This is a genomic window from Actinomadura kijaniata NBRC 14229, assembly GCF_001552175.1.
Classification (GTDB): Bacteria; Actinomycetota; Actinomycetes; order Streptosporangiales; family Streptosporangiaceae; genus Spirillospora; species Spirillospora kijaniata.
This window is the reverse complement of the sequence record NZ_BCQR01000099.1, coordinates 1-44,413: the sequence shown is the minus strand read 5'-3', so window position 1 is coordinate 44,413 and position 44,413 is coordinate 1. Positions and strand designations below refer to the sequence as shown.

The following is a 44,413-nucleotide window of genomic DNA, read 5'->3' as shown; positions in this document are numbered from 1 at the left end:
GCGGTGATCCGGCCGGCGTCGCCCTGGGCACCCCCGTAGCCGAAGGGCGTTCCCGACAGCGCTGTACGCAGCACCAGGGCGGCGAAGGACGCGAGCAGTCCCGCGACGGCTCCCACCAGGACCGGGCCGCGCCATCGGGCCGCGACCGCCAGCAGCGGCAACGCGGTGAAGACCAGGACGGTCAGCGGGAGTTGGGCGTCCTGGCTCCGGAACGGGTCGATCGCCAGCCGTCCCGGTAGCACGAAGGCCACCGGGACGGTGACCAGCCATGTCAGCAGGGCGGCTCGTGCGGCTGTGGGCCACTGTGCCCGGCCGCCGGGTGGATCAGCTGGGAGCGGGCCTGTCTCGACGGCCATCAGGTCAGTCCGGGGTGGCCTGGATATCGAGGGTGAGCGCGTGGACCAGCATGTTGATCCCCACCAGCAGCGGACCCACGGCGAGCAGGACACTGCCGGCGCTCGCGGTGGCCGTGCCCAGGCTGTGCAGGGACACCCAGATCCCCACGACCGTCCCCACAGCGCACAGGAACAGGCCAGTGAAGAGCATCAGGGCGATGGGGGAGAAGGAGGGCACCACGTACCTGCGCAGTATCCGCCGCCAGAAACCGAAGACCAGAAGCCTGCTGATCTGCGGTACCACGCGGTGGAGGCGCATTCCGGAGACCTCCTGGCCGTAGACGGCGGGGATCGGGACGTCCTTGGCCCGGACACCGGCGATGTTCAGCCAGATCAACAGGTCGTTCTCGAACGCGTAGCCGGTGGCGAGCCGGTCGAGGGGGATCCGCGACAACGACTCCCGAGTGATCGCGGTGTAGCCGTTCTGCGGATCGAACAGGTTCCAGTAGCCGCTGGCCAGCTTGGTGGCGAACGACAGCACGGTGCTGCCCAGCAGCCGGTTCAACGGCATCCCGGTCAGCCCCGAGCGGGCGAAGAAGCGGTTGGCCTTGGTGAACCCGTAGCCGTCGTCGGCGATGGGGTCCAGCAGAGCCGGCAGGTAGTCGGGGTCCATCTGGGCGTCACCCGCCATGACCACGTTGACGTCGGAGTCCGACTCCAGCGTCACCCGGTGGCCGGTCACGATGGCGCCGCCCACCCCGGTGTTGGCGTCGTGCCGGACCAGGGTGACCCGGGGATCTCCGACCTCCGCGACGCGTTTGGCGGTCTCGTCGGTGGAGGCGTCGTCCACCACCACGATGTGGTCGACGATCTCGGGCATGGTCGAGATCGTCTTGGCGATGAGCACTTCCTCGTTGTACGCCGGAACCACGGCGGTGACGGTCAGCCCCTTATACACCGAGTTCCTCCCGCAGGGATTCGTCACGGACACGCAGCGCCAGTTCGAGCGCGGCCAGACCGTCGGCCCCTGACACCAGGGGGGCGGTCCGCTCCCGGACGCACCTGACGAAGTGGCGTTGTTCGCGGGCCAGCGGCTCGCCGGAACCGTCGAGATAGGGGATCTCGATCACGCTGTTCTGCCGGTAGCGCGGGCCGTCCTCGTCCACGAACTCGGCGTGTTCCACGCGGTGCACCGTCACCTGCCGGTGGAGCAGGTCGGCGACGACGACGTTCCCGCGCTGGGTGAGTTCGATCTGCCGCTGCTTGGTCTGGCTGGCCTGGCTGGCGGTGAGGGTGGCCGAGACTCCGTTGGCGAAACGCAGCAGCACCGCGGCGAAGTCCTGGGTGCTGGAGTGCACGCGGCGCGACAGCGCGTGCACCCGGACGAGATCGGCGTCGACCAGAGTCCGGACCAGATCCAGATCGTGGATCATGAGGTCGAGGACCACGTCGGAGTCGACCCGGGGACTGAACGGCCCCACCCTGCGGATGTCGATGTGGATGAGGTCGTCGACCAGCCTCGGCAGTTCCGCGACCGCGGGGTTGAACCGCTCCACATGGCCGATCATGAGGATGCGCCGCCGCTCGTCCGCCGCGGCGACCAGGCGTTTGGCGTCCTCCAGGGTGGTGGCGATGGGCTTCTCGACCAGCAGGTCGATGTCACCCCTGAGCAGTTCCACCCCGATGTCCGCGTGGTGCTCGCTGGGGGCGGCGACGATCGCCGCCTGGACGGTGCCGAACAGCGCCTCGGTCGTCGGGGCGTAGACGGCTCCCACATGGTCGGCGAGGGCCCGGCCGCGGTGGGGGTCGGGATCCACGACGACGGCGACCTCCACGTCGGGCAGCGCGGTGGCGATGCGGCAGTGGTGAGCCCCCATGATCCCGGCTCCGACGATCCCGAGCTTAAGCACCAAGGGCCCTCCGTACGCTCGTGGCGACCTGCTCGAGGTCGCGCTCGTCAAGGCCGGGGTGCACCGGCAGCGACAGCACCTGTGCACAGGCTGCGGCGGCGCGGGGCGCGGGATCGGGACGGACGCCGGGGTGCTGCCGGTAGCACTCGTGGTCGTACATCAGCCGTGGGTAGTAGACGCCGTGCCCCACTCCGGCCTCGGTCAGCCGGGCGCCGAGTTCGTCGCGTCCGATCCCGGCCTCGGCTGTGACGCGCACGGTGTACTGGTGCCAGGCGTGGACGCCGTCATGGGGTTCGGCCGGCAACACGAGTCCGGGAACGTCAGCCAGGGCACGGTTCAGGGTGCGGGCATGCGCGGTCCTGCTTTCGAGGATCGTCGCGATCCGGTCGACCTGCGGCACCGCGACGGCGGCCTGCAGATCGGTCAGCCGCCAGTTGTAGCCGACGGCCTCGTACTCGTAGCGGCGTCGCATCCCCTGGTTGCGCAGCAGCCGGAGCCGGTCGGCCAGCGCGGCGTCGTCGGTGGTGACCAGGCCGCCCTCGCCGCAGGTGATGTTCTTGGTGCCGTAGAGGGAGAAGGTCCCCACCCCGAACGACCCCACGGCCCGGCCCCGGTGGCCGGCCCCGTGCGCCTGCGCGGCGTCCTCGATGACGGCCAGTCCGTGCCGCCGGGCCAGTTCGGTCAGCGCTGTCATGTCGGCGGGTGCCCCGTAGAGGTGCACCGGCACGAGGGCGGCGGTGCGGGGGTTGACCAGCGCGGCGGCGGAGTCGGGGTCGATCGTGCAGTCCGGCCCTATGTCGGCGAACCGGGCGACCGCGCCGACCTCCAGGATCGCGTTGAGGGTGGCGTTGAAGCTGAAGGCCGTGGTGATGACCTCGTCGCCGGGACCGATGCCCGCCGCCCGGAGCGCGGCGGTCAGCGCGACGGTGCCGTTGCTGACGGCCACGACGTGCTCGACCCCGATGACCCGGGCGAAGGCATCCTCCAACCGGGCGACCATCGTTCCCTGGGCGAGCATTCCCGAGCGCATGACCTCGAGGACGAGCCGTTCCGCGTCCTCGCCCACCTCGACCGAGGTGAGGGGAACTGTCCGGGTTCCGGTCGCGCCCGGATTCATGCGCCGTCCGCCCGGCAGTCGGCGCAGACGAGATCGGCGGGCGGGTCGGGGGTGCGCGCGACGGTCCGCGCGCAGCGGCAGACCCAGCCGAGAGGCCGGGCCGGGTTCCCCGCCACGAGCTGGTGCGCCGGCACGCTCCGGGTCACGACCGCGCCCGCCGCCACCAGCGCGTACTCATCGATCTCGACGCCGCACACGATGGTGGCGTTGGCGCCGATCGAGGCGCCGCGGCGCACGTACGTCGGGGTCACCGTCCAGTCCTGGGAGAAGGCACGGGGCCGGAGGTCGTTGGTGAAGACGGCGCTCGGCCCGACGAAGACGTCGTCGGCGATGTCCACGCCCCGGTAGACCGAGACGTTGTTCTGGATCTTCACACCGGAGCCGATGCGGACGCCGCTGTCGACGAAAACGTTCTTACCGAGCACGCAGTTCTCGCCGATGCTGGCCCCCGCGCGGACGTGGGCCTGGTGCCAGACCCTTGTGCCGGCGCCCAGGCGAGCGCCGCTCTCGACGATCGCCGTGGAGTGGATGAATTCTGTCATTTGGGTACATATCTAGCAGTCAGGGGAAGATCAAGGACGACTCATCAGGCAGGTGGGGTCTGCCTTGGGTCCCGTTTGGGCCCTCGGACCCAAGTTCTGGATCATGGTCGCCGAACGGCTACGAAGGTCGTGGTGTCCAGGTCCCGCACGGTGAAGACGGCCGGATCGAACTGCGTTCGCCGGAAGGCCAGCCTGGACGGCGACTGCTCGGCCTTCCAGACCAGTTCGTCGCCCTCACGGCGCAGCACGAAGACGTCGATCGGCCCGAAACGCGTCCGCGACGAGGCACGGCCGAACGCGGCGGGGTCGGTGATCCGGGACAGGCCACGGATCTGCTCGTGCCGGTCGTCCCATCGCACCGGGCCGTTGGTGCCGGTCCGGTCGACGCCGACGTAGCCGCGCCACGGCAGGAAGGCGAACAGCTGTTCGTCGTAGGACAGCGTGCGGGGGCGCGCGTCGTGCGTCCTGACCTCCCGGACGGCCCGCTGGATCGCCGTCACCGGTAGATAGGGCATTCGTGCCGTGGACTCGACCTCCCGCGCGTGGCGGGGGCGGGTGCCGTCGGGAAGCGGCTGAAGATGCGCGCTCGCCGCTCGCTGGTTGGTGTCCCCGGCGTTGCTCCAGTCCACGTCCGAGCCGCCGTTCTTGTTGGGTTTCCAGAGGTTGGCCGGCATCCACAGGCTCCAGTAGGAGAAGGCCACGAAGAGGGTCAGCAGCGTCATCACGGTGGGGCCGGCGCCCACCGCGAACGTGCGCCCCTTCCGCCGGGCCAGCGCCGGGACGGCCGCCCCCGCGCCGAGCACGGCCCCCGCGAGGAGGCACACGCTGATCAGCGGCATCGTGTAGTAGAACAACCCGGTGTGCCCGGTGGTCACCCAGCGGACCACGCCGAGCGCCCGGTAGGCGTAGGCACCGATGACGATGAGCAGCAGCGGCCTCGCCCACCACTGGGAGCGGCTGTACCAGAGCAGGGCGACGAGGCCGAGCAACTGCACCAGACGCAGCAGACTCGGCTCCAGGAACGGGAAGGGCGGCTCTGAGATCTGCTGCGCCTGGTACAGATCGCCGACCTGCTGGAATCCGTGGAGGGCCGCCCACAGGTAGGGGAGCGTGTACCAGGACGTCAGCACCGCCACCACGGCGGCGAGCCGCGCCAGGTACAGCGCGTAGGCCCGGCGGTCAGCCGCCTCCCTCCAGGAGAGCACGGCCAGCACCACCAGTCCGAGCGCGCTGTACACCACGTAGGCGTGGTAGGTCAGGCACATGACGGCAGTGACCAGTCCCGCGGGCAGCCAGTGCATCCGCTTTTCCGGAGACGCGGCGACCGTGCCCAGGACCAGCGGAACGAAGGTCGCCAGGGCGAGGACCTCGTAGGCCTTACCGGGATTGCCGAGCGGCAGCAGCGTGAGCACGCTGATCGCGAGGGCGGCCGCGGGACGCGTCAGCCGGGACCACAGCGCGAAGGAAACGACGACCGACGCCGAGACCACCAGGGCCTGCGCGGGGCCGATCAACTCCCAGGCGGGCCGGTCGAGGAGCAGGGACAGTTTCCCGATGATGTAGGGGTACAGCGGCGGATACTCGGCCGGAACCCCGGCGACGATGCCGTCGCTGGTCGCCCACGACACCGAGTAGCGCACCGCCATCGCGGAGATCCGCCCGCTGTCCCCGAAGACGCCCTCGTAGCCGAAGGGCGTCCCCGACAGCGCGGTGCGCAGCGTCAGCGCCAGAAAAGACCCGAACAGCCCGGCCGCGACCCCGAGGACGACGGGGCCGCGCCATCGCACCCCCACGACGGCCAGGACGGCCGCCAACCCGAAACAGACGGAGAGCGGCAGGTCGGCGTCGCGTTGCTCGAAGGGGTTCAGGCCGGCGGCGCCCGGGAGCGCGAAGGCCACCGGCACGGTGACCAGCCAGGTCACAACGGCGACCAGCCCCGGCTGCCGAAGGGCGCGCGCCCGCGGCGGGCGGCGCGGCCCGTCCGCCGCGGTCTCCGGCTCCGCCGTGGCCGGCGTGTCGGTGGTCGGGTCGGCGGTCACGGACTCCGGCTCAGGGAATGCCGGGGAGGTCTGCTCGGCGGACATGCGGTCTCTTTCACTCAGGGGGCTGCCGGGGGCAGGACGGGTCGGTCCAGACGGCCCAGCCCAACGGGCCGATCCGGGCCGTGGCCACCCGCCAGCCCCGAGGGCCACGCGGCCAGGAGGACGCGGGAGGGGATCCGTGGTCCCATGCGACCACGGCTGTGCAGACACCGGGGCGCGGCGGGCCGTGGCGCGGGTCGAAGCGTTCGATCTCGGTCCACCACGCGTACAGCGCGACGCGGGTCCGGACGAGGGAGTCGTCGTCGGCGTTGCCGTACAGCGGGTCGGCGACGGCGACCCCTCCGGTGGGGGCGCCCGCCAACGCGGGGACGTGATGGCCCGTTCGCGTGATCAGCATGGTGAGGAGCAGCAGGGCGACCAGGCCGACCGTCAGCAGCGCCGACGCCAGGGCCGGGACCCCGAGCCTCGCCGCGCCGAACAGGGCGGCGAGCAGCACCACGGCGGCGACGGAGGCTCTGGTGAGGTGGAGTTCCGTCCAGTCAAGACTGAGGAGACCGACCTCTGGGAAGTCGATGGGCATGTACTCGTAGGTGCGCAGCCGCTCTCCGCCGTGGACGGCGACCCAGACCGCCGAGACGGTGAACAGGGCGATCGCCGCCGACACGGCTGGCACCACGCGTCCGCGGCGAACGAGCACGGCGATGCCGACGAGGGTGTAGACGAGAGCGACGCAGGCGAGGTAGCGGCCGTAGGCGAAGTTGCCGACCCGATGCTCGTCGGGGAGGGCGGCCGCCGACGCGTAGGCGATGCCCGAGGTCACCGTCAGCAGGACCACGGCCATGACACGGTCCTCGGGGGACGCCCCCGAACGGCGGGGCAGCCGGGAGACCACCGCGACCGTGCCCACCGCGGCCAGCAGCCAGGTGCCCGCGAACATCGCCCACAGCTGGCCCACCGCGCCCGACAGCGCCCAGCCGTGGCCGTCCAGCGAGGTGAGCCGCGTCAGCAGATCTCCGGCGGTGTCGAGCGAGCCACCCGGATACAGCGACCGGTACAGCCGGTCGTTCAGGAACAGGGCCGCCGAGGCGGCCACGACCGTGACTGCCAGCGCGACCAGCGCCGGACGCCGCCGGTCCCGGCGAAACAGGCACCCGGCCAGCACAAGCACGTGCACGGCGAGCACGACCCTGCCGCGCGCGTGTGCGGCCTCGGCGAACGCGGCCGTCAGGCTCGCCACGCATCCGGCCGCGGCGCCGCCCCGACACACGAGACGGTCGACGGCGAGCAACCAGCCCAGCAGGACGACGGGGAGCACGGTGTCGGCCAGGGCCATCGTTCCCCACAGGGTGGCGGCCGGGACCAGCGCCGCGCACCAGGAGAGGAGCAGCGCGTGCCGCCGGGCGACCCCGCACCGCCGGAGCAGGAGATGACCGAGCGGGAACGCCAACGCGCCGAACACGGCGTTGACGACGATCACCAGCCGGTACATCGATGTCAGGTCCTCGCCCAACGCCTGGGCCGGGGCGACCAGCAGGGCATAGCCGCCCTGGTAGAAGCGGCTGCCGGACAGGTCGGCCCCCGGACCGCCCAGAAGCCAGCGCGCGGCCAGCAGGTACCCCGCCTCGTCCGGATAGAGACGCGGGCGCGGACGGCCGCTCGCCAGGAGGACACGGACCGCCACCTGAGCGAGCCAGCCGATCAGAAGCGCCCACGACAGACGGTCGCGAGCGCGTCGGCGCGGCTCTGGAGGCGCTTCGGGCAAGGCGGAGGGAGGGGCGTCAGCCACGAACCGTACCCCCGGGGCGGACAGGGCAGCCGGGAGAGGACCAGACGGCCCACCTGAGCTTGCGCGACCGCATCTCGGCACCCCGTGCCCGCCACCCCTGGGGATGCGCGGGCCAGGTCGCGTCGAGAGCCGTTCCGCCCGGCCAGTTCACGACGACGGAGCACACGCCCGGCCGGGGCGGCCCCTGCCGGGGATCGAAGAACTCCAGTTCGGTCCACCAGACGGAGAAGGTCGTTCGGGCGCGGACGATGAGGAAGAGGTTCGGGTGCCCGCCGAACGGACGGGCGATGGCGACGCCTCCGGACGGTGCGCCCGGGGGAACCACGTCGGCGGTGGTGCCCGGTCGCGCGAGGGCGGCCGTGATGACCAGCATGGCCAGGGCGTTCACGACCAGGAGACCGGTGGCGAGCGCGCGCGGCCCGAGCCGTCGCAGCCCCAGGAAGAGCAGGAGCAGCAGGGACGCGGTGAGGCTCGTCCACAAGGGTCGCAGCCCACCCCAGAAACCGCCCAGCAGACCGACCTCCGGGAAGTCGTGGCCGAGATAGCCGTAGTCCTCGGGCAGACGGCTGACGCGCGCCCAGACCAGGAGCCCCAAGCACGCGAAAACCGCCGTCGCGACCAGCGCGGGCCGGGCCACCCGGACCGTCCGGACGAGCGCCGCCAGCCCGGCGAGCGTGTACACGAGCGCGAAGCACGACAGGTAGCGGACGTAGGCGTGGTTGCCGAACCGCTGTTCGTCGGGCAGGGCCGCCGCCGTCAGATAGGCGACGCCCGATGTCGCGGCCAGCAGCACCGCGGCCAGCAGCCGGTCCTCGTAGGCGGTGTCCCTGTGCGCCAAGCGCGCGACCACCACGACGGCGCCGACACCGCCGATCATCCAGGTGGCCGTGAGGAGCGCCCAGACCTGCCCGGCCCCGGTCCCCAGCGCCCACATCTGACCGGACCAGGAGGTCAGCCTGTTCCACAACTCGCCTTCGAGGCCGAGGACGCCGCCCGGATAGAGGCCGTCGCGGACCAGGGAGTTGAACGCCAGCGCCGCGCCGACGCCGGGGAGCAGCATGCCGAGCGCCACCACCGAACGCCGACGCTCCCTGCGGAGCGCGTGCCACGCCATCGCCGCCGCGTGCACGGCGAGGATCACCGCGCCCCGTCCGTGCAGGGCGTAGGCGTAGCAGGCCAGCAGGTTCGCCGCGGCGGCCGCCGGAAGCGCGGCCGTGCGGACGAACCGGTCGAGGCAGAGCAGCCAGGCCAGGACGACCACGGTGAACACGCTGTCGGCCATGGCCATCTGCCCCCAGAAGGAGGCGGCCGGAAGCAGCGCCGCGGACCAGGCCAACGGCGCCGCGGACACCCGGTCCAGGCCCAGCCGCAGCAGGGCCAGGAAGGCGAGCGGAAATGCCGCGGCCCCGACCAGCGCGTTGGTCACCAGGACCAGCCGGTAGACGGTGCCGGGATCGTCGGCGAGCAGGTGCGCCGGTACCAGGAGCAGCGAGTAACCAGGTTGGTAGAAGGCGCTGCCGGAGAGGTCGGCTCCCGGTCCGCCGGTGAGCCAGCGGGCGGCCACCAGGTAGCCGGACTCGTCCGGCTGGACGAACGGCGCGACCTGCCCCCTCGCCGACGCGATCCGCACCAGCACCTGGGCGGCCCACCCCACCACCAGGAACCAGAGCCATCGTGACCTGGTCCGCGACCGCGCGGGTGCCTCTGGCGAGGGTGACGTGGGGGGCGCGAGAGGCTCGGTCACCTGCGTCACCCTAGAGCGGACTTGCGTCGATATCAGTCATCGATGGCTGTTTCCGACGCCTTTGGGTCTGAAATTGGGTCTAAGGACCCTGATCTCCTTCCGGCGCCCCGGCGGGCGAAGGTCACCCGGTCCAACCACAGGTAGCGGGCGAGGAAGATGAGGACCTGTCCGATCAGCCCCGACACGACGATCAGTACGGGATCCCCGCCGAACAGCACATCCCCGAGGCCGATGAAGACCCCCGCCGCCAGTGCGCCGAGCATGACCGTCTGCCAGAACCCGAACAGCTCCCGGAACAGGCCGCGGCCGCTGCCCTCCCGCCACACCAGGGTGCGGTACAGCAGGAAGGACGGAGGGGTGAGGACCGTGCCGACGGCGAGGTTGAGCAGCCCGGCGTTCACGTCCCACCAGTGCCGGGCGAGCAGCAGCAGCCCGTAGCCGCAGGGCACGGTGACCAACGACAGGGAGGAGTAGCGCAGGAAACGCGCCGCTCCCCGCCGCTCGGCCACCGGCCCCGCCGTGGTTCCGGCGGACGGCGACGTCCGCGCCCGCTCCCCGGTCATCCGGCGCGCCCCGCCCGGCCGGCACTCCGGCCCCTATCATGATCGGCGTGCGCAACGCCCCCTGGCGCGACCTCGCGACCGAACCGATCCCTCTGACCCGCCCGTCGACGGACGGCGCGGAGCTGGCGGCCGTGGCCGAAGTGCTCGACTCCGGCTGGCTCGCCGGTCAGGGGCCGCGATGCGCGGCCCTCGAAGCGGACTTCGCGGCGTTGAGCCACCGCGCCCACGCCGTCGCGCTCAACAACTGCACCGCCGGCCTGCACCTGGCGCTGAAGGCGCTCGGCGTGCGGCCCGGTGACGAGGTCCTGGTGGCCGACTACAGTTTCCCGGCGACCGGTCACGCCGTCCTGTACTGCGGCGGAACGCCGGTCTTCGTGGACGTCCGCCCCGACACCGGGACCATCGCCCCCGACCTGGTCGAGGCGGCCATCACCTCGCGCACCCGGGGCATCGTGGCCGTCGACGCACTGGGCGTCCCCGCCGACTGGGGGCCGCTGACGGAGATCGCGCGGCGGCACGGTCTCTTCCTCGTCGAGGACGCGGCCTGTTCGACGGGCGGCTCCTACTCGGGCCGCCCCTGCGGGAGCTTCGGCGACGTGGCGGTCTTCTCGCTGCACGCCCGCAAAGGGGTGACCTCCGGCGAGGGCGGTGTGCTCGTCACCGACGACGACACGCTCGCCGAGCGGGTGCGAAGCGAAGCGTGCTTCGGGATGCGCAGCGCCTTCGACCGTCAGGCCGCCCACGCCCTGGCGACGCCCGCGTTCACGGATCTCGGCTACAACTACAAGCTCTCCGACGTGCTGGCGGCCATCGCGTCCGTGCAGCTCACCAAGCTCGACGGTTTCATGCGGGACCGCGCGGCCATCGCGGCGCGTTACGCGGCGCTGCTCGCGGACGTTCCGGGCGTGCGCGCTCCCGAGGTCCCGGCCGACCGGGTGCCGACCTGGCAGACCTACGCGGTGACGGTGGAGGAACCTCTCGACCGTGACGCTCTGGCCGGGGAGCTGCGGGCGCGGGGCATCGGCTGCAACATCGGCACCTACGCCCTGCACATGCAGGAGGTCTACGCGACCGACGCGCGGTGCCCGGAGTCGCGGCGGCTTGCCGAGCGCCATCTGGCGCTGCCGATGTACTCCGGGCTGACCGGCGCTGAGCAGGAGCTCGTCGTCGCGACGCTCAACAAGATCATCGGCGGCTGAGCAGATCATGGACTGTCGTCTCCGTATCGGCGTGTCTCGCCGGTCGCCGGGTCCACCTCGCCCACGACGCGGGCCGGAACCCCGACCGCCAGACTGCGGTCGGGGATGTCGGAGGTCACCACCGCACCGGCGCCGATCACGCAGTGGCTGCCGACGGTGACCCCCATGAGGATCACTGCTCCGGCCCCGACGAACGTGCAGTCCCCGATGCGGACCGGCCGGTACTCGACCTCGACGGCCCGGTCGCTGGCGCAGCGCCGGGCGCTGGAGTGGGTGTAGACCTGGGCGCCGGCCGCCAGGTCGCAGCCTCTCCCGATCACCAGGCCGCCGGAACCGTCGATGAGGCAGAACGGGCCGATCCAGGTGCCCTCTCCGATGACCGGGTCGCCGACGAACCACGCCAGCGGGTTGTAGGGGTTGGAGGGAAGGTCGGTCATCGCTCAGTTCAGCTCACCGGTGACCTTGAGGTGTTCGATGACTGAGGCGAGCCCCTCCTCCAGCCCGATCGTGGGTTCCCAGCCCAGGGTCTCCCGGATGCGCCCGATGTCCGCCGCCCGCCGCGTCACCAGCACCTCGCGGGGCCGGAAGATCGGCTGCACGTCCATCCCGAGCGCCCGGATCAGATGATCGGCCAGGTCGGCGATCGTCGTCTGGCAACCGGTCCCGACGTTGAGCGCCATGCCGGACGCCGTGGAGTCCAGCGCCATGCCGACGGCCCGGGCGATGTCGGTCACGTGGACGAAGTCCATCGACTGCTCTCCCCGGCCGTCGATGACCGGTGCCTCCCCCGCCGCGAGCCTCCGCAGGAAGGTCAGCACGACCGAGGTGTAGTAGGCGTCGGTCTGCTGCCCGGGGCCGTAGACGTTGAAGAACCGCAGTGCCAGCCACGACAGCTTCGACCGCTTGGCGTAGAACGAGAGCAGGTGCTCGCCCGCGAGCTTGGCGGTGCAGTAAGGGGTGAGGGGGGAGGGCGGCGTGTCCTCATGCGTCGGCAGCGACGTCGCGTTGCCGTAGATCGAGGCGGAGGACGCGTGGATGACGCGCCGGACGCCGCCGCGCGCCGCGGCGTCCAGCACGTTCTGGGTGCCCAGGAGGTTGACGTCCAGGCTCTCCGTGGGGTCGGAGATCGACTTGTTCAGGCAGACGGCGGCCAGATGCACCACCGCCTCCACACCGCGCGTCGCGCCTTCGACCGCGTTGGCGTAGCGGACGTCACCCTCGACGACCTCGACGCCGTCCAACGCCGCGAGCGCCGCCGCGGCCTTGGGATCGCAGCGGTACCGGTTGTCGAGGATCCGCACGCGCCATCCGCGCGCGAGCAGTTCCGGTACGACGTGGGAGCCGATGTATCCCAGACCACCGGTGACAAGGACCGTGCTGTTCTGTGCCTTCACGTGTCTCTCACTCACTGTCTGTCGCCTGACGCCGCTTCCGCGGCCGGGACCGGCGTCGTCGCGCGTCGCGGAACCCGCGGGCGGGAACGCCGACCCGTGGACCGGACGTCCCGGACCACGTAGAGGGGGCGGCTCCGGGTCTCCTCCACCGCACGCCACAGATACTCGCCCATGATTCCGATCACGATGAGCTGGGTTCCGCCGAGGACGAGCAGCACGACCAGGACCGTCGGCCAGCCGGAGGGGGTGTCGGCGCCCAGCAGTTCCCGGATCACCAGGACGACCGCGTACACCAGTCCCGCCGCCGCCACCCCCACGCCGGTGAAGCTGCACAACCGCAGCGGTGCGGAGGAGAACTGGATCAGGGAGTCGACTGCCAGCTTGACCATCTTGCGGCGGGTCCACCGGCTCTCACCGTGGCGACGGGCCTGCTGGTCGTACTCGACGCGGGTCTGCGTGAACCCCAGCCAGGCGATGAGGGCGAGCACGTTGCGGTTGCGTTCGGGGAGCCGTGCCAACTCGTCGATCACACAGCGGTCCACCAGTACGCCGGACGGCCCTTCCGGAGGGTACCCGGCGAGGTCGGCATACCTGGTGAAGATCTTGGAGAAGCCACGGGAGGCCAGCTCCTGGGACGCCGACCGGCCGGTGCGGCTCCGCCGGATACCCCACACGACCTCCGAGCCGTCGCGCCAGCGGGCGAGGAAGTCGGTGAGCAACGACGGCGGCTCCTGGAGGTCGGCGCCGAACACCACGGCCGCGTCCCCCGCGCATCGGGCCAGGCCCGCCGAGATCGCATAGTGCGAGCCGAAACTGCGGGTGAGCCGGACGACCGTGATCGCAGCGTCGGGTCCCGCGAGATCCAGAACCAGGTCGGCGGTCCCGTCCGACGATCCGTCGTCCACGACCACCAGCTCGAACTCGTAGCCGGGATGCGCGCTCGCGAAGTCACCGAACCGGGACAGCAGGCCGGGAACGTTCTCCGCCTCGTTGAGCGCCGGAACCACGACGGAGACGAGCGGCCGGTCCACCGCGGCCCGGCCGTCAGGCGTGTCCGTGCGGACATCTGCGTCCATGGATGGCTCCTAGGGGGTCTCGGCGGCCGGGACGTAGACCCGGATGCCGGTGGTCGTCGTGGCGGTGGTGAGCTGCCGGTAGTGGGTGGCGAAGTCCAGGCCGCAGGACCGCAGCGCGTCGACCTCGGTGGGCGACACGGGGCGCCGGAAGAGCAGGACGGGGGAACGCTCCCTCCACCAGCCCTGCCCGCCCGCGCATCGGGCACGGATTCCGGCGGCTGTGCGGGCGGGGTCGAGCGCCGAGTACCACGCCTCGCCGACCGAACGGCCGTCGAGGGCCAGCACGACCCCGGCCATCTCGTCGAAGGCCATGACGGCGCGACCCGGGGGCTCCAGATACGGCCGCAGTGCGCGGCGGAGGCCGCTCAGTTCGTCGGCCGTGCCCCGGTCGAGGGACAGGGAGGCCAGCGCCGGAACGTCGGCGGCGGTGACGGTGGAGGCATCCCGGCCCGCGGTGCGGTAGGGGTGGTTCCGGACTCCGTCGGTCGCGACGGCCGCCGCGAGCACGACCGAACCGCCGATGGCGGCCCCCGTCAGCCACCGTGCGGGCCAGGGAGCGGTGTCGACGCCGGTCAGCACGGCGATGCCGATGGCCCCCCAGGCGGCGAAGGCGTTGATCGCCATGACGTGCAGCGGATTGCCCGTTCCGGCGGCCTGGAGCACCGGCAGCAGAACGAGCATGGCCAGGCACGTCCAGCCTCGCGGGCTCTCGTCCGCCAGGGCGGGACGGTGACGGCCGGCGCGCCGGCGGAGCAGGACGACGCCGCCGATCAGGACGGCCAGCAGCAGCGTGGCCAGAACATGGGCGGGGAACCGGTGCAGGTTGGCCGAACCTCCACTCAGTCCGCCGCCAGCCACGATCCGCCAACCCGAGACACTGAGTCCCACCCCGGCCAGCACGGCGGCGCCGCGGCGTCCGGCGGGCGTCCGGGACACTGCGGCGAACACCGCCGCCGCCAGCAACAGAGCATGGTTGACGACGGTCGACGCCAGAAGCAGGAGTCCGGTGCGGGCGTACATCCCCAGCAAGGCCAGGGGAGAGTTGGTCTTGCCGGCGATGAGCCGGTTGGTCGCGACCATCTCCGGCAGCGCCGCCGTCCAGGGGATGACGAACAGGTGTACCGCCAGGGCGGCGGCCGCCGCGCCGCCGAGAGCCCATGCGGCGCACCGGACGACCGCGCGGAGTCCTTGGGGGGCCAGCGCCACGGCGGCGACGGTCGCGATCAGGGCGAGGATCAGGGCCGAGGAGGTCCACTTGGCCAGCAGTGTGGCGACGGCGACCGGACCGAGGGCGGCAGGCGTCCAGGCGGGCACGGCCGTCCCGCGATCGACGGACGTGGCGATCCGCAGGACCAGGGCCGCCGCGAGCAGCCCGCCAAGGACGGACACGTCGTTGTATCCCGGACTCAGCGGCAGCCAGCTGTAGACCAGCCCTCCGCAGGCGACCACGGCGGCGGTGCCGGCTGCCTCCCAGAGCCGGGTGCCCGGCGCGTGCGGGCGCCGCGGGCGCAGCCACCGCATGAAGGACCATCCGAAGACGAGGTGGACGCCGACGACGGTGCACAGCCGGAACAGGCGCAGGGCCGCGATGTCGTGGCCCAGCAGATCGAACACGGGGCCGTAGAGATACTGCGCGCCGGTGAAGGAACGCAGGTCGGTGTTCCACCAGCGGTAGGAGAGCAGGTAGAAGCCCTCGTCGGTGACGTCGAAGCCGTGGCCCGCCGACAGGGCGACCGCGCCGATCCAGACACCGGCGGCCGCCGTGGCGGCGAACGCAGCGACGGCCGTCCGGGGGACGCGCGTGGGCACGGCGGTGGCGCCGTCCGCGCCGGGGGCGTCGGCGCGCTGCGGCTCGGCGCTCAGGCTTGGCGGCTCCACGGGCCGAGACGATACAGGGCAAAACGGATGATGAGCTGGGCCCCGAGCCCCAACCTCCGGGCCCAGCCGACGGTTGCGGCCGCACCCGCGTCCCCGGCGTCGCCGTGGACCCCACGATTGGGCCCGAGCGGACGGGAGACGGGGCTTGGGGCCCATCCCTTTCTGTCAGATGATCAGTAAGGTCCGTGGGAGGGGACGCCCTGGGCCCAAGGCCACGGGCGCTATTCACCGGGAGCGGCGGGATGGCGGGACTGGTAGGCATCATTGTCGGAACAGTCACGCTCGTGATGCAGCTCGGAGCGATCCGGGCGTTCGGCCTGGAGCAGGCCCAGCAGGCGGAGCTCGTCGTCCGGTCCTGTGCGCTGTCCGCCGTGTCGGCCGCCTGGATCGCGATCGACCGGGCCGACCTGCGCGCGGGCAAGGCCTCGCCGCGCACCCTTGTCGCCGTGCCGGTGGTCGTCCTTCTGATCGCGTTGGTCATGGTGCGGATCGGGCCACGGATCCTTGGAGAGAGCGCGCTCCTGGTGAAGGGCTGCGGGGGCCTCGCGGTCCTTGCCGGCGGGGTGGTGGGGCTGCTTCCCGTGCTCGGACGCGGTTATGTCGCGCCGCCGGTCGGCGTTCTGCTCGTCACGGCGGGGGAACAGCTGGCCTCGCTGATGGGGGCGGTGGCGTGGACCGCGCTGCCGATCGGGATGCTGGCGGTTCTGGCGGTGGCCCGTGTCGCCAGGCGGTCGGATCCGTGGGCGATGGTGCTGGCGGCGGGCGCGCCGTTGGTCACCGCCGCCCTGGCGGCGGGTGTCGAGCGGGGAGTCGTCGGCGCTTCGGGCCCTGCCCAGCACCGGCTGTGGTGGCTTGCCGTAGGGTGTGTTCTCGCAGGGCTGCTGGGTCTGGCCACGTTCCTTCGTCCGGCTCCTCCAGAGGAGGCGGACGGTCCTCGCGCGCGGACGCGGAGACCTTGACGGCGGCAGGATCCCGAGCCGACGTGACCTGTGGTGGCCGGGTCCGGGGCGGCTGATTGGGCCCTGGGACCCTGTGCTGTCCGGGCGGTTTTCCCTAGCCTTGACGCGATCATGCTCGCCCGCGGATCCGGTGGTGACTTGGTGTTTCTCGCGCGTTATCGGGGGCGTCTCGGCGACGAGGGATCGACGCAGCTGGTCATGCTGATGGCCTGTGTGTGCACGGTGGCGCTCACTGTCATGCTTGTTCCGCTCGCACAGGCCAACGACATGCGCACCCGGACGCAGACCGGCGCCGACGCGGCCGCGATCGGCGCGGTGGTCCCGATGCGGGACGAGGCCATCCGCGTCGCCATGCACGGCTTCCTGCCGACCGATGTCGGGCTCTGGGCGGTCGCGCCGGATATCAAGGAACCCGCCGCCAAGCTCCCTTACCACCGGTCGGCCGAGGAGTACGCGCGCCGTAACGGCACCGTGGTGACGGAGAAGGTCAAGCCGTCCGGTCCCATGGGCCACACGATGAAGGTGTCGGTGCGCAGCGGCGACTGCATGATCAAAGATGAGAAGGAACTCACCGCCAAGGACAGGCAGGACCTCGCCGAGAACAAGAACGTCTGCACCGATTCCAGCGGAAAGAAGGGCATCGCCAAGCGATGGGGCGTCGCGACCGCCATCGCCGAACTCCAGTTGCCGAAGTGCGAGAGGGTGCCGTCGGGCCCCGGGAACGACGGCATCCCGGACACCGATCTGTACTGCGACAAGGTCCGGATCTGGACGAGTAATGGCGGCGCCCTGGTCTCCCGCACGTTCCTGCTGCGGATGTTCAAGATCCGGCTGGTCTCCAAGGAGGGCGGGGAGTACAAGGGCCGACCCGTCATCTTCGGCGGTGACGGGTTCAGCAAGCAGCTTCCCGACGCCAGCATGTGCAGTGAGGGCGGTCCCCAGGGTGCGGAGAACATCACTCCCCGGATGCGCTGCGTCCGTGACCTGATCAAGAAGAAGTTCGAGGTGCCCAAGGGCATCGGCTGCTGGCGCGCCAACGGCGGTATCACCGGCGGCGGCGAGCATCCGCTCGGCCGGGCCTGCGACTTCATGATCAGTGGTCCGGCCGGGCCGAGCAAGGAGGAGGCCGACCTCGGCTTCGCGATCTCCAACTGGGCGCACGCCAACGCCAACAACCTGGGGATCTACTACATCATCTACCGCCAGCACATCTACAACCCCCAGCGGCACTCGGAGGGCTGGCGGCCGATGGAGGACCGCGGCAGCATCACCCAGAACCACTTCGACCACGTGCACATCTCCGTGCTGTAGCCAGGGCCCGCGGGGTCTGGGACCGGGCACCGGGCCAAGTTGGGTCCGCGGGCTCATGTGTGAAGACCTCCCCGAACGCTTGGCTGGCGAGGTCCTGTCCATGCCCTTTCGGGAGGTCCCGTGCGGCCACGCCATGATCACGGCGAGGGTGCCGTCAGCTACATCGCGGTGATCGCCGGACTGGTCGCTGCGGTCACCGTCACCCGGATCGGCGGCAAAATCAGTACGGGGCGGTAGAACGCGATCTGCCGGTCTCCGACGGAGAGGACTGCGGAAACGCGCAGCGGCCGCAGGCCGGCCGGCAGCAGCCTAGTATCCCGGCACCTGGCGAGCCGAGCCCGGAACCCGGGCCGCCCATCCAGACACCGCCCCCGCAGCCCAAGCCCAAGGCGCAGGTCGAGACCGGGAAGGTCCTGAACGAGACCCCGCGCGGCCGGGAGGCCCTGGACTGGGTGAACAAGAACGGCGTCCGGGTCGTTTACCGGGCCGGGGGCGGTTCCTACTGGAGCGACGAGGACAAGGTGTTCTACGTCGACACCAACCAGACGCCCGAGGAGATCGCCAACACGTTCGTGCACGAGGTCAACCACGCCAAGCACCGCAACGAGCCCGACCCGAAGAAGATGGGCAAGCAGGAGTACATCGACCGGGCCATCGACGAAGAGGTCAACGGCGTGGCCGAGCAGATCAAGAGCAACCAGGAGCTGCGGGACGCCCGGGGTCCGAAGTACACCGACCAGACCGTGATGCAGTCGCAGTACGAGGACGCCTACAAGAAGGCCGTCGACGCCGAGAACGCGGAGCGGGCGCGCCACGGTCGTCCTCCGCTGACTCCCGAGGGAGAGCGCCGGGTGGGGGAGGATGCCGGCCAGAAGCGGATCCGGCAGGCGTTCGACAACGGCGAGGTCGTCGCCTCCACGAACAGGAAGATGCGAACGAGAAGTGCTTCCTGTGGGTCCTCTGCTGAGCGGCCCCGGAACCGGTTGCGGCGTCTTCCCGCCGTGTTGGCGGCGGTCGTGCTGCTGGGAGTCGCGGGCTGCCAGGGCGGCACGACCGAAGGGAAGACGCCGGTGAAGCCCACCCCGCGTCCTGACGAGGCCGTGCGCACCTCGATCGCCGCCGGGTTGGGGCAAGCGGGGGACGCCGAGCAGGCGGCGGTCGTCACGCGCGGCGGCAGCCAGCTCACACCGGTGCCCGCCCCGTTCCTGAAGACCTGGAAGATCTTCCAGGTGGACTACCGGCAGGGCGCGCACCCGGTGCGGTTCTTCGTGGCGTCGTCCGGCTCGAAGGCGACGCTGCTGACGGGCAGGCCGAAGGCGTTCACCTCGGTGACGGCCGAGGACGGGGCGAACGTGGCCGACCCGGCCACCGCCGCCACGCTGGCCCGTCTGTACGTGGAGACGACCCGCCCGGCCGAGAAGCTCACCTATGTGGTCGGGAGCGTGGACGAGATCCAGTTCCGGCCGGGGCTCAGCGGCGACGACGCGGCCCGCAAGGACGCGATCGTCAAGCGCTACCGTCCGGTCGTGAAGGCTCCAGAGGGAGCGGCCCAGGGGGACGGGTTCGCCGTGACCGTCTTCGTCGTCAAGGACAGCGAGCTGCAACGCCGCGCGTTCACCGTCTCCAAGCGGGGCGCCGTGACGGAGAAGACCACGACGCTGGTCAAGGACCTGCCGGTGCCGATGGCGCTCTGACCGGCGCCGGGCCCGGGAGTGGGGCTCGGACCCCGAGCGTCCGGGGCAGGAGGACGGCTTGGATAGGGATCCTCCCCCTGCCTGCAACGATGCGGTGTCGAACTTGAGCGCGGTGAACGCCACATCCGGCCCGCTGGTCCAGCGCTGGTACTCGCGGGCTGGACGGCCGCGTTCACGGGACCCTTACTTCCTGTACGCGGCGGGCAATGTCGGCGGCCTGACGGCGCTGCTGACCTCCCCCTTCCTGATCGAGCCGTCGACGTCTCGCCGACCAGGCGAACCAGGGCCAGGTGGCTGGGGCCGACGTTCCTGCCTCCTCGCTGATGTTGGGCATCTACCTGGTGAAGTACATCGTCGCGTTCGGGGTGCGGTCGTACCGCTGGCTGTCGCCGACCGTGACGGGTGCGGCGACCTGCGCGGCGGTGATGCCGGTGACGTTCGCATTGCTGAGGGAGCACCTGCCGTTCTACATGCTGGGCCTGGGCCTGGGCTGCTGGCGCTGTTGGGCCTGGCCTGCCACGGGCTGCTCGCGCCGGTGCTGTTCGACTGGATCGCCGAGCTCCCACTCGTGGTGGTGGCGCTCGCGTTGATCCTGAGGACGGGACCGATGGCCGGTGGCCGGCGGCTGGGGCGGGCGGGGACGGCCGTCCTCCTCGTCGGCCCGGTGGTGACGCTGGTCATGTGGGGCTGGATCGGAACGGACCGGGGGTCCTGCTGGGACTCGCCACCGCGGTGGCGTCCTGCGTGATGCCGACCCGCAGGCCCGGCCCGTTCACGCTGTCGGGTGTGACGACATTGGTGCTGCTGGTCGTCACGAAGTACGGCGGGGCCGCCGAACGGGAGTGGATGTTCTTCGGGGCCTGCCAGATCCAGACCGGGAAGGGGTGCGGAAGTTCAGCCACGGCACCACCGCGCTGGGACGCAATACCTCGACCCGGCGCGGCAGGACAGGGATCCGGAGAAGGACGGGCACGCCGCCGACTGGATGGTGGTGGCCCGCGACGAACAGACGGTGCGGACGCTGCGCCAACGTCCCGAACCGTGGTCGCCGGTGGCGCCGACCGGTCCGGTTTGAACCGACTCCTGCTCCTCGCTGTGGGGCGTACTGCGGGCGCGGCACTGACCGGGTCCACCAGATGGGCCCAGAATGGGTCCGGAGGCTCACCACAGGACGTGCCCAGAGCACCTAGGTTTTCTGACGTGTTCGGGTTTGTTCGTTGGGCGTTGCCCGTTTCGTTGGTCATCGCGGTGTCCGCCTGCGGGGCTGCCGGGGCAGGTGACCGCCCGTCGGGGTTCGAGGAGTACAAGGGCGACCTGTACCGGGTGGACTACCCGACGGGATGGCTCGTGCGTGAGACGGACGAACGCGCGACGGTGGAGTTCAACGGCCCGGACCGGAAGGACGGCACGCGTGACGGTGAGGTCCGGATCACCGACTGGGGCGACTGGAACACCGCCTTGCGTGACAAGGCGATGCAGTTCCGTACGGCCGCGCCGCGCTCCGGCTACCGGATCGAGGAGGACGTCCCCGTCATCGTGAACGGCGCGCAGGAGGCGCACCGTTTCGTGGTGTCCTATGACGCCAGGACGGCCACCGGCGCGAAGGTCCGGATGCGCATGACCGACACGTTCGTGCTGACCGGTGAGCGGGTGCTTCTCGAACTCGTCGTCCGTGCCCCCAAGGGGAGCGCCGACCTGGAACGCACCAAGAAGATCGTCGACTCCTTCCAGGTGGAGGAGGGCAAGGCCTGGTTCGGCTTCGAGTGGCTCGACCTCGGCTGAACCGACCGGAGGCACCAGGGCCGGGTCCACTGCGAGAACTTCTGATCCACCGGAACACCAAGCAGGCCGGTGTCGCGGCTCCGTCGCGACGTCGGCCTGTTCGCGTGTGGGTGCGGTGCCGCTCTTCCGAGCCCGTGACCGCTCCGGGACCGCTCGCGTGAATTCCCGATTAATTTTTCAGAAAAAATGGATGGACAATTAATTCCCAATTGTCGTTGATTCGAAATTGGGTCTTGTCGTGGGTCTACGGGCCTATTCTGTTAATGGATTCCGCTGGCACTGTTCTCGCTGTGCTGAGCAGAATCGGTGAGGCGGTGAAGAGGCGGTCCGACGTCGACCGCGGTGAGGGCGCGGTCGGGTATCTGGCCGTCCTGCTGCTGATCGCGGCGGTCCTGGCCACCCTCGTGCTCGCCGGCCTCGGCGGACGGGTCGGAGCGAGTCTCGAGTACGCCATCTGCCGTGTCCTGCAGGCCGGTGGCCTGGTCGGGCACTGCGAGCCGCCGAAGCCGTCCGACGGCCGGAAGGCCGTTCCCGACCCGGACGCCCCGCAGCGGCCCTGTTTGGCGCACAGCGAGAGCACGTACCTGGAAGAGACGCTCACCATTCCCACCAAACGCGTGGACGTGCGGTCCAACAGCCGGGGCACCCTCCAACTCAACAAACGCGTGGGGCCGGACGGAAAGCCGCAGTGGGAGGTCGTCGACTTCACCTGGGGCGAGGGTGGTGTCGCGACACCGGAGACAGGGGCCGGACCGGTGAAGGGGGGCGTCTGGGGAGGGGCGACGGTGACGAACGGAAAGGTCTACGGAGGTTTCCGGGATGAACGGGAGGCGCGGAAGTTCTTCGAGGATCTGAAGGAGCACCGCATCGGCAGCGACGTGAAGTTCACGCTCCGCACCAACCCGATCTCGGGGGGTTTCGTCTGGCTGGGGACGAAGCTTCCGTGGGTGGGTGACGACGTCGACCGTTACATGGGAGGCAGCGAGCCCGACCGCAAGCCCGTCGGCGAGTACATGGAGGGCGGCCTGACCGGCGGCGCCAAGGCCGACATCGAGCTCGGCCGGCTGAAGATCCCGCTGAAGGGGCGTGGCTGGCTGGTCTCCGGCAGCCAGACCGATCTGCGCAACGGGGAGAAGACGACGTACTACACCCAGCGCGGCGAGTTCGAGGCCGGGATCCAGATCGACGTGGGCGACGTCATCCAGAAGCTGCCCGCGCCGGTGCGCAAACGCGCGCAGCAGGGGCTGGAGGACGGGCTGGACGCCGTCATGGACGTCATCGAGGCGCGGCTCAGGAGCGAGCTGGGGAACGGCTTCGTCATGCTTCCCGAGCAGCGGTCGCAGATCAGGGCCCAGGTCAGGCTGAATCCCAGCGGAGGTCTCAACTACAAGCACCGCGGCGGCACGACCTGGGGCGTCACCCACGACAAGGACGGCAAGGTCGTCCGGGTCACCCAGGTCAAGAACGGGCAGGACATCGTCTACTTCCGGGCGGACGGCAAGCTGAGGTCGACGGGCGGCTCCGGGGGCAAGGCCGACGGGACCGCCGGGAAGCAGTGGATCATCTACGCGCAGCGGACGCTGACGGAGAAGGCGCTGGACCACTCCAGGACCGAGGACCGCCCGGTCATCGACCGCTACCTCCGCGACGGCGACACCGACGCCGTCGAACGCGCCTGGGACGACGGCGCGGGCACCATGGGCACCGTGACCTACGACAACACCGGTGACACAGGCAAGTTGGAGGGCAAGGGCGCGTCCGGGAAGAAGCCGAAGTCCTGGCTGGGCATCTTCGAGGTCGGCCGGGAGAACGAGAAGCACACGATGCAGAGCGCGCGGTACTTCAAGCCGGGAGTGGGGTGGGTGCCGTGGCCTTCGTGCCGCTGAGACTGCCGGCCGTCGTCGCGGTACTCCTCGTGGCGGGATGCGGCGCCCGGGACGACGTCCGCGTGTCCGCCCCGCCGGGGTACCGGGTGGAGCGGGTCGTGGATTTCGGTTTCGCGGTCCCGCCGGCCTGGCGACGCGCCGAGGAGAAGGACGAGCAGGGCCGTCCGCTGACGACCGTCCGAGGACCGGCGCTGCCCTCCGGGGTACCGGACGGTGTCGCGCACGCCCAGCGGTACGCCGACTATCGGCAGGGCTTCGGCACGGCCCTCGACCAGTTCCGCGACCTGTCGCGGTTGAACGGCTACCGGCTGACGGTCGACCGCGAGACCAGGGTCGGGGGAGCGGTCCGGGCCCACCGGTTCGAGGCGTCCTACGAACTGTCCAACGACCGGGGCGTCCCGACCGCGTTCCGGCTGGGCGGCGTGTACGCGCTGACCGGGGACGGAACGCTGGTGGAGTTCGTGCTGCGGGCGCCGCAGCAGGGTGCGGCGGCGGCCCGGCTGCCGCTGATCCTCGACTCCCTGCGACTGGCGGAGAGGTGAGGGGGCCGCGATGACCTCGAAGATCGTGTTCTGGGGGCTCTCCCTCCTGGCGATGCTGCTGCTGTTCACCGCGGTGGAGAACGTCCCGTCCGGGCCGGTCAGGGCGCTGGCGCTGAACGTGGGCGGCCCGGCCCTGCTCGTCGCCGCGCCGCTGTACCTGGTGGCGCGGCTGCGTTTCCGGAGCGGAGCCGTCCGGACGACCGGGACGGTCGAGCGCTGCGAGGAGGACGGCCCCGGCGAGGTCACGTGCGTGCTGGTGATCGGTTTCGTCGACCTGGCGGGGGACCGGCACGTCTTCACCGAGGAACACGCCCCGAAACGCGAGGTGGGCAAGGAGGTGCCGGTCCTCTACGACCCGGCCGCACCCGCCAGGGCCAGGCTCCACCGGCATCCCGCCGTCGACCTGCTCACGGCGGCGGCGATGCTTCTCGTCGGCGTCGTGCTGACGTTCGCCGGATGGGGACCCCACCTGGTGCGTTAGAAGACGTGGCCCGGCCTTAACGCGGAGTTCACCGGGGTGCTCGCCGCCGGACGCCGCGAAGGGCGATCTTGGGATCGCGCGCGGCACACGGGGAGAAGGGGGCGGCATGCGCATCGGTCTCACGGCGCTCGGCCTTGGTTTCCTCCTCTCCCTGGGCGGAAGCGCCGTGGCCGCCCTTCTCCTGGTTCCGCTGGTGGCGGCCGATCCGGCGTCCGCGCGGTCCGCGGCGTTCGGTTGGGGAACGACGGCGGCGGCGGCGTTGCTGCACGCGGTCCTCGGCTGGCTGGGGGCCCGCGTCGCGGCCCGTCGGCTGGCGGGCGTCGACCTGTCCGCCGGCGCCGCCGCGTGCCTCGCCTGCGCGGGTCCGGTCCTGGCGGCCCTGGTGACGCAGGTGGGCGTGGCGTCCCAGGGAGGACTGGGAGCGTCGCTGCTGGTGGAGTCCGGCGCGGTCGTGGGAGCGGTGGCGGGGTTCTGCACGCTCTGGTTCGGGCGGCGGCGCACCGGCCTCTCGGCGTCGGGCGGATAAGGGACCGGCGGGCCGTTCCCTGCCCCTGATGACTGACACACCCTTTTTCCTGCGAACACGCCGGGTCCGCGCCGGGCACGTTCGAAGTGCCGTCCGGCCATCGCGCCGTTGCCGAAGGCTTCGCTCCGAGAACGCGACACGGGACCGGTGCCGAAGACCGGAGGGCCCGGTGGTAGCCCTGGGGAGGGGATCTAATCCGCGTTTGGGACCGCTTCTTGGGCCCCAGGGCTCAGGCGCGGGGTAGTACCGAAAGGTTTTGATGTTCACCGGGTGAGGAGTTGGTGAACATCGAACGGCAGCGGAGCGACAGCGGAGAAGGCTCGATCAACTACATAGCGGTCATCCTGTTGATCGCCCTTGTGACGAGCGCCGTGGCGGTCGCCGGGATCGGCGGGCTGATCGGAGAGTCCATCAAGGACGCGCTCTGCCGTGTGATCAACTCCGATGACCTGAGCAGGTGCGAAACCCGGCACGACCGCGCGTTCAAACCGGGGTGCACCACCCAGCTCGCGGTCGACGGCTACAGCGGCACCGTCGACGTGCTCATCTTCCGCGTCGGGCGTGACTACCAGTTCATGCGCACGACCTCCATCGACCCCGCCACCGGCCAGCGCACGGTGAGGATCACCGCGATCAAGGGGGGCACGGCCGGTGTCGGCACCGGCGTCGGCGTCGGCTTCAACGCCAAGAACCTCAACGTGGGCGCGGACGCCTCCGCCGACGCCTCCGTCCGGCTCGGCGTCGGCGACGCCTGGGAGTTCACCGGGCCGAACGCCGACAAGGACGCCGACAAGTTCGAAAGCGACATCCGCGAGCAGTACTCGATCGACGCGGTCAAGGAGAACGGCGGCCTGGTCGGCCAGATCGGCGGCGGCATCTACGACGCGTTCGCCGGGCCCGACATCCGCTCCCCCGACGTCAGGCGCTACGAGGGTGAGCTCAACCTCAACGGCACCCTGGCCGCCGGCCTCGGCCTCGGTCCCAAGGACCCCAAGGACCCGCCCAAGGGCAGTCGGCACTACGAGTACGAGGGACGGCACCGCAAGCCGACCTGGCGGGACAAGGCGGGCGAGTACGACACGCGGGGCAGCGACGGCTTCAGCCCCAACGCCCGCGCGTGGGTGAGCGTCGACGGCACCGAGAAGATCATCTACGAGGAGAACAAGAAAACGGGTGACACCACCCTCACCATGCTGCTGGCCGGTGCCGCCAGCTACGGTGAGCAGCATGTGGTCGACGGGAACCAGGGACAGCGCACCGCGGTGGGCGCGATGTCCTTCACCAAGGGCCGTGACGGCAAGCTCAAGTCGGTCACGTTCACCCAGACCCACATCGTCGACGGTCGCACGACGATCATCACCACGCAGGTGCCCCTGAAGACCGACGCCGACCGCCAGGCCGTCATCGACCACCTGGCCAACCCGTTCGGGGGCGGACCCGCTGGCAAGATGCTCACGCTGACCTGGGACGACATGGCGCCCACCGAGGCCCCGGGGCCGAACGCCGACCCGCTCAAGCAACTGATCCACCGGGAGGGGAAGACCTCCCGGGTCGACTACGCCAGCTCACAGAACAACGAGGAATACGGCGCGAGCATCAAACTCGGGCTCAAACTGGGCGGCAACTTCGGGATCGCCAACACCCGCCGGGAGGTCCAGAGCGCGCAGTACCTGGGCGCGCCCCAGTCGGACGGGCGGCGTCCCTACAAGAGGTTCCCGGAATGCCGCCAGTGACCTGGTCAGGGAGGTCGAAAGAGGGTGAACGCGCACTGGATCGGAGTGGCGTTCGGGGCGTTCGTCGTCGTCCAGGGCGTGCGGGCGATGGTGGAGTACCTGCGGCTGCATCTCCGGGGGGAGCGTGTCCCCGGCGTCATCGTCGGCTCGCGGGACGCGCCGGGGTCGCCGGGGGTACGGCGACGCGCCGGGGTGTTCCGCTTCACCACCCGGCAGGGGCGGACGATCGAGCGGCGCAGCGCGACGTACTCTCCGCGCGGCCCTCGTCCCGGCAAGGCCGTCACGGTCGTGTACGACCCGGCCCGGCCGGAGAAGCGCGCCGAACGCGCGGGGATCACCCTCCTGATGGTCACCGCGCTGACCCCGCTGATGATCGCTGTGGGGATCGCCATCGTCCTGCTCAACCTGGCGGACATGTGACCGGAGGACCCCATTGATGGACATCGCCAGATCATGGCTGGTCGCGCTGCTGGTCTACCTGGTCGGCGCGACCGTCACGGCGACCCTCGGCATCGGCGCGCGGGTCACCGAGGAGGACCTCACCGGCGGTGGCGCGATCGCCTGGAACGGGGTGCCGACGGCGCTGACGTTCCTCCTCATGACGCTGCTGGCCCGCGCCGTCCACCCCGAGCCCGCCCGGCGTCGCCCCGTGCGCCACGCGGTCGCGTCCCTGGGCGCTCCGGTCGTGCTGATGCTGCTCGGCGTCGTTCTGGGAGCCGTGCAGCAGGACTGGAGCGAGACGGCGGTGAGCACCGTCGGAGCCCTCGTCGGCACCGGCGTGGGCTGGGCCCTGGGGATGCTCCTCCGCCGTCCGTCACGGTCACACTGACCGCCGGCGCGTCGGCCGAGTGCGCGTGGGCGTTGGCGTCAGTCGGGGAGCCGGTGGGGGTTGGGGACGAGTTCGATGGTGCGGAGGAGCTGCCAGCGGGCCTCTTCCCAGCGCGCGTGCCAGGTGAGGGCCTTGGCGGCCGGGTCATGGGGGTCGAGCCCGGCCCGGAGGGCGGCGTGGTCGCCCGCGGCCTTCTGCATTTCCTTGGCGACGTCCACCGCGGTGGAGAGGACGGGGAACTCCTTGGAGTCGGGTTCCTCGAAGGCGCGGTGGGCACTGACGAGAACGGCGGCGCGCACGCTCCAGGCGAGCTGTCCGCCGAAGTCGTCTTCGGCGAACATCTCGTGTGAGCGGTCGAAGTTCTCCACGACCTCCTGGTAGGAGCCCTCGCCGTCCACGTACCGGCGGGCGCTGTCGAGGCAGGCGTCCAGGATGTCGGCGTTCTGGACGCTGTCGCGGCAGACGTCCAGGCCGTGCTGGGCGAAGTCGAGCGCGAGGCGCTCGCGCAACACCTCGTCGGTCGCCTGCACCTGTTCCGCGAGCAGCCGCGGAATGACGATCATTCTCAGCTCCTGGGTCCGTCTTCCGTCGCCTAACCGGCGATCTCCTCGATGAGTTCCTCGGGGCCGCCCGACCTCCGGTGAATCGTAGCGTTGCGGAGCATGGGGATCCGGCGGGCCAGCTGGTCGGCGTTCCGGAGCTGGTGCCCCTTGAAGGCGCCGCTCTTGGACTTGAGCTCGATCGCCCAGGCGGTCATCTTCTTGGGGTTCGAGAAGTCGACGATCAGGAAGTCGCCGGCTCCCGCGGTGTCGTCCAGGCGCAGGATGAGGTGGCCGGGCTTCCGCTTGGCGAGCTCCTTGACGAACTGCATCTCGTGCGGCGCCAGACCGAAGGGGGCCGGAGGCTGCTTGCCCGGCCGGACCGGGACCATCTCCTCGGGCAGGCAGCGGAGGAACCTCCGCATGTTCGGGCCCGGCTTCGGGCGCGGGTTCGCGACAGGCGCCGTCAGCTCGTGGGCCGGGACGGAGGCCCTCCCCCCGGCGGGGCGGTAGAGGAGCGGCTGGAGCCGAAGGGACGGGGGCCCGCCGGGGGGCGCGGGGACGAAGGCGGAGGGCTGGAGGACGGGGCAGGCCAGTTCCTTGTCCTTCTTGAGCTTCTCGCGGAGCTGGCGGGCGCGTTCGCGGGCCTGCTCGGCCCGGCGCCGGGCCGCCTCGGCGAGCTTCTTGTAGCGGTCGTAGGCCGCCTTCATCTTCTTGAACTTCGCGCCCGCCTTGGCCGCCTTGGCGCCACGGCCGAACCAGCCCACCACCGGGACGAACGACACGGCGGTCCAGCCGCAGCCCGACAGGCTGCCCTCGGTGAAGCACCGCTTGGCGTCGCCGAGGCCGGACGCCTCCACGGCGAACTCCTTGGCCAGCTTCTTCATGTCGAGCTTGCCGTCGTACCCGTTCGCCTCCCGGTCGGCCTGCGCGGCCTCCTGCTCCGCCTGGTCGATCTGGCACTGCAGGTCGTCCTCGGCGCATGTCCCTCCGGTGCCGGGGGCCTGCGAGGGTGCGGGCGTGGCCCCCTGCTGCCCGGCCTGCGGCTTCTGGGCGCGAGAGCCGTCACCGCAGCCCTTGTCCCGGGTGACCTTGCAGATCCCGGTCTCGATCCCCCGCACGATCGAGTCGGAGACCGAGAACGTGACGACGACCGCGCTCACGGCTGCGATCAGCAGGATCATGGCGAGGTAGCTGACCGAGCCCTCACCACGGTCTCGTCGGATCCACACGCCAGCGCTCCTCCAGCGGACAGGGGACTCTTCATCGAAGCCGTTGCGAGCCCGGAGTGCCTGGGCCCCAGGGCCCAAAGCCAGGCCCAACGGTCCCGCCGCCCTTCAGCGCACCGCCCGTGATCGGCGAAGCTCTGACCATGAAGCGAACCGTGGCTGTCGTTCTCACCCTCGTCGCGGCGGGCGGAGGCGCCGGCTGCCAGGACGGTTCGGGCGGCGAACGCCCGAAGTCCGGGCCGAGGACGAGCGCTGCCGTGGCGTTGCCGGAGGTCCCCCTGCCCGATGACCCGAAGGCGCTCGCCACGCTGGTGAACGAGAAGGTCGGCGCGTTGCCGTCGGTGCGGGTCTCGGTGAACACCACCACCGTCACCAACCAGGGCAAGGCGTCGGTCGCTCTCTGGGGGACCGTCCGCAACCCGTCCGGGCAGCGGACGGCGGCCTCGTTCAAGGTGGTGGAGACCGGCGGTCCCGAGCCGGGCACCAGCGAGACCGTGGTCCTGGACGGTGCCGTCTACCTGAAGAACGACGGCGGTGAGTACGAACCGGGGAGGCCGTGGCTCCGCGTCACCCGCGAGGACCTGACCCGTCCGGGAATCGACGAGACCACCCGGAAGACGTTCGCGTCGGCCTTCGAGGAGGCCCAGCAGGGGCTACGTGAGGCCGCCGCGACCAGGGGACTGACCGCCCTGCAGGACGGCGCCCTGATCCAGGAACCGGTGTGGGAACAGCTGGAGGGAACGCAGGTCCGCCGCTACTCCGGGAAGACCGAGGCCGCGAGCCTGCGCCAGAGCACGGACCGGGGACTCCGCGCCCTGGCGGAGGCGGGGGTGACCTCGGTTCCCTGGGTCGTCTGGGTGGACAGGCGCGGCCTGCTCCGCCAGTTCTCCGCGACGGTAGCCTCGGGGCCGACGAGCATGGACATCAAGGCTGTCTACTCCGGCTGGGGAGAGCCCGTGAACGTGACCCCGCCGCCGGAGCGGCAGACCGCGACCCTGGGATGACGGCGGGATGACGACGGTGTGCGCGGCGACCTCGTGGGGGCCTTCTGATGCCGGATAGCGCGGAGCTCACGGCCGAGGACGGCCGGGGGCCGGTGTGGTCGTGGCGGGCCGACTGGACCGGGCCGGTCCGGGAGCGTCCGGTGCCGGTCGCGGTCGGGGCCGTGGTGGTCGTGGCGCTGCTGGTCTGGCGGATGGGAGTGCGGCCGGAGCTGGCGGCCTTCGCGTATCTGGCGGTCGTGGGGGCGATGCTGACCGCCGTCGATGTCCGGCTGCATCGGCTGCCCGACCCGCTGACGCTGCCGTCGTATCCGGTCATGCTCGTGCTGCTGGGGGTGGCGGTGCCGTTCACCGGGGACGGGAGCGGGCGGTTCGTCGCCGCGCTGGTCGGCATGGTCGCCCTGTGGGGGCTGTTCTTCGTGCAGTGGCTCGTCGTTCCCCGCGCGCTGGGGTTCGGCGATGTGAAGCTCTCCGGCGCCCTCGGGATCGGCCTCGGGTGGCTGGGGCGGGACGCGTGGGTGACCGGGGTGTTCGCGATGTTCCTGCTCGGGGGTGTGTACTCGGTCGCTCTGCTGGTCACCCGCCGGGCGGACCGGCGGACCGCGATCCCGTTCGGGCCGTTCATGTTGGCCGGGACGCTCGTGGGCGTGCTGGCGCATGCCTGAGCGCCCCGGGACTTCCGTACGATCTGTGGCGTGAACGCGGGGTGGGTGATCGGGGATCGGTTCACCATGCTCGACCGGATCGGGGAGGGGGCGACCAGTCGGGTCTGGCGGGCCTATGACCGGGTGGTCGGGAAGTACTGCGCGGCCAAGCTGGTCCGGCAGCGGGACACCACCGCGATCCTGCGCGTGGTGCGGGAACGCGCGATCCGCATGGCGCACCCGCACGTCCTGACGCCCTACGCCTGGTATCCGGCGGGCGACGACGTCCTGCTGGCGATGGACCTGATGTGCGGCGGGTCGCTGGAGTGCCTGATCGGCGACTACGGGCGGCTGCCTCCGGCGTACGCGGCCGAGGTGCTGGACCAGATGCTCGCGGCGTTGAGCCACATCCACGCGGCGGGCGTGGTGCACCGGGACGTGAAGCCCGCGAACGTGCTGCTGGAGCCGAGCGCGTCGGGGGCCCCGCATGTGCGGCTGGCGGACTTCGGCATCGCGCTCGGGCCCGACGGGATGCGGTTGACGACGACGGGGTTCGTGGTCGGGACGCCCGGCTACCTGGCCCCGGAGGTGCTGGACTGGGCGCGGCCCAGTCCCGGGCAGGACCTGTACGCGGCCGGGATGGTGTGCTGGCGGATGCTGACCGGGGCGGGCGATCCCGAACCTCGCCAGTGGGTGGGACCGGTCCCGGAGGGGGTTCCGTCCCGGCTGTGGGCGCTGGTGGCGCACCTGTGCGCCCCGGACCCGGCCCACCGGCCCGCGACCGCCGACGCGGCGCGCCGGGAGCTGGCCGCCTGCGGCCTGGCCCTGGGCCTCCCGGCCCGGACGGTGGACGGCGAGCCGTTGCAGATCTTCGACCATCTGGGGCCGCCGCCCGCCGTCGTCCCGTGACCTTCAGAGCGTGATGTCCTCGCCCTGATCGAGCGCGGCGACCTCGTAGTCTTCGGCGGCCGTGGCCTCCAGGAAGCGGGAGAGCTCGTCGGGCCGGGTCTCGTAGAAGCCGTCGAGGTGGAAGCCGTCGTAGTGGATCGGCACCGCGACCTTCGCGCCCAGCAGGCGGGTCGCCACGGCCGCCTGCTCGGCGTCGAGGGAGGCCGGGTAGGGGCTGGGGGGCTGGCAGTGCGGGAAGCACACCGTCGGCCCGTTGATGGGGGTGAGCACCGCGTCGAACGGCCCGAACCGGTGGGCGGCGCGCCACCAGTAGCCGTGGAACATGCTGTCGCCCAGGTGCAGCACGCGCTTGCCGTCCGCCTCGACGGCCCAGGACACCTGCGGATCGCCCAGCGTGTCCACGGCGGGGACCGCCGCGATGGTGAACGGCCCGATCGTGGTGGTCTCCCACGGCTGCATCGGGTGCCGGGGCAGGCCGTGTTCGTCGAGTTCGCGGTCGGCCGTGAGCGTCCACAGGTTCTCGTGGTCGTCGCCGCCGAAGGACGCGGGGTGCAGGACCCGGCCGCCGGGCGCGAGCGCCTCGGCCAGCGCGGTGGCGTCGGTGTGGTCCCGGTGCAGGTGCGTGCACAGGCCGGCGATCACGTCCCCCGCGGTGCGCGGCGGGACGACCGTCGGCAGGGGCGCCGACAGCGGGGTGCCCGCGAGCACCCCCTCCGGACGGCCGAGCAGGTCGATCACCACGCTGTGTCCCCGGGCCTCCAGCTCCACGCCCGCCCAGCCCAGCCATCGGAGGCGCATGTCCCACCCTCTTTAGCAGACGATCGTTCGCTATATGCGGGTAGCGTACGGTCGTTCGCTAAACTCGTCAATCATGAGACATTCCGCCGAGGAGGCCCGCCGGACGCGGGACCGCATCGTCGCCGCCGGGGTCGCCAGGGCCTCCACCGACGGCCTCCACGGGCTGACCATCGGCTCCCTGGCCGAGGAGCTCGGCATGAGCAAGGCGGGCGTCGTCGGCCCCTTCGGCTCCCGCGTCGACCTGCAGTCCGCCGTCCTGTCCAGGGCGGTCGACCTGTTCACCCGGGCCGTGGCGGCCCCGAGCCTGAGCGCGGAGGCGGGCCTGCCGCGCCTGCGCGTGGTGATCGACCTGTGGTGCCGTTACCTGGACGGCGGCCCGTTCCCCAACGGCTGCTTCGTCACCGCCGCGTCCTGCGAGCTGGACGGGCGTCCGGGCGAACTGCGCGAGTCCCTCCACGATGCCGTGACCCGCTGGCGCGCGTTCCTGCGCGACCAGGTGACGGCCGCGCAGGCCGCGGGCGACATCCCCGCCGGCCGGGACGCGGACGACCTCGTCACCGTCCTGACGGGGATCGCGATGGCGGCGAACCAGGAGCTGCAACTGCTCGGCGACGGGCAGGCTCCCGCCCGCGCACGCCGCCTCATGCTCGCCGCCGTCGCGGGCGGGCGCGGCGGCGAGGCGCCCTGAGCGCGTCAGAGCTCGGCGGAGATGACGACGCGGCGGTTCTTGGCGCGCCCCTCGGGGTCGTCGGAGCCGTCCTTGCCGGTGTTGGGGGCGGCCGGTTTCGTCTCGCCGTAGCCGGTGGCCCTCAGACGGGAACGCTCGATGCCGCCCTTGGTCGCCAGCCAGTCGACGATGGCCTGGGCGCGCTGCTCGGAGAGGCGCCTGTTGGTGGCCGGATCGCCCTTGGCGTCGGTGTGGCCGTCGATCCGGATGGTCGCTCCGGCGGGGATCTCCTTCTTGACGGACGCGGCGATCCTGGTGAGCTCGGCGGAGGCGCCCGGCTTGACGGCGGCGCTGTCGAAGTCGAACAGCACGTCGGCCTTGAGGCTGTAGGCGATCTGGTCCTCTCCCTTCAGCACCGCGCTGTCGGGACTGATCTCGCGGCGTTCGATCTCCGCGCGGGGGAGATCCACGCGCGGGAGTTCGACGCGGGGGACCTCGACCCGGGGAAGCTCGGCGCGGGGGACGCACTCGCCCTTGTCGTTGCACTTCTCCCAGCGGGTCTTCTCCCAGCGCGTGATCTCCCACCGGGTCTGCTCCCAGCGCGTCTGCTCCCAGCGGGTCACCTCCCAGGCGGTGCCGCCGTTCCGCGGAACGGTCTGGCAGACCTCCGGGGCCGTGACGCCCGGCGCGACGACCGGCTGCGCGGTCACCGCCTCGGCGCGGACCGCGGGGATCCTGAGGCCGGGGATGTCGATGCCGGGGATCTCGGCGGCCGGGATGGTGACGCCCGGGATCGTCGCCCTGGGAACGCTCATCTCGCTCAGGCAGCCGCCGGGCGCGGGCTTGACCTCCACGCACTGGGCCGGGACGCGCTGGGCGGGGATGTCGACGGCCGGGATGGTGACCGGCGGGATCCGGTGGCCGTTGTAGGTCGCTCCGGGCACGTGGACGGCGTCGACGTGGACGGCCGGGATCTCCACCGCCCTGATGAGGCGGCCGCCGTTCGGGCAGGAGGTGGGTTCGGGAGTGGGCGAGGGCGAGGGGGTCGTGCTCTTGGCGGCGCCTCCGCCCGATGCCGCGCGTCGCGGGGACGGGCCGCCGCCGCAGGCGGCGAGCAGCGCGGCGGCCAGCGACAGCGACGCCGCCTTCAGGAGGGCCGCCTTCACCGGCGCGGTCCTCGCGGGTGCGGTTCTCATGGATGTCCTCCTCGTGGGCCTGCCGCGTCGTGCCGGGGTCAGGACCTGTCGTAGGTGATGTCCACGCGGCGGTTCTTCGCCCGGCCCTGGGGGTTGTCCCTCTTGCCGATCCGGTTGGGGGCCACCGGCTTCCTCTCGCCGAATCCCTTGGCCTCGACCTCGACGGGGGACTTCAGGACCCGCAGCAGGGCCGCCCTGACCGCCTCGGCGCGCTTCTGGGAGAGGGACAGGTTGTAGGAGTCGGAGCCGACCGAGTCGGAGTGGCCCGTGACCTGGATCGTGCCCCGGACGGTCCGGAGGCGGGGCGCGAGCCTGGCGATGGTGTCGCGGGCCGACCTGGTCAGGTCGGCCTTGTTGAAGTCGAACAGGACGTCCGCCGAGATCCGCACGGTCACCTTCGAGCCCTCGGCGCTCTCCTCCTCCAGCGGGAGCACGAACGGCGTCAGGTCCAGCCGGCGGACCGCGGCGTCGGCGCCGACGTCCAGGGTCGCGCGGTCCGGGTCGAGGGTGCGGGTCGCCTCGGCCAGCCTGGCGTCGGGGACCTTCGGGTCGGAGGCCGCGGCGGCCGTGCCGGCGGCCGTCAGGACGGCGGTCGTCAGCACGGTGGCCGCGGCGGTGAGGGCCAGGGTCGCCCGGAACATGGCGCTCACCTTTCGATGGGCACGTTGCGGAACGTCGTCAGGCGGCCGAACTGGACGTCCACCGCCCGCACGTTCTCCGGCGGGGCCGGGAACGTGTAGGAGAGGGCGGTCGGCTTGGCCGCACGGACGTAGGCGTTGCCCGCGCCCAGCTCGGTGCCCGCCGAGTCCTTGACCACGACGTAGCGCTTGAGGTTCACCGGGTCGAGGAGGGAGACCGCCGGGACCTCGCCGCCGTTCAGGGTGTACAGCGAGTCGCCGACGCCGGTGGCGTTCGCGGTGTTGATCGTCATGGTCAGGTGGGCCAGGCGGCCGCGGGCGTTCAGGCCCACCACGGCCAGTTCGGTGGGGCCGTCCGAGGTGTTGACCGTGGTCTTGACGACCGGCTTGCCGGGGTCGGGGGCCTTGGGTCCGTCGCCCTCGTCCACGGCGGTGGCCGCCTTGCCGGGGCCGCCGGAGCCGCCCGAGCCGCCGGAGGAGTCGTCCGACGGGAGGCAGGCGGTCAGGGCCGTGGTGAGCAGCGCCGTGGCGGTCGCCAGTGCGAGGATGCGCATCGATCCGTCCTCCGGGGGCAGAGGTGATGACGGGTCCGCGACATCGCATGTGCAAAGTCGCGGTGGCGTGGCACCATGAGGTATGGGTGAACACCTCGCGTGCGTTCGCAAATCTAGTGTTTGCAGCTGTTAATCGTCAAGGGGGGTCGCAGTGATCGTTTCCGAGGTGGCGCGGAGGTCGGTGTGAGCATGTCGGAGGACACCGTCGTCCGGAACCGCGCCCTGCAGGCCGAGTGGTACGGCGAGCCCCTGGGGGACCGCTTCCGGCGGCTGCTGGACCGGCTCGGGCTGTCGCAGTCGGGGCTGGCCGGGGTGCTGGGGCTGTCGGCGCCGATGCTGTCGCAGCTCATGTCGGGACAGCGCGCCAAGATCAGCAATCCGGTCGTGCTGAACCGGCTGCTGGCCGTGGAGGAGCTGGCCGCCGACCCCGCGTTCGACTCCCTGTCGGCCGCCGAGGTCCGCGAACGGCTCGGGATCATCCGCGCCCGGACCACCGCGACCACGTCCGGCCTGCGCGAGTCGCCCGTCGAGGCCGAGCTGCGGGAGCGCCTGGAGGCCGCCTCGCCCGCCCGGGTCCTCCAGGCGCTGCTGCGGGAGGTGGCCTCCGCGAACGAGATCGAGGCCGCCGCCGACCTCGTGGACGTGCAGTTCCCCGAGATCGCCACCCTGCTGCGCGTGTACGGCAACGGCCGCGCGAGCGAGGCCGAGGCGCATCTGGAGGCCCACCTGTCGCGGACGCTCGGGCGGTAGCTCCCCCTATCGCACCCGCCGGGCGATTCGATCATGGCCTGGCGGTCTGGTGTCGATGCCTCCAGGCCATAAGGGCAGGCTATGCCCCACGGACGATGTATCGGACGTTGCGCAGTGTCATAATCTGTGGTCAGGGTCACACCACCGAGTGGGTGTTGTGTATGTCACAGCGCCGGAGAGGTGGCGTAGGGTCGCCTCGCTGGTAGCGCACACGAGGCGTCACCGCCTGACCGCGGTGCCGTCCGGGCCGGGGCGCGACGGCCGCGTGTGCTCCCGCCGTACCCGGGGAAGTCCCTGAGATCCCGAGCTCTGGAGAGCGTCTATGAGCACTGTGGAGGCGCCGGACAAAGCGCGCGCCCGGATTAGAGAACGTACGCTCCGCACCGACAACTGGCGCGTCTATCCGATCACCACGCTAGTGATCTTCACTGCGTGGGTGGTCTACGCGACCGTCCGGGCCTTCTGGGGCGCGGCCTTCTACGTTCCCGAGTACCACTACCTGACGCCGTTCTACTCGCCCTGCCTGAACGAGATCTGCAACAACGTCACCGTCAACGGGGTCACCGGCGACGCCGGGGAGTTCGGCACCTTCCTGCCGTCCTGGACGCGCGGCTGGATCCCGTTCGCGGCGCTGTCGCTGCCGTTCCTGCTGCTGTTCCGCCTGACCTGCTACTACTACCGGAAGGCGTACTACCGCTCGTACTGGGCGTCGCCCCCCGCCTGCGCGGTCGCCGAACCGCACAAGAAGTACACCGGCGAGCGCCGGTTCCCCCTCATCGGGCAGAACCTGCACCGCTACTTCTGGATGGCCGCGTTCGTCATCTCGCTGATCAACACCTACGACGCCGTCCGCGCGTTCCACGGCAAGGACGGCGGGTTCGGGATCGGGCTCGGCAGCATCATCCTGCTGGCCAACGTCATCCTGCTGTGGGGCTACACCCTGTCGTGCCACTCCTGCCGCCACATCGTCGGCGGCCGGTTGAAGAACTTCTCCAAGCATCCGTTCCGGTACCGGATGTGGGGCTGGGTCTCCAAGCTCAACGAACGGCACGGGCAGTACGCGCTCATCACCCTCGGCTCGCTGGTCGTCGCCGACCTGTACGTGGCGCTCGTGGCCAGCGAGACCATCTCCGACCTGCGATTCTTCAACTAGGCGGCGGACATCATGACTGAGATCGAACGGCACTCCTACGACGTCGTGGTGATCGGCGCGGGCGGTGCCGGGCTGCGGGCCGCGATCGAGGCCCGCCTCCAGGGCAAGAAGACCGCGGTCATCTCCAAGTCGCTGTTCGGCAAGGCGCACACCGTCATGGCCGAGGGCGGCGCCGCGGCGGCGATGGGCAACGTCAACCCCAACGACAACTGGCAGGTCCACTTCCGCGACACCATGCGCGGCGGCAAGTTCCTCAACAACTGGCGCATGGCCGAACTGCACGCCAAGGAGGCCCCCGACCGCGTCTGGGAGCTGGAGCACTGGGGCGCGCTGTTCGACCGCACCAAGGACGGCAAGATCTCCCAGCGGAACTTCGGCGGCCACGAGTACCCGCGCCTGGCGCACGTCGGCGACCGCACCGGCCTGGAGCTCATCCGCACCGCGCAGCAGAAGATCGTCGCCCTCCAGCAGGAGGACCACCGGGAGCTCGGCGACTACGAGGCCCGCCTGAAGGTGTGGGCCGAGACCACCGTGACCCGGCTGCTGCTGGACGGGGACCGCGTCGCGGGCGCGTTCGCCTACGTCCGCGAGACCGGGAAGTTCGTCGTGTTCGAGGCCCCGGCCGTGGTGCTGGCGACCGGCGGGATCGGCAAGGCGTTCAAGGTCACCTCCAACTCGTGGGAGTACACCGGCGACGGCCACGCCCTGGCGCTGCTGGCCGGGGCGACCCTGCTGAACATGGAGTTCGTCCAGTTCCACCCGACCGGGATGGTCTGGCCGCCCTCGGTCAAGGGCATCCTCGTCACCGAGTCGGTGCGCGGCGACCGTGGCGTCCTGAAGAACTCCGACGGCAAGCGGTTCATGTTCGACTACATCCCCGAGGTGTTCAAGGACAAGTACGCCACCTCCGAGGAGGAGGCCGACCGCTGGTACGACGACCCCGACAACAACCGGCGGCCCCCCGAGCTGCTGCCGCGCGACGAGGTCGCCCGCGCCATCAACGCCGAGGTCAAGGCCGGACGCGGCTCACCGCACGGCGGCGTCTTCCTGACCGTCGTGGACCGCATGCCCGGCGGCGCGGAGGAGATCAAACGGCGGCTCCCGGCGATGCACCACCAGTTCAAGGAGCTGGCCGACGTCGACATCACCAAGGAGCCCATGGAGGTCGGCCCGACCTGCCACTACGTGATGGGTGGCGTCGAGGTCGACCCCGACAGCGGGGCGGCCCTCGTGCCCGGCCTGTTCGCGGCCGGGGAGTGCTCCGGCGGCATGCACGGCTCCAACCGCCTCGGCGGCAACTCCCTCACCGACCTGCTCGTGTTCGGGCGGCGCGCCGGGCTGGGGGCCGCCGAGTACGTCGACGCGCTGGCCGAGCGTCCCGCCGTCCCCGAGGACGAGATCGACAAGGCCGCCACCGAGGCGCTGGCCCCGCTGGCCCGCGAGGGCGGCGAGAGCCCCTACGCCGTCCACTCCGAACTCCAGCAGACCATGAACGACCTGGTCGGCATCATCCGCAAGGAGGAGGAGCTCCAGCAGGCCCTGGAGGCGCTGGAGAAGCTCCGCGAACGCGTCGCCCGGGTCGGCGTCGCGCCCGTCGCCGCCCACGGCGGCCGCGGCTACCACCCCGGCTGGCACCTCGCCCTCGACCTGCGGAACATGCTGCTGGTCTCCGAGTGCATCGCCCGGGCGGCGCTGGAGCGCACCGAGAGCCGTGGCGGCCACACCCGCGACGACCACCCGCAGATGTCCGCCGAATGGCGCAAGGTCAACCTCGTGTGCCGCCTCACCGGCGACCCCGGCGACCCCCGCGTCGAGCTCCGCCGCCAGCCCATGGACCCCATGCGCGACGACCTGCTCGCCCTCTTCGAGACCGACGAGCTCAAGAAGTACCTGACCGGCGAGGAACTGCCCGCCCACGTGAAGGAAGTCATCGCCGAGACCGAGGAGGGCGACCGATGAGCTACCTGGCCAAGTTCCGGGTCTGGCGCGGTGACGCCGGCGACGGTGAGCTGGTCGACTACAAGGTCGAGGTCAACGAGGGCGAGGTCGTCCTCGACATCATCCACCGGCTCCAGGCCACCCAGGCGCCCGACCTGGCCGTCCGGTGGAACTGCAAGGCCGGCAAGTGCGGCTCCTGTTCCGCCGAGATCAACGGCATGCCGCGGCTGCTGTGCATGACGCGGATGTCGACGTTCACCCAGGACGAGACCATCACCGTCACGCCGGTCCGCACGTTCCCCGTCATCCGCGACCTGGTGACGGACGTGTCGTTCAACTACGAGAAGGCGCGGCAGATCCCGTCGTTCGACCCCGGCGACACCAAGCCGGGCGAGTTCCGGATGCAGCAGGTCGACGTCGAGCGCTCGCAGGAGTTCCGCAAGTGCATCGAGTGCTTCCTGTGCAACAACGTCTGCCACGTCATCCGCGACCACGAGGAGAACAAGCCCGGCTTCGCCGGGCCGCGCTTCCTGATGCGGATCGCGGAGCTGGAGATGCACCCGGCCGACGAGGCCGACCGGCGCAACATCGCGCAGGACGACCACGGCCTGGGCTTCTGCAACATCACCAAGTGCTGCACCGAGGTCTGCCCCGAGCACATCAAGATCACTGACAACGCGCTGATCCCGATGAAGGAACGGGTCGTCGGCCGCAGGTACGACCCGGTGGTCTGGCTGGGCAGCAAGCTCGGCATCGTGAAGAAGGGCAAGGACACGCCCTCGGCGTGACGCACGGAAAGGGGGGCGGGGCCGTCGGCGGCCCCGCCCCCCTTCGCGTCGGCCGGAGGATCAGCCCTTCTTGACGTCCTTGATGTTGCCGTACGTGTGGCCGCCCGGGCTCTGCTTGGCCTGGATCATCAGGCAGGTGCCCTTGGCGATGACCTTGTTACGGCCGTTGTCGCGCATGGCGTGGTACTTGCCGTCCTTCTTGACGTGCTGCCAGTCGGTGAGGCCGACGTGCGAGCCGCACTTGATCAGGCGCAGGTCCACCCGGTGCTTGAACTGCTTCTTGGTCACCTGGACGTAGACGACGCCCTTGCGGGTGGTCTTGAAGCCGCGGCTCTCCTCCTTCACGAACGGCGAGACGGAGATGTGCCACTTCTGGACCTTGGCCTTGGCGGAGACCTCCGGCGCGGCGGCGGGAGCGGCCGGAGCGGCGGCGGCGGAGGCGGCGGGGGCGCCCAGCACACCCAGAGCGGCGGCGGCGGCGAGGGCCGGCACGAGCTTCTTGACAGACATGGGGTCTTCCCTTCTGGTCACATGACCGGCTCGGCGGAGCCGGTGCCGTTCCGCCGCGAGACGCGCGGGCGGAACGCCGAGGACCATCCTGGGAGGCGCCCGACCAAGATCATAGAAGCCGTGGCACCAACTCCTCCGGGGGCTGGTGCCGTGGATCTAGTGCGCGGGTGGGATCCCGGGCGCGGGAACGCGGCACGTCGGCGGGCGGCGTGCCCCCGTCACCGCCGCCCGCCGTACCGCCGTTCCCCGCGAACGTTCGCCGCCTGCGCCGGGCCGGGCGCGGGCGGCGCGTCCACCCTCTCCCGGTGGGCACCGGGCGAACAGGCATTAGTACACACAACGCGTGACGCATTCGTGATCGTCTGACCCGTTGCGGGGTGCGGCGGGAAATCTAGCGTGGAACCATGACCCCCTTTGAGCCTGGATCGTTCCTCGCCGAGATCACCCCGGAGGAGCGTGCCGATCTGGAGTCGCGGGGCCGGGTGCGGGAGTTCGCCCGCGGTGAGGTGCTGTTCTGGGAGGGGGAGGAGGCCACCTGGGTGGCGGTGCTGCTCGCCGGGAAGGTCAAGGCCTACTCCGACCGCGAGCAGGGCGGCGAGGCGCTGCTGGCGGTGCGCGGGCCCGGCGCGCTGCTGGGAGAGGTCGCCGCGATCGACGGGCTGCCCCGGTCGGCGACCGTGGCGGCGCTGGAGGACGGGCGGGCGCTCGCCGTCACCGTGCCGGACTTCACGGCGTTCCTGCGGGACAACGGCGGGGCCGCGATCGTCATCATGCGGACGCTGTGCGAGCGGTGGCGCGACTCCGACAGCAAGCGCATCGAGTTCGGGATGTTCGACGCCACCGGGCGGGTCGCGCAGCGGCTGGTGGAGCTGGCTGACAGGTTCGGCGTCCCGGCCGGGGCGGGCGGGCAGAGCGTCCGGATCACCCTCAGCCTGTCGCAGGAGGAGCTGGCCGGCTGGGTGGGGGCGTCGCGGGAGGCGGTCAGCAAGGCGCTGCGGACGCTGCGGCGGCACGGGTGGATCGAGACCGGCCGCCGCGTGGTGATCGTGCACGACCTCCAGGCGCTGCGCCGCCACGCCCGCTGACCGGACGCCCGCTGCGACAGGCGGCACGCGGTGTCTCGCTCCGGGGGACCCTTCGCCCGGAACGCCGGAACCGGCCACGTAACTTGGCAGGATGCAGTTGCAGCAGCTCGCCTATTTCGTCGCCGTCGCCGAGGTGCGGCACTTCACCCAGGCGGCGGAGGCCCTGCACGTCGCGCAGCCGTCGCTGTCCAAGCAGATCCGCGCGCTGGAGGCCGAGCTCGGCGCGTCGCTGTTCAGCCGGGCGCGGGGGAACATCACCCTGACCCCGGCCGGGGAGGCGCTGCTGCCGCTCGCCAAGCGCATCCTCGCCGACGTCGACACCGCCCGCCTGGAGGTGCAGGAACTCGCGGGGCTGCGGCGGGGGCGGGTGCGGCTCGGGGCGACGCCGTCGCTGTGCGCGGGGCTGCTCGGCGACGTGCTGCGGCGGTTCCACGACGCCTACCCCGGCATCCAGATCATCGTGGAGGAGGGCGGGTCGCGGGACCTGGTGCGGGAGCTGACGCGGGGGTCGCTGGACCTGGCGCTGGTGATCCTGCCGCTGCACGGCGACCCGCCGCTGGAGACGAAGCCGATCCTGCGGGAGCACCTGGTCGTCGCCTCCCCCGCGGGGAACGCCGGGGGTGAGCGGGGGCGGCCCTCCTCGCGGGAGCCGGCCCAGGTGCCGCGCCGCTCCTACCTGCGGATCGAGGACCTGCGCAACCGTCCGATGGTGATGTTCCGGTCCGGCTACGACCTGCGGGAGGCGACGATCACCGCGTGCCGGGACGCCGGGTTCGAGCCGAGGTTCGCCGTCGAGGGCGGCGAGATGGACGCGGTGCTGCGGTTCGTGGAGGCGGGGCTGGGCGTCGCGGTGGTGCCGAGCATGGTGCTGGCCGGGCGGCCGGGGCTGCGCGGAACGCCGCTGGTGCTGGGCGACGGGCCGCGCCGGGGGCACCACCCGGAGCTGCAACGCACGATCGCGCTGGCGCACCGCAAGGACGTGCAGCCCACGCACGCGGCGCGCGCGTTCCAGGACGCGCTGGAGACGTTCCTGGTGGAGGCGGCGCTCGCGGGCAGCCTCCCGGCGGGCGTGGAGGCGCTGGTCACGCACGCCTGACCGGACGTCAACGACAAGATCCATCGATTTCGCGGGGGCACGTTGGCGATCTTGGACGTCCCCGGCCCGGCGGAGTCGATCTAGGGTCCGGGGCACAAGGAGCTCTCGTCCCCCGGAGACCGCATGCGCCCCCGCCGTACCGTGCCCCTGCTGCTCGTCCCGCTCGCGCTGGCGCTGACCGCGCCACCAGCCCTCGCCGCCCCCGCCCCCGCGCGTCCGGCCGCGCCGCCGCCGGCGGAGTGCAGCGACGAGCCGCGCGACCTGCCCATCTGGAAGTTCGTCGACTACCGCGAGATGCGCCGCGAGCTGGCCCGGATCGAGCGGGCGAGCCGGGGACGGGTGGACGTCCAGGTCGTCGGCCGCTCCAACCGGGGGCGCGCCATCCACACCGCCACCGTCGGGAACGGGCCCAGGGTCTTCCTGGTCACCAGCGAGATCCACGGGAACGAGAAGACCGGCACCACCGCCCTGCTGCGCATCCTGAAGTGGCTGGGGACCTCGGACTCGCCCGAGGCGCGGCGGGTGCGGCGCGAGATCACGTTCGTCGCCGTCCCGAAGATCAACCCGGACGGGGCCGAGCTGGACCGGCGCGGCAACGACAACGCCTGGACCGAGGTGCAGAAGGACTTCCCGCAGCTCGCGGGGCGGCCCCCGGCGTGGAACTACCTCGACGGGCAGTTGCAGGGCGACGACTACGCCAAGCGCCCCGGCTTCGACCTGAACCGCGACTTCAACCCGGACCTGGACTACCGGCCGAAGGCCGAGGACGTTCCGGGGGCGCCGGACCGGCCCGGGTGGTTCCTGAACCCCGAGTCGCAGGTCCTGCGGGACGTCTACAAGCGGCTGCGGGCGCGCAAGGGGAAGGTCGACGTGTACGTCGACCTGCACCACCAGGGCGCGTGCGTACGGGAGGACGTGAAGAACCGGCTGCTGGACGTCGCGGTGGACTACCCGCCGCTGCCGGACAAGTTCTTCGAGCCCGGAGGCAAGTACGCGCCGTACGCCAGGACGTACGCCAAGACGTACTCCAAGCAGCTCGCCATCAGCGCGTTCCGGGGGATCGAGGACCGCGGGTACATCGGGGCGCGCTACCCGCACGCGCCGACGCGTGACCTGCCGGGACAGGCGCGCTCGTCGATGGCGCTGATCGGGACCGGGACGGTGCTGTTCGAGGTGCGGGGCCAGACCCAGACCATGGGACACCGGCAGGCGGAACGGTTCACCCGGGCGGTCACGGCGGGCCTGGTGCGGATGCTGGGCGACGTGTCCACCGGACGGGTGCGGAGGATCGACCCGGACTCGTTCGAGAGCCTGCCGGGGACGAAGGAGGACGCGGCGGCACGGGCGTTCCGGCACGAGCACGACCTGGAGTAACGGCGGAGGCCGCCGCCGCTCGGGGTGAGGACGGAAAAGCGTGGTGCCCCGGCCTGACGGCCGGGGCACCACGCTGCATTCCGGCGGCTCCGCTGCTGTGTGAGAGGGGCCGCACGGCGATGCCGTGCGGCGGGGCCGTGTAGCGAGGCTGCGTGGCGGGCTGCGTGGCGGGCTGCGTGGTGGGGCCGTGTGGTGGGGCCGTGTGGCGGGGGGGG

General features: G+C 71.3%; 45 protein-coding genes. 24 read left to right on the top strand and 21 right to left on the bottom strand.

Going from position 1 to position 44,413, the window contains the following annotated elements; translation table 11 throughout:
- The 9 genes from AKI01S_RS28670 to AKI01S_RS28630 form a co-directional block, all read right to left on the bottom strand.
- Positions 1-251, bottom strand: a 251-nt coding sequence (locus AKI01S_RS28670) for a hypothetical protein (protein ID WP_218009842.1), incomplete at its 3' end; no start/stop codon positions are given.
- Between the two features lie 109 nt (positions 252-360).
- Positions 361-1,293, bottom strand: a complete 933-nt coding sequence (locus tag AKI01S_RS28665; RefSeq protein ID WP_067824755.1) for a glycosyltransferase family 2 protein — start codon at positions 1,291-1,293, stop codon at positions 361-363.
- Positions 1,286-2,245, bottom strand: coding sequence for a Gfo/Idh/MocA family protein (locus AKI01S_RS28660; RefSeq protein WP_157420214.1), 960 nt, complete (start codon positions 2,243-2,245; stop codon positions 1,286-1,288). The genes AKI01S_RS28665 and AKI01S_RS28660 overlap by 8 nt, the downstream gene beginning before the upstream one ends.
- Positions 2,238-3,311: a DegT/DnrJ/EryC1/StrS family aminotransferase gene (locus AKI01S_RS28655; RefSeq protein ID WP_218009841.1), complete on the bottom strand. Its 1,074-nt coding sequence runs from the start codon at positions 3,309-3,311 to the stop codon at positions 2,238-2,240. The genes AKI01S_RS28660 and AKI01S_RS28655 overlap by 8 nt, the downstream gene beginning before the upstream one ends.
- Before the next feature lie 47 nt (positions 3,312-3,358).
- Positions 3,359-3,904, bottom strand: coding sequence for an acyltransferase (locus AKI01S_RS28650; protein WP_067824750.1), 546 nt, complete (start codon positions 3,902-3,904; stop codon positions 3,359-3,361).
- A gap of 101 nt (positions 3,905-4,005) precedes the next feature.
- A complete protein-coding gene (locus AKI01S_RS28645; protein WP_067824749.1) occupies positions 4,006-5,988 on the bottom strand; it encodes an arabinofuranosyltransferase in 1,983 nt (660 codons plus the stop codon).
- Between the two features lie 10 nt (positions 5,989-5,998).
- Positions 5,999-7,627 (bottom strand): hypothetical protein, encoded by a 1,629-nt coding sequence (locus AKI01S_RS28640; protein WP_067824747.1) that lies wholly within the window; start codon positions 7,625-7,627, stop codon positions 5,999-6,001.
- A 97-nt stretch (positions 7,628-7,724) separates the two neighbouring features.
- Positions 7,725-9,476 carry a hypothetical protein gene (locus AKI01S_RS28635; protein ID WP_157420213.1) on the bottom strand — a complete coding sequence of 584 codons (1,752 nt, stop codon included), beginning with the start codon at positions 9,474-9,476 and terminating at the stop codon, positions 7,725-7,727.
- 32 nt (positions 9,477-9,508) lie between these two features.
- Positions 9,509-10,039, bottom strand: coding sequence for a GtrA domain-containing protein (locus tag AKI01S_RS28630; RefSeq protein ID WP_067824743.1), 531 nt, complete (start codon positions 10,037-10,039; stop codon positions 9,509-9,511).
- Positions 10,040-10,086: 47 nt separating this feature from the next.
- Here AKI01S_RS28630 and AKI01S_RS28625 point away from each other — a divergent pair, with 47 nt between their 5' ends.
- A complete protein-coding gene (locus AKI01S_RS28625; RefSeq protein WP_218009840.1) occupies positions 10,087-11,238 on the top strand; it encodes a DegT/DnrJ/EryC1/StrS family aminotransferase in 1,152 nt (383 codons plus the stop codon).
- Positions 11,239-11,243: 5 nt separating this feature from the next.
- Here the strand turns inward: AKI01S_RS28625 and AKI01S_RS28620 are convergent, their stop codons facing one another.
- From AKI01S_RS28620 to AKI01S_RS28605, 4 genes are read right to left on the bottom strand one after another with little or no spacing between them, the layout of a single operon-like run.
- Positions 11,244-11,675 (bottom strand): acyltransferase, encoded by a 432-nt coding sequence (locus AKI01S_RS28620; RefSeq protein WP_067824738.1) that lies wholly within the window; start codon positions 11,673-11,675, stop codon positions 11,244-11,246.
- Positions 11,676-11,678: 3 nt separating this feature from the next.
- A complete protein-coding gene (locus tag AKI01S_RS28615) occupies positions 11,679-12,632 on the bottom strand; it encodes an NAD-dependent epimerase/dehydratase family protein (RefSeq protein ID WP_067824736.1) in 954 nt (317 codons plus the stop codon).
- 11 nt (positions 12,633-12,643) lie between these two features.
- Positions 12,644-13,708: a glycosyltransferase family 2 protein gene (locus AKI01S_RS28610; RefSeq protein WP_067824734.1), complete on the bottom strand. Its 1,065-nt coding sequence runs from the start codon at positions 13,706-13,708 to the stop codon at positions 12,644-12,646.
- Positions 13,709-13,717: 9 nt separating this feature from the next.
- Positions 13,718-15,586, bottom strand: coding sequence for a hypothetical protein (locus tag AKI01S_RS28605; RefSeq protein ID WP_067824732.1), 1,869 nt, complete (start codon positions 15,584-15,586; stop codon positions 13,718-13,720).
- A gap of 242 nt (positions 15,587-15,828) precedes the next feature.
- Between AKI01S_RS28605 and AKI01S_RS28600 the strand changes: the two genes are divergently transcribed.
- The 4 genes from AKI01S_RS28600 (at position 15,829) to AKI01S_RS28585 (ending at position 20,140) form a co-directional block, all read left to right on the top strand.
- On the top strand, positions 15,829-16,545 hold the full coding sequence (locus tag AKI01S_RS28600; RefSeq protein ID WP_067824730.1) for a hypothetical protein: 717 nt from the start codon (positions 15,829-15,831) through the stop codon (positions 16,543-16,545).
- Positions 16,546-16,782: 237 nt separating this feature from the next.
- Positions 16,783-17,856, top strand: coding sequence for a VldE C-terminal domain-containing protein (locus AKI01S_RS28595; RefSeq protein ID WP_157420212.1), 1,074 nt, complete (start codon positions 16,783-16,785; stop codon positions 17,854-17,856).
- A gap of 452 nt (positions 17,857-18,308) precedes the next feature.
- A complete protein-coding gene (locus AKI01S_RS28590) occupies positions 18,309-19,550 on the top strand; it encodes a hypothetical protein (protein WP_067824726.1) in 1,242 nt (413 codons plus the stop codon).
- A 323-nt stretch (positions 19,551-19,873) separates the two neighbouring features.
- Entirely contained in the window at positions 19,874-20,140 is a 267-nt protein-coding gene (locus AKI01S_RS28585; protein WP_067824724.1) for a hypothetical protein, read from the top strand.
- 87 nt (positions 20,141-20,227) lie between these two features.
- Here AKI01S_RS28585 and AKI01S_RS50925 read toward each other — a convergent pair whose 3' ends face one another.
- Positions 20,228-20,452 (bottom strand): hypothetical protein, encoded by a 225-nt coding sequence (locus AKI01S_RS50925; protein WP_157420211.1) that lies wholly within the window; start codon positions 20,450-20,452, stop codon positions 20,228-20,230.
- A 322-nt stretch (positions 20,453-20,774) separates the two neighbouring features.
- On the opposite strand from AKI01S_RS50925, the gene AKI01S_RS28580 reads away from it, so the two are divergent.
- The 8 genes from AKI01S_RS28580 to AKI01S_RS28545 all read left to right on the top strand — a co-directional run bounded on the left by AKI01S_RS28580 (position 20,775) and on the right by AKI01S_RS28545 (position 27,329).
- Positions 20,775-21,332 (top strand): hypothetical protein, encoded by a 558-nt coding sequence (locus AKI01S_RS28580; protein ID WP_157420210.1) that lies wholly within the window; start codon positions 20,775-20,777, stop codon positions 21,330-21,332.
- 314 nt (positions 21,333-21,646) lie between these two features.
- Positions 21,647-23,218 (top strand): hypothetical protein, encoded by a 1,572-nt coding sequence (locus AKI01S_RS28575; protein ID WP_157420209.1) that lies wholly within the window; start codon positions 21,647-21,649, stop codon positions 23,216-23,218.
- Complete coding sequence (locus tag AKI01S_RS28570) at positions 23,209-23,760, top strand: hypothetical protein (RefSeq protein WP_157420208.1); 552 nt, start codon at positions 23,209-23,211, stop codon at positions 23,758-23,760. The genes AKI01S_RS28575 and AKI01S_RS28570 overlap by 10 nt, the downstream gene beginning before the upstream one ends.
- Before the next feature lie 10 nt (positions 23,761-23,770).
- Positions 23,771-24,241 (top strand): DUF3592 domain-containing protein, encoded by a 471-nt coding sequence (locus AKI01S_RS28565; protein WP_067824716.1) that lies wholly within the window; start codon positions 23,771-23,773, stop codon positions 24,239-24,241.
- 106 nt (positions 24,242-24,347) lie between these two features.
- Positions 24,348-24,767 (top strand): hypothetical protein, encoded by a 420-nt coding sequence (locus AKI01S_RS28560; protein WP_067824714.1) that lies wholly within the window; start codon positions 24,348-24,350, stop codon positions 24,765-24,767.
- A gap of 281 nt (positions 24,768-25,048) precedes the next feature.
- The gene (locus AKI01S_RS28555) at positions 25,049-26,500 is read left to right on the top strand and encodes a hypothetical protein (protein WP_067824712.1); all 1,452 of its coding nucleotides are present in this window, start codon (positions 25,049-25,051) and stop codon (positions 26,498-26,500) included.
- A 24-nt stretch (positions 26,501-26,524) separates the two neighbouring features.
- On the top strand, positions 26,525-26,920 hold the full coding sequence (locus AKI01S_RS28550) for a DUF3592 domain-containing protein (RefSeq protein WP_067824710.1): 396 nt from the start codon (positions 26,525-26,527) through the stop codon (positions 26,918-26,920).
- Between the two features lie 16 nt (positions 26,921-26,936).
- Positions 26,937-27,329: a hypothetical protein gene (locus AKI01S_RS28545; protein ID WP_067824708.1), complete on the top strand. Its 393-nt coding sequence runs from the start codon at positions 26,937-26,939 to the stop codon at positions 27,327-27,329.
- A gap of 38 nt (positions 27,330-27,367) precedes the next feature.
- Here AKI01S_RS28545 and AKI01S_RS28540 read toward each other — a convergent pair whose 3' ends face one another.
- Together AKI01S_RS28540 and AKI01S_RS28535 are read right to left on the bottom strand one after the other, a co-directional pair.
- Positions 27,368-27,892: a hypothetical protein gene (locus AKI01S_RS28540; protein ID WP_067824706.1), complete on the bottom strand. Its 525-nt coding sequence runs from the start codon at positions 27,890-27,892 to the stop codon at positions 27,368-27,370.
- 29 nt (positions 27,893-27,921) lie between these two features.
- A complete protein-coding gene (locus tag AKI01S_RS28535; protein WP_157420207.1) occupies positions 27,922-29,100 on the bottom strand; it encodes a hypothetical protein in 1,179 nt (392 codons plus the stop codon).
- Between the two features lie 152 nt (positions 29,101-29,252).
- Here AKI01S_RS28535 and AKI01S_RS28530 point away from each other — a divergent pair, with 152 nt between their 5' ends.
- From AKI01S_RS28530 to AKI01S_RS28520, 3 genes are read left to right on the top strand one after another with little or no spacing between them, the layout of a single operon-like run.
- Positions 29,253-30,101, top strand: a complete 849-nt coding sequence (locus tag AKI01S_RS28530; RefSeq protein WP_157420206.1) for an SCO4651 family lipoprotein — start codon at positions 29,253-29,255, stop codon at positions 30,099-30,101.
- A 47-nt stretch (positions 30,102-30,148) separates the two neighbouring features.
- A complete protein-coding gene (locus tag AKI01S_RS28525) occupies positions 30,149-30,763 on the top strand; it encodes a prepilin peptidase (RefSeq protein WP_084000346.1) in 615 nt (204 codons plus the stop codon).
- A gap of 30 nt (positions 30,764-30,793) precedes the next feature.
- Positions 30,794-31,651 carry a serine/threonine-protein kinase gene (locus AKI01S_RS28520; RefSeq protein ID WP_067824700.1) on the top strand — a complete coding sequence of 286 codons (858 nt, stop codon included), beginning with the start codon at positions 30,794-30,796 and terminating at the stop codon, positions 31,649-31,651.
- A 3-nt stretch (positions 31,652-31,654) separates the two neighbouring features.
- Here the strand turns inward: AKI01S_RS28520 and AKI01S_RS28515 are convergent, their stop codons facing one another.
- The gene (locus AKI01S_RS28515; RefSeq protein WP_067824698.1) at positions 31,655-32,449 is read right to left on the bottom strand and encodes an MBL fold metallo-hydrolase; all 795 of its coding nucleotides are present in this window, start codon (positions 32,447-32,449) and stop codon (positions 31,655-31,657) included.
- 73 nt (positions 32,450-32,522) lie between these two features.
- Between AKI01S_RS28515 and AKI01S_RS28510 the strand changes: the two genes are divergently transcribed.
- Complete coding sequence (locus AKI01S_RS28510; protein WP_067824696.1) at positions 32,523-33,137, top strand: TetR/AcrR family transcriptional regulator; 615 nt, start codon at positions 32,523-32,525, stop codon at positions 33,135-33,137.
- A 5-nt stretch (positions 33,138-33,142) separates the two neighbouring features.
- On the opposite strand, the gene AKI01S_RS28505 is transcribed toward AKI01S_RS28510, so the two are convergent.
- From AKI01S_RS28505 to AKI01S_RS28495, 3 genes are read right to left on the bottom strand one after another with little or no spacing between them, the layout of a single operon-like run.
- Positions 33,143-34,312 (bottom strand): OmpA family protein, encoded by a 1,170-nt coding sequence (locus tag AKI01S_RS28505; RefSeq protein WP_084000345.1) that lies wholly within the window; start codon positions 34,310-34,312, stop codon positions 33,143-33,145.
- Between the two features lie 38 nt (positions 34,313-34,350).
- On the bottom strand, positions 34,351-34,953 hold the full coding sequence (locus tag AKI01S_RS28500; RefSeq protein ID WP_067824692.1) for an OmpA family protein: 603 nt from the start codon (positions 34,951-34,953) through the stop codon (positions 34,351-34,353).
- A 5-nt stretch (positions 34,954-34,958) separates the two neighbouring features.
- On the bottom strand, positions 34,959-35,504 hold the full coding sequence (locus tag AKI01S_RS28495; protein WP_067824690.1) for a hypothetical protein: 546 nt from the start codon (positions 35,502-35,504) through the stop codon (positions 34,959-34,961).
- Positions 35,505-35,693: 189 nt separating this feature from the next.
- On the opposite strand from AKI01S_RS28495, the gene AKI01S_RS28490 reads away from it, so the two are divergent.
- The 4 genes from AKI01S_RS28490 (at position 35,694) to AKI01S_RS28475 (ending at position 40,133) form a co-directional block, all read left to right on the top strand.
- Positions 35,694-36,254, top strand: a complete 561-nt coding sequence (locus tag AKI01S_RS28490; RefSeq protein WP_067824687.1) for a helix-turn-helix domain-containing protein — start codon at positions 35,694-35,696, stop codon at positions 36,252-36,254.
- A gap of 322 nt (positions 36,255-36,576) precedes the next feature.
- The gene (sdhC, locus tag AKI01S_RS28485) at positions 36,577-37,407 is read left to right on the top strand and encodes a succinate dehydrogenase subunit SdhC (RefSeq protein ID WP_067824685.1); all 831 of its coding nucleotides are present in this window, start codon (positions 36,577-36,579) and stop codon (positions 37,405-37,407) included.
- 12 nt (positions 37,408-37,419) lie between these two features.
- On the top strand, positions 37,420-39,366 hold the full coding sequence (locus AKI01S_RS28480) for a fumarate reductase/succinate dehydrogenase flavoprotein subunit (RefSeq protein ID WP_067824683.1): 1,947 nt from the start codon (positions 37,420-37,422) through the stop codon (positions 39,364-39,366).
- Positions 39,363-40,133, top strand: coding sequence for a succinate dehydrogenase/fumarate reductase iron-sulfur subunit (locus AKI01S_RS28475; RefSeq protein WP_067824681.1), 771 nt, complete (start codon positions 39,363-39,365; stop codon positions 40,131-40,133). The genes AKI01S_RS28480 and AKI01S_RS28475 overlap by 4 nt, the downstream gene beginning before the upstream one ends.
- 60 nt (positions 40,134-40,193) lie before the next feature.
- On the opposite strand, the gene AKI01S_RS28470 is transcribed toward AKI01S_RS28475, so the two are convergent.
- Entirely contained in the window at positions 40,194-40,643 is a 450-nt protein-coding gene (locus AKI01S_RS28470) for a hypothetical protein (protein ID WP_067824678.1), read from the bottom strand.
- Positions 40,644-41,047: 404 nt separating this feature from the next.
- Between AKI01S_RS28470 and AKI01S_RS28465 the strand changes: the two genes are divergently transcribed.
- The 3 genes from AKI01S_RS28465 to AKI01S_RS28455 all read left to right on the top strand — a co-directional run bounded on the left by AKI01S_RS28465 (position 41,048) and on the right by AKI01S_RS28455 (position 44,198).
- A complete protein-coding gene (locus tag AKI01S_RS28465; protein ID WP_067824676.1) occupies positions 41,048-41,728 on the top strand; it encodes a Crp/Fnr family transcriptional regulator in 681 nt (226 codons plus the stop codon).
- A gap of 91 nt (positions 41,729-41,819) precedes the next feature.
- Positions 41,820-42,824: a LysR family transcriptional regulator gene (locus AKI01S_RS28460; RefSeq protein WP_067824674.1), complete on the top strand. Its 1,005-nt coding sequence runs from the start codon at positions 41,820-41,822 to the stop codon at positions 42,822-42,824.
- A 123-nt stretch (positions 42,825-42,947) separates the two neighbouring features.
- Entirely contained in the window at positions 42,948-44,198 is a 1,251-nt protein-coding gene (locus tag AKI01S_RS28455) for a M14 family zinc carboxypeptidase (RefSeq protein WP_067824672.1), read from the top strand.
- Positions 44,199-44,413: the final 215 nt, after the last annotated feature.

Excerpts from the sequence above, each read along its gene's own strand:
- AKI01S_RS28650 (WP_067824750.1), bottom strand. The coding sequence starts at position 3,904 with ATGACAGAATTCATCCACTCCACGGCGATCGTCGAGAGCGGCGCTCGC.
- AKI01S_RS28645 (WP_067824749.1), bottom strand. The coding sequence starts at position 5,988 with ATGTCCGCCGAGCAGACCTCCCCGGCATTCCCTGAGCCGGAGTCCGTG.
- AKI01S_RS28630 (WP_067824743.1), bottom strand. The coding sequence starts at position 10,039 with ATGACCGGGGAGCGGGCGCGGACGTCGCCGTCCGCCGGAACCACGGCG.
- AKI01S_RS28620 (WP_067824738.1), bottom strand. The coding sequence starts at position 11,675 with ATGACCGACCTTCCCTCCAACCCCTACAACCCGCTGGCGTGGTTCGTC.
- AKI01S_RS28610 (WP_067824734.1), bottom strand. The coding sequence starts at position 13,708 with ATGGACGCAGATGTCCGCACGGACACGCCTGACGGCCGGGCCGCGGTG.
- AKI01S_RS28600 (WP_067824730.1), top strand. The coding sequence starts at position 15,829 with ATGGCGGGACTGGTAGGCATCATTGTCGGAACAGTCACGCTCGTGATG.
- AKI01S_RS28595 (WP_157420212.1), top strand. The coding sequence starts at position 16,783 with ATGCTTGTTCCGCTCGCACAGGCCAACGACATGCGCACCCGGACGCAG.
- AKI01S_RS28585 (WP_067824724.1), top strand. The coding sequence starts at position 19,874 with ATGTTGGGCATCTACCTGGTGAAGTACATCGTCGCGTTCGGGGTGCGG.
- AKI01S_RS28565 (WP_067824716.1), top strand. The coding sequence starts at position 23,771 with ATGACCTCGAAGATCGTGTTCTGGGGGCTCTCCCTCCTGGCGATGCTG.
- AKI01S_RS28560 (WP_067824714.1), top strand. The coding sequence starts at position 24,348 with ATGCGCATCGGTCTCACGGCGCTCGGCCTTGGTTTCCTCCTCTCCCTG.
- AKI01S_RS28545 (WP_067824708.1), top strand. The coding sequence starts at position 26,937 with ATGGACATCGCCAGATCATGGCTGGTCGCGCTGCTGGTCTACCTGGTC.
- AKI01S_RS28540 (WP_067824706.1), bottom strand. The coding sequence starts at position 27,892 with ATGATCGTCATTCCGCGGCTGCTCGCGGAACAGGTGCAGGCGACCGAC.
- AKI01S_RS28525 (WP_084000346.1), top strand. The coding sequence starts at position 30,149 with ATGCCGGATAGCGCGGAGCTCACGGCCGAGGACGGCCGGGGGCCGGTG.
- AKI01S_RS28515 (WP_067824698.1), bottom strand. The coding sequence starts at position 32,449 with ATGCGCCTCCGATGGCTGGGCTGGGCGGGCGTGGAGCTGGAGGCCCGG.
- AKI01S_RS28510 (WP_067824696.1), top strand. The coding sequence starts at position 32,523 with ATGAGACATTCCGCCGAGGAGGCCCGCCGGACGCGGGACCGCATCGTC.
- AKI01S_RS28505 (WP_084000345.1), bottom strand. The coding sequence starts at position 34,312 with ATGAGAACCGCACCCGCGAGGACCGCGCCGGTGAAGGCGGCCCTCCTG.
- AKI01S_RS28500 (WP_067824692.1), bottom strand. The coding sequence starts at position 34,953 with ATGTTCCGGGCGACCCTGGCCCTCACCGCCGCGGCCACCGTGCTGACG.
- AKI01S_RS28495 (WP_067824690.1), bottom strand. The coding sequence starts at position 35,504 with ATGCGCATCCTCGCACTGGCGACCGCCACGGCGCTGCTCACCACGGCC.
- AKI01S_RS28490 (WP_067824687.1), top strand. The coding sequence starts at position 35,694 with ATGTCGGAGGACACCGTCGTCCGGAACCGCGCCCTGCAGGCCGAGTGG.
- sdhC (WP_067824685.1), top strand. The coding sequence starts at position 36,577 with ATGAGCACTGTGGAGGCGCCGGACAAAGCGCGCGCCCGGATTAGAGAA.
- AKI01S_RS28480 (WP_067824683.1), top strand. The coding sequence starts at position 37,420 with ATGACTGAGATCGAACGGCACTCCTACGACGTCGTGGTGATCGGCGCG.
- AKI01S_RS28475 (WP_067824681.1), top strand. The coding sequence starts at position 39,363 with ATGAGCTACCTGGCCAAGTTCCGGGTCTGGCGCGGTGACGCCGGCGAC.
- AKI01S_RS28470 (WP_067824678.1), bottom strand. The coding sequence starts at position 40,643 with ATGTCTGTCAAGAAGCTCGTGCCGGCCCTCGCCGCCGCCGCCGCTCTG.
- AKI01S_RS28465 (WP_067824676.1), top strand. The coding sequence starts at position 41,048 with ATGACCCCCTTTGAGCCTGGATCGTTCCTCGCCGAGATCACCCCGGAG.
- AKI01S_RS28460 (WP_067824674.1), top strand. The coding sequence starts at position 41,820 with ATGCAGTTGCAGCAGCTCGCCTATTTCGTCGCCGTCGCCGAGGTGCGG.
- AKI01S_RS28455 (WP_067824672.1), top strand. The coding sequence starts at position 42,948 with ATGCGCCCCCGCCGTACCGTGCCCCTGCTGCTCGTCCCGCTCGCGCTG.